This window comes from Cellulosimicrobium sp. SL-1 (genome assembly GCF_011033075.1).
Lineage (GTDB): Bacteria > Actinomycetota > Actinomycetes > Actinomycetales > Cellulomonadaceae > Cellulosimicrobium > Cellulosimicrobium funkei.
On record NZ_JAACJC010000012.1, the window covers coordinates 55359 to 110615 of the forward strand.

The following is a 55257-nucleotide window of genomic DNA, read 5'->3' on the forward strand; positions in this document are numbered from 1 at the left end:
CGTTCTGGTACCTCGCGACCGACCAGTGGCGGTACGACGGCCTGCCCGCGGACGCGCTCGCGTCGCCGCTCGCGCAGGGCCAGTTCTCCGGGCGCACGACGGCGGACGCGCTCGTCGAGTCCGCGCAGCGCGGCTGGATGCCGAGCTACCCGACGTTCGACCGCAACCCGCTCGACCTCGTGGACGAGGCCCGCGCGGCGGGCAAGGAGCCGGCACAGCACGTCGTCGACGAGCTCCGGGCCGGGACCCTCCGGTTCGCGTGCGAGGACCCCGACGACCCCGCGAACTTCCCGCGCGTCGTCACGGTGTGGCGCGCGAACATCCTCGGGTCGTCGGGCAAGGGCAACGAGTACTTCCTCCAGCACCTCCTGGGGACGGACGCCGCGGTCAACGCCGCGGAGTCCGGTCCCGAGCGGCGCCCGCGGTCGATGACGTGGCGCGAGGAGGCGCCGCGCGGCAAGCTCGACCTGCTCGTCACGCTCGACTTCCGGATGACGTCGACGACGCTGTTCTCGGACGTCGTGCTCCCCGCCGCGACCTGGTACGAGAAGCACGACCTGTCCTCGACGGACATGCACCCGTTCGTGCACTCGTTCAACCCGGCGATCGACCCGCCGTGGCAGACGCGCACGGACTTCGACATCTTCCACACCGTCGCGGCGAAGGTCTCCGAGCTCGCGGTGACGCACCTCGGGGTGCGGGAGGACCTCGTCGCCGCCCCGCTCGCGCACGACACCCCGGACGAGATGGCCGTCCCGCACGGCGCGCTCACCGACTCGGGGCGGCCCGTGACGGAGCGCGAGCTCGTGCCGGGCGTGACGATGCCGAAGCTCGTCGTCGTCGAGCGCGACTACCCGGCGTTCGCCGCGCGCATGGCCGCGCTCGGCCCCCTCACCGAGAAGGCGGGCATGGCGACCAAGGGCGTGCAGTTCTCGCCCGGGCCGGAGGTCGCGGACCTCGGCCGGCGCAACGGGATCGTGCCCGACGGCCCCGCCGCCGGTCGTCCGCGCCTCGGCCGCGACACGCACGCGTGCGAGATGATCCTCGCCCTCTCGGGGACGACGAACGGTCGCCTCGCCGTGCAGGGGTTCGAGCACGTCGAGCGCCGCACGGGCACGCCCCTGGCGGACCTCGCCCGCGACGAGCAGGGCAAGCGCGTGACGTTCCCCGACGTCCAGTCCCGCCCGACGCCGGTCATCACCTCGCCCGAGTGGTCGGGCTCGGAGCACGGCGGGCGCCGGTACTCGGCGTTCGTCGTCAACGTGGAGCGGCTCAAGCCGTGGCACACCCTCACGGGTCGGCAGCACTTCTACCTCGACCACGACTGGATCATCGAGCTCGGCGAGCACCTGCCGGTCTTCCGGCCGCCGCTCGACATGCACCGGCTGTTCGGCGACTCGCCCGTCGTGGGCGACACCTCGCCGTCGGGCTACCCGGGGTCCGCCGGGCACGCGGAGGTCGCGGTGCGGTACCTGACCCCGCACAACAAATGGGCGATCCACTCGGAGTACCAGGACAACCTCTTCATGCTGTCGCTCTCGCGCGGCGGGCCGGGCATCTGGATGAGCCCGGCCGACGCCGCCAAGATCGGCGTCGCGGACAACGAGTGGGTCGAGGCGTACAACCGCAACGGCGTCGTGGTGGCGCGCGCGATCGTCAGCCACCGGATGCCCGAGGGCACGGTCTACATGTTCCACGCGACCGACCGCACGATCGACGTCCCGCTCGCCGAGACGTCGGGCCTGCGCGGCGGCATCCACAACTCGCTCACGCGCATCCTGCTCAAGCCGACGCACCTCGCGGGCGGGTACGCCCAGCTCTCGTACGCGTTCAACTACCTCGGGCCGACCGGGAACCAGCGCGACGAGATGACGGTCGTCCGGCGCCGGAGCCAGGAGGTGCGGTACTCGTGACGCGGACGGACGCAGCAGGCGGCCTCGGGCCGGCCGGCCGGGAGGGGGTGACGTCGTGCGGGTGATGGCGCAGATGTCGATGGTCATGAACCTCGACAAGTGCATCGGGTGCCACACGTGCTCGGTGACGTGCAAGCAGGCGTGGACGAACCGCACGGGCGTGGAGTACGTGTGGTTCAACAACGTCGAGACGCGTCCCGGGCTCGGGTACCCGCGCACCTACCAGGACCAGGAGCGCTGGCAGGGCGGCTGGGTGCGGACGAAGAAGGGCCGGCTCAAGCTCCGCGCCGGCGGCCGCCTGAAGAAGCTCGCGACGATCTTCTCCAACCCGAAGCTCCCCTCGATCCACGACTACTACGAGCCGTGGACCTACGAGTACGACATGCTGCTCTCGTCGCCGCAGGGGCAGCACACGCCCGTCGCCCGGCCGAAGTCGCTGCTCACGGGCGGTGACATCAACATCTCGTGGTCCGCGAACTGGGACGACGACCTCGGCGGCTCGACCGCGACCATGCAGGACGACCCCGTGCTCCAGCACATGTCGGAGCACGTGGCCACCGAGCTCGACAAGACGTTCATGTTCTACCTGCCGCGCATCTGCGAGCACTGCCTCAACCCGGCGTGCGTCGCGTCGTGCCCGTCGGGAGCCATGTACAAGCGGGCCGAGGACGGCATCGTGCTGGTCGACCAGGACCAGTGCCGGGGCTGGCGCATGTGCGTCACCGGGTGCCCGTACAAGAAGGTCTACTTCAACCACAAGACCGGCAAGGCCGAGAAGTGCACGCTCTGCTACCCACGCATCGAGGTCGGCCTGCCGACCGTGTGCTCGGAGACGTGCGTCGGGCGCCTGCGCTACCTCGGCCTCGTCCTCTACGACGCCGACAAGGTCACCGAGGCCGCGAGCGTGGAGGACGAGCACGAGCTCCTCGCCTCGCAGCGCGCCGTCTTCCTCGACCCGAACGACCCCGAGGTCGTGGCCGCCGCGCGTGCGGAGGGCATCCCCGACGACTGGATCACGGCCGCCCAGCGCTCGCCGATCTGGGACCTGATCTCGCGCTACGAGGTCGCGCTGCCCCTGCACCCCGAATACCGCACGCTGCCGATGGTCTGGTACATCCCGCCGCTGTCCCCCGTCGTCGACGTCGTCGCCGCCTCCGGGAACGACGGCGAGGACGGGCGCACGCTGTTCGCCGCGATCTCGAAGATGCGCATCCCGCTCGAGTACCTCGCCGGACTGTTCACGGCGGGCGACACCGCCCCGGTGGAGCGCGTGCTGCGCCGTCTGGCCGCCATGCGGTCGTACATGCGCGACATCAACCTCGGCCGCGTGGCCGACGAGCGGACGGCGGCCGCGGTCGGCATGACCGGTGCCCAGGTCGAGGAGATGTACCGCCTGCTCGCCGTCGCGAAGTACGAGGACCGGTACGTCATCCCGACCGCGCACACCGAGATCGCGCGCGAGCTCGACGAGCTCGGCAGCCGTGACGAAATGTCATGTTCCCTCGACTACGACGGCGGCCCCGGCATGGGTGGCATGGGCCTCACGGGCGGCGGACCGTTCGGCGAGACGTCGGGCAGCCCGGTGCCGGTCGCGGTCGAGAACTTCCACGTGCTCCAGGCGCGGCAGACGGCGGACTCGCCCTACGGGCCGTCGACCCCCGGTCGCGTCAACCTCCTCAACTGGGACGGCAACGGGCGACCGCCCGGCCTCTTCCCGCCGGGCGAGGGGCCGGAGCCGGGCGACGTGGCGGGCGCACCCGGCGGCGTCACGCCGGGCGGCCCGGGGTCGTTGCCGGGCGGGCGCCAGGACGCGCGGCACGACACGATCCCCGGTCCCCCGCCGCCCGGTAGACCCGCGCCCGACGGACCCGCACCCGGCGGGCCGGCGGGTGGTCCGGCGCGCGGTCCCGCGCCCGGGAGCGTTCCCGGCGTCGAGCCCGACGGAGGCACCCGATGAGGGCGCGCTCCCTGCTCCCGACCCCGGCCCTGCGGCCCGGGGCACGGCCTCGGGGTCCGCAGCCCGACCACCTGGCCCCGGTCGCGACGTCGGCCGCCCAGCGCCGCACCGCCCACATGGCCGCGTCGCTGCTGCTGGCCTACCCGGACGAGGACGTGCTCGCCGCGGTCGACGCCGTCCGCGCGTCCGCCCCGAGCCTGCCCAGCCCCGTCCGCGAGCGCCTGGAGGACTTCTGCGACGTGCTCACGACGCCGGGCGGGCCGGACCTGCGCGAGCTCCAGGCGCGGTACGTCGCGACGTTCGACCTCAAGCGGAAGTGCTCGATGTACCTCTCGTACTACGCGGCGGGCGACACCCGCCGGCGCGGGACGGCGCTCGTCGCGTTCGTCGAGGCGTACCGCGCGGCCGGGTGGGAGGTCACGGGCTCGGAGCTGCCCGACTACCTGCCGACGGTGCTCGAGTTCTCGGCCCGGACCACGGGCGACGACGCGACGATCGCCGCCGGTCTGCTCGCGTCCCACCGCGACGGCATCGAGGTGCTGCGCACGGCGCTCGAGAGCGCGCGCAGCCCCTGGACCGGGGTCGTCGAGGCCGTGTGCCTCACGCTGCCGCCGCTCGACGAGCGCACGCAGCAGCGGTACGTCGAGCTCGTGACGGCGGGGCCGCCCGCCGAGCTCGTGGGCATGGAGCCCTTGGCGCTCGAGCCGTACGGCACGGGCGCGCCCGACCGGCCGGGAGGTGCGGTGCGATGAACGGGGTGAGCACCGGAGAGGTCCTGCTGTGGGTCGTGCTCCCGTACGTGACGTTCGCGGTGTTCGTCGTGGGCTCGATCTGGCGGTACCGGTACGACAAGTTCGGCTGGACGACGCGGTCGAGCGAGCTCTACGAGAAGCGGCTGCTGCGCCTCGGCTCGCCGCTCTTCCACGTCGGCCTGCTGTTCGTGATCCTCGGGCACCTGCTGGGGCTCGTGATCCCGGAGTCGTGGACGGAGGCGGTGGGGATCCAGGAGGTCGCCTACCACTTCGTCGCGACGTACATGGGGTCGGTCGCGGCCGTCGTGCTCGTCGCGGGCCTGCTCATCCTCATCTACCGCCGCCGCACGTCCGGCCCCGTCTTCCGCGCGACGACGCGCATGGACAAGACGATGTACGTGTTCCTCGCGGCGTCGATCCTGCTCGGGTCGTGGGCCACGGTGCAGACACAGCTCCTCGCCGACGGCCTCGGGTACGACTACCGCCAGACCATCTCGCCGTGGTTCCGCTCGCTCTGGTACCTCCAGCCGCAGCCGGAGCTCATGGCGGGCGTGCCCGCGGCGTTCCAGCTCCACGTCGTCGCGGCGAACCTGCTGTTCATCCTGTGGCCGTTCACGCGGCTCGTGCACGCGTTCTCCGCCCCGGTGCCGTACCTGTTCCGCCCGTACGTCGTGTACCGCTCGCGCGACGCGTCGGTCGCCGCGCGCGCCCCGCGGCCGGGCTGGGACCCCTCGGAGCGCCCGCGCTCGCGCTGACCCTCGGGGCCGGTCGGGGTGGCCCGGCCGACGCTCGTCGGCGGGTGAATTCGGCCCGACGCCGTCCCCAGGACCCCCTGCGACGCCCTCCCTCCCGGGGCGGTCACCCCGACCGCGACCGTCTCCGGAAGAGGTTCCCGCATGTCCACCACCGCCCCGACGACCGCCGGTCGTCCCCGCGCCACCCGCCCGTCCGCGCCGTCGGCGGCGGACGCCACGCGCGCCCGCCGCCGTCGCGCCGCCCTCGTGCCCGCACGCCTCGCGGGCCGGGTGGACGCCGCCGTCGCCGCGACCGCGCGCGTCCTCACCCGCTGGTCCGTGCCCGCGCTGCGCGTCGCTCTCGGTCTCGTGTTCCTCGGGTTCGGCGTCCTCAAGCTCGTCCCCGGCGCGAGCCCGGCGGCCGCGATCGCGGCTCGCACCGTCGAGACGCTCACGCTCGGCCTCGTCGGCGGGACTGCGGCCGTGGTCCTCACCGCGGTCCTGGAGACGTTCATCGGCCTGACGCTCCTCACCGGCCGGCTGCTCCGCGCGGGGCTGCTCGCGCTCGCCGTCGCGATGGCCGGGATCCTCTCGCCGATCGTGCTGTTCGCGGGCGAGCTGTTCGGCCACGGCATGACCCTCATGGGCCAGTACGTGCTCAAGGACCTCGTCCTCGTGGCCGGCGCGGCCGTCGTCGCCGCCGTCGCGCTCGGGGCGCGCCTGCGCCTCGACGCATGAGGCGTGGCGCTCCCCCGCCACCGCACGGTCGCGAGGTAGAGCCCCCGGTCGTGACGTAGAGCGCGGCGGGCTCTACCTCGCGACCGGAGGTTCTACCCCGGTGCAGGGTGGCCCCGTCAGGCGAGCGAGAGCGTCAGGTACGTGCTGTTCGGGTCGTCGGTGTAGTCGGCGAACGGGGCGCACGGCACGAACCCGTGGCGCGCGTAGAGCCGTCGCGCCGCCGCGAAGTAGTCCTCGGTTCCCGTCTCCAGGCTCACGCGGTCCAGGCCAAGGTCGCGCGCGACGTCGAGCAGGTGCGCGAGGACCGTGGCGGCGACGCCCCGGCCCCGTGCGGCCGCCGTCGTGCGCATGGACTTGAGCTCGCCCAGCGTCGCGTCGTGCTGCTTGAGGGCGCCGCACCCGAGGAGCCCGCCGTCCGCGGACCGCGCGGTGACGAACGTGATGTCCGGCGCGCGCAGGCGCTCGACGTCGAGCGCGTGCACGCTCTCGGGCGGCGACGTCGCGTGCATGTCGTCCAGGTGCTCCTGCAGCAGCGCCAGCACGTCGGGGGTCGTCGGGTCCTCCACGACGACGCGGACGTCGTCCCGGGTGGTCGTCTCGCTCACGCGCCGAGCGTGCCACACCCGGCGCAGGAGACGACGCGGCCCCTGATCGCAGACGGCTCGCCAGCCACCACGAACCCGTTCTGCGCGTCCGGGTCGGGGCGCCGTGGGCGGCGTCGGAGCGGGAGAGGCGGCGCGGGCGTTCGAGGGCTCGCCGTCGTCGATGGGGTCGGGCGTACCCGCACCGCCACCGTGCCTCGAGTCGGAACACGATCGGGCAACCGAGGCGCGCACTGACGACGGCTGCTGGACCTGGTGACCGACCACCGCCGAAGCGGCGAGTGTGAGAGGTTGGAAGCCGACAGTGTTCCCGCGTCGGCCGGCCTCAACGGAAAAAGGCACCCGCATGGCTCACGAGAGCGACCCGGCCACCTATCCCCCCGTCCCGTTGCACGGAGGCCTGCGATCCAGCCCCGACTCGTGGGAGCTGTGGGGCGAGATCGACTACGCCGTCGTCGAGTCCGCGCAACCTCGCCCGAGCCCGGCCCACGGGGCGCTGCACATCGATGCCTCGCGCGTCACGTTCCTGGACTCCGCCGGTGTCAGCCTCCTCCTGCTCGCCGCCAGCGCCCCTCTGCGGCCGATCATCCTGGGCTGCAGCGACTACGCCCGAGACGTGCTCGAGCTCGCAGGAGCGTCGGACCTCTTCGTGTGGAGCACCACACGACCCTCCGCGTAGCCGATCGACCAGGCCACGCCCGACCAACGGTCAGTCGTGACAACGGCACGTCCCGCGATCCTGCTCCGACTGACGACCGACGTCCTCCATCGGGAGTTCAGGTACCAGGCGGTGCGTCGAGCTCGCGGTCACCGAGGTGGTGGCCGGGTGGCTCCCACACGCTGGTTCCATGCGGCGACGGCCGTGTCGAGGCGCGCGCGTGCGGCGACGTAGAGGACGAGATCGACGGGCGCCCCCTGGTCGACGACCGAGACGACGTCTTCCATCTCGCGCTGGGAGGCGTCGATCTCGCCGACGAGGTCGGCGGGTCGGTGGGTCGAGATCTCCCGGTCGTCGGTCATCGGTGCGCCGCGGTGCTAGACCTGGTGTGCGAGGCGTCGGCGGAGCTGGTGGATGCGCAGGGTGCCGACGACGAGGGCGACGATCCCGACGCCGATGCCTGCGATGAGCAGTGCCAGGGCGAGCGGGACGGAGCCTTGCCAGCCGAGGAACGAGACGACCACGAGCTGCGTGTTCTGGAGCATGAACACGATGAGTGCGACCAGGACGAGGGCGGCGACGCACAGGCCGACCCACGTGGCCCCCGTACGGGTGCGGGGAGTTCTTGTCGGGTTGCCCGACGTGCGGGACACGCGTGAGTCGGGACGGCTGCCTGACACGCCGGCGGTGGGCTGTCCGTTCGTGGCGGAGCTGAGCGGGGTGGTGGCCATGGTGGCCTCCTTGCGGTTCCGGGCCCGCGCACCTCAGACGGGGCACGTTCGCCGCGGATGACTCGACCCTACGCCCTCGACCTGGGAACGAACCTGGGAGCGGCTGTACGCGCGGGCCCGATGTCCCTAGCGGCCGAGGCTGGCGGCAAGGGGGCAGGAGAACGGTTCGCGGGCGCGTCCGGGGACGTCGTTGAGGTACTGGACGACGATCCGGTAGGAGGTGAAGAACCCTACCTCGGTGTAGGTCACGCCGAGCTGGGAGCAGTACTCGCGCACGAGGGGCTGGACGCGCTTGAGGTTCGGTCGGGGCATGCTCGGGAACAGGTGGTGCTCGACCTGGCGGTTGAGGCCGCCCATGAAGAAGTCGACGACCGGGCCGCCGCGGATGTTGCGGGACATGAGGACCTGGCGGCGCAGGAAGTCGACGTCCGCGGTCGCCGGGACGATCGGCATGCCCTTGTGGTTCGGGGCGAACGCGCCGCCGAGCAGGATGCCGAAGACCGCGAGCTGCACGGCGAGGAACGCCGCCGCGAGGGTCGGGGGGAGCAGGAAGCCGAGCACCACCAGGTAGAGGACGAGCCGCCCGAGCAGGACCGGGACCTCCACGCCACGGTGCGGCACGGGCCGACGGCCGAGCACCCGGCGCACGCTCGCGACGTGCAGGTTGAGGCCCTCCAGGGCGAGCAGGGGGAAGAAGTACCAGCCCTGCCGACGTGCCAGCCACCCTCGCCAGCCGTGACGGCTCGCGATGACGGCGGGCGTGAACGCGATCACGCCCGGTGAGATGTCAGGGTCGTGGCCCTCCTGGTTCGGGGCGGCGTGGTGGGCGTCGTGCTTCGTCGTCCACCAGGCGTGGCTGAGCCCGACGAGCGCGTTCGCGAGGATGCGAGCGGTCCAGTCGTTCCAGGCCCGCGACCGGAACACCTGCCGGTGGGAGCTGTCGTGGCCCAGGAACGCGAGCTGGGCGAGCACGAGAGCGAGCACCACGGCCAGCAGGAGCTGCCACCAGGAGTCACCCACCAGGACGATCCCCGCCCAGACGGCACCGAACGCGGCGACCGTCAGGACCAGCCGGGTCCAGTAGTAGCCGTACCGCCGACGCAGCAGCCCGGACTCGCGCACGATCTTCGCCAGCACCGAGTAGTCGCGAGCCGTCGCCCGCGCCGCAGGCAGCGCGCGGACCGTCAGGATCTGGGGCGTCGGCGCCTCACTCGAAGCGGACACGGTCGGCCTCGGCCTTCACGCTCGCGGCACGCACCGCCTCGGCCTCGCGCCAGGCCTCGAGCTCGTCCGCCCGCCTGGTCCGTTCCGTCGCGATCGCCTCCTGGGTGTCCCGGATCACCGTCGCGATCTCGTGGGCGAGCCCGCCGGAGAGCATGGCGAGGTTCGTGTTCTCGATGAGCAGGCGCCGGTCCTCCACCCGCAGCCTGACCCCCGCATAGCCGTGATCGGCGAGCAACGTCGTGACGGCAGGCAGCTCGAGCAACGCTTGCTCCGGGCCCGACACGCGGCGGGAGAACACGGCGGTCACGGTGTAGAGGGGGGGCTCCGCGTCGGTGCCGAGCTCGCGCGGCAGCGCAGTGTCCAGGACGCCCCGCAGCTGCAGTGCGGTGTCCTGCACCCGGCCGAAGGACGTGGCAGGAGGAGTGGTGGTGCTCATGGTGACGTCCGATGCTCGGAACCGGCGGGCCGGCTCGCATCCGCTGCCGTCGCGGCAGTCGGTGAGGCGTCAGACGCCCCACTCAAGGAGATCGGTGCGTCCTCCAGGTCGGGTTCATAACCCCCGTCGTCGTCCCACCGCGCGCCCGAGGTGTCCTCGTCCGGGGCATTCATCTCGCCCGGCGTCCGAGAGCCTTCTCGATCGGCGTCGCGTGGGCCGATCCGGCGATCAACCACACTTCGACACTACACCTGGACGGGTTGCTCGCTGTGTCCACGAGAGACTGTCCAGCCGTCGGTGGGAGGATGAGCAGATGGCCTTGACGGAGTTCCTCCTCGCTCGGATCGACGAGGACGAAGCAGCGTGCGCGACCCTCGAGGACGGGCCAGGACCTCCAGCGCCGTGGTCATGCTCACGCATCCTGACGGAGTGCGCGATGAAACGACGCATCATCACCCTCGCCTACGAGGCCACGGGGTACGACATGACCGCCGACCTGGAGCGCGACACCGACGAGCGCGCCCAGAGCGGCATCGCCTTCGTCGGTGACCGCATCCTGCGAGCACTCGCCACGCCCTACGCCGAGCACCCGGACTTCGACCCCACCTGGCGCACCTGATGACTCGCCTCACCAGGTGTGGCGAGCGGGCCACGGAGGGCGCATCGTGAGAGACGCGTCCACGTGTCGCGGGGAATGCCGGTCGTGAAGCAGCCCGCTGCCGGCGGACCTCCCGGGCCACGACGGCGTACTGCAACCATCAGGGTCGCGAAGACTGCGCCGAGAACGTGAGCCGCCATGAGCGTCATCGAGAAGTGGATCGCCGTGGACTGTCCGGGCTGCGGTGGCCCAGCCCGTGCCCGCGTCCTGCACATCATCGCCTGGGGCTCGATCCCCGGCTCCCGCGTCCCGCACCGAGTCAGCATCCTGTGCCCGCTTCACTGTCCGATCACTCGCGACGAAGCGGCATCGGCCGTACCCGTGTGCCCCGAGTGCCAGGTGCACGTCGCCTAGACCCGCTCCAGGGGCGTGCTCGGGGAAGCGGGAAGACTGCACCTCCCCAGCCGGGCCGCGAAGCCCAGCACCACACCTCGTCGGGTGACACTCCGCAGACGCGGGTCTAGGGTCGCCTTCATGCCGCACTTTCGGATCCGCGAGGCCGCGGGTCTGCTCGGGGTCAGCGACGACACCGTCCGCCGCTGGGTCGACGCCGGGGACCTCGCCGCGAGCGCCGACGACGCCGGGCGCAAGGTGGTCGACGGCGCGGAGCTCGCGCGCTTCGCCGTCGCGCAGTCGCACCCGACGCCCGACCCCTCGGGCGTCGCCCGCTCGGCGCGCAACCGGTTCGTGGGGATCGTGACGGACGTCGTGAGCGACACCGTCATGTCCCAGGTCGAGATGCTCTGCGGCGGCCAGCGCGTCGTGTCGCTCATGAGCACGGAGGCCGTGCGCGAGCTGCGGCTCGAGCCCGGCAGCCTCGCCGTCGCGGTGGTCAAGGCGACGACCGTCATCGTCGAGACCCCCGGAGGAGCCGCGTGAGCGCGTCCGCCCGCACGACCACCCGCCGCGCCACCGGGGGCCCTCTCGCGGCGCTCGGGGCGGCGGCCCTGGTCGCCGGCCTCGCCGCGTGCGCCACGGGCGCGGGGACCGACGACGGCGCCGCCCCGGACGCCGCGCGCACGACGGCCGCGGACCGCACCCTCACCGTGCTCGCCGCGGCCTCGCTGCGCGACGTGTTCACCGACCTCGCGACGGACTTCGAGGACGAGCACGACGGCGTGACCGTCGCCCTGTCGTTCGCCGGGTCGTCCGACCTGGGCGACCAGATCCTCGCCGGCGCGCCGGCCGACGTCTTCGCGTCCGCGGACGAGCGCTCCATGGCGCGCGTCGTGGACGCGGGGGACGCCGCCGACCCCGTCGCGTTCGCGACGAACACGCTGACGATCGTGACACCGCCCGGCAACCCCGCGGGTGTCGAGACGTTCGCCGACCTCGCGCGGGACGACGTCAAGGTCGTCGTGTGCGCGCCGCAGGTGCCGTGCGGCAGCGCGACCGACACCGTCGCCGAGGCCGCGGGCGTGACCGTCCACCGCGTGAGCGAGGAGGCCAGCGTCACCGACGTGCTCGGCAAGGTGACGGCGGGCGAGGCCGACGCGGGGCTCGTCTACGTCACCGACGCGGCGCTCGCGGGCGACGACGTCGAGGTCGTGGCCGTGCCCGAGACGAGCGCCGCGCTCAACGTCTACCCGATCGCGCTCGTCGCGGCAGGTGAGGAGTCCGGCCCGGAGCAGGTCACGCTCGCGCAGGCGTGGGTGGACCTCGTCACCGGCGACGCCGGGCAGGCCGCGCTCGCCGCCGCCGGCTTCGGCACGCCCGACGCACCGTGACCCCCGTGCCTCCCGGCGGCTCCTGATGCGCGGCCTGCCCCGCTGGGTCCTCGTCCCCGCGCTGCTGGGCGCGCTGTTCGTCGTCGTGCCCGTGGCGGCGATGGTCGGGCGCGTGGAGCTCACGCCGGGGCCGGACGGGACCGGCGGCTTCTGGGCGCTCGTGACCTCTCCGGCGGCTCTCGACGCGCTCGGCCTGTCGCTGCGCACGGCGCTCGCCGCGACGGCGTGCTGCGTGGTGCTCGGCGCGCCCATGGCTCTCGTCCTCGCGCGCACCACGTTCCCGGGGCAGCGCGTCGCACGCGCCCTCGTGCTCCTGCCGCTCGTGCTGCCGCCCGTCGTGGGCGGCATCGCGCTCCTGCACACGTTCGGGCGCCGGGGCCTGGTCGGCCGGCACCTCGAGGTGCTGGGGATCGAGGTCGCGTTCACGACGACGGCCGTCGTGCTGGCGCAGACGTTCGTCGCGCTGCCGTTCCTCGTGCTCAGCCTGGAGGGTGCGCTGCGCAGCCAGGACACGCGCCTCGAGGACGTCGCCGCGACGCTCGGCGCGCGGCCCACGACCGTCCTGCGGCGGGTCACGCTCCCCCGCGTCCTGCCGGGCCTGCTGTCCGGCGCCGTGCTCGCGTTCGCGCGCGCCCTCGGCGAGTTCGGGGCGACCCTGACGTTCGCGGGCGCGCTGCAGGGCGTCACGCAGACCCTGCCGCTCGAGATCTACCTCCAGCGCAGCGCGGACCCGGACAGCGCGGTCGCGCTGTCGTTCGTGCTCGTCGCGGTGGCGGTCCTCATCACCGCGGTCGTCCACGGGCCCGGCGTGCTCGGGGGCCCCGGCACCCGGCCGCGGCGAGGCGCCCGGGGCTCGGAGCCCGACGGCGGCCCGCGCCCCCGCGCCGTCGTCTCCGCTCCCCGGCAGGCCGACCCGCCGGCCGACCGAGCCGCGGCAGCCGTCGCGGCTCCGACCTCGCGCACCGGGACGCCCCCCGCCGCGCTGACCGTGCGCGCGGTCGTGCCGGAGCGGGGGCTCGACGTGGACCTCACCGTCGCGCCGGGCGAGGTCGTGGCGGTGCTCGGCGAGAACGGGGCGGGCAAGTCCACGCTCGTGCAGGTCGTCGCGGGCCTGCTCACACCCGGCGAGGCTCCGGGTGCGCGCGTCACCGTCGGGCACGACGACGTCTCGCGCCTCCCGCCGCGCCGTCGTCACCTCGCGTGGCTGAGCCAGCGCCCACTGTTGTTCGAGCACCTGTCGGTCGAGGACGACGTCGCGTTCGGCCTCCGGTCCCGGGGCGTGCCCCGCGCTCGTGCCCGGGGGGAGGCCCGGGACGCGCTCGCCCGCATCGGCGCGGCGGACCTCGCGCGACGCCGCTCGACCGACCTGTCGGGCGGGCAGGCGCAGCGCGTCGCGATCGCCCGGGCGCTCGTGACCGACCCGCGCGTGCTCCTGCTCGACGAGCCGCTCGCGTCGCTCGACGTCGGCGTCGCGCAGCACGTCCGGACCGTGCTGCACCACGCGCAGCGCGAGCACCCGCGCACGACCCTGCTCGTGACGCACGACCTGCTCGACGTGCTGCTCCTCGCGGACCGCGTCGTCGTGCTGGAGGGCGGCCGCGTCGTCGAGGACGGGCCGGTCGACGCGGTGCTCACGCGGCCGCGGTCCCGGTTCGCCGCCCGCCTCGCGGGCGTCAACCTGCTCGCGGGGAGCGTCGCGCACGTCGCCGTCCTGGAGCCGGTGCGGACGGCGAGCGGTGGTGCGCCGGGGGCAGCGGGCGGGACGACGGACGGGACGACGGACCTGGTCGGGGGCGCGGCGGGCGTCGGCCCGGACGGGGAAGCACTCGGGCGCGAGCTGACCGTCGCCGTCGACGGCACCGAGGTCCGCGTGCGCGGGACGGCGGACGAGCCGCTCGCGGTCGGGGACGGCGCCGTGGCGGTGTTCGAGCCGCGCGCGGTCGCCGTGCACCGCACGACGCCCGAGGGCAGCCCGCGCAACGCGTACCGGGTCGTCGTGACGAGCGTCGAGCCGCACGGGCCGCTCCTGCGCGTGTGGGGACGCGCGGTGGGCGACGACCCGCGCGACCCGACCGCGGGGGCGACGACCGCCGTCGGGCACGACGGGCCGCGCCTGGCCGCGGACCTCACGCCGCGCGCGGTCGCAGAGCTCGGCCTGGTGCCGGGCGAGCGCGTCTGGTTCGTCGTCAAGGCGGCCGAGGTCCGCGTGCACCCGCGCTGAGCCCGCGGAACCTGCCGGCCCCGACGGGACCGGGGGCGCCGCTCAGGCGGGGCCGGGGCGTGCCGCTCAGGTGGGGGCGGGCGGGACCCCGTCGAGCGCGGTGCGGACCTCGCCGACGATCGCGGCCATCGCCGCCTCGGCGGCCTCCGGGTCGCCGTCCGAGACCGCGCGCGCGACCGCCTCGTGCTGGTCGAGGGCCTCGGGGACGGGCGAGGCCGGCATGAGGCCCAGGTGCGTCCGGCCGCTGAGGACGGCCGCGACGACGCCTGCGAGCGCGCCGAACATCTCGTTGCCGCTGGCGCGGAGCAGGATCTCGTGGAACCGGACGTCGAGCGCGAGGAACTCCTCGAGGTCGCCCGCCTCCCCGAGCAGGCGCATGCGACCGGCGGCGGCGACGAGCTCGGCGCGCTCGGCGGGCGTGGCGTGGAGCGCGGCCCCGGCGGCGGCGAGCGGCTCGACGGCGTGCCGCAGCTCGGTGAGCGTGCGGAGCTGCGGGTCGCGGCCGGGGCCCTCGAGCCGCCAGCGGATGACGCGCGGGTCGAGCACGTTCCAGTCCTCGATGCCGAGCACGACGATCCCGACGCGACGCCTCGACCGCACGAGCCCGAGCCCTTCGAGGAGCCGCATGACCTCGCGCGCGACGGTGCGCGACACCCCGAACTCGGAGCCGATCGACTCCAGGGTCAACGGCGTGCCCGCGGGGACGTCGCCGCTGGTGATGCGACGTCCGAGCGAGTCGAGCACGGTGGTGTGCAGGACCGTCGTCGCCATGTCTCGCAGCCTAGTGGCGGCCAATGGTGCTATCAATCACTTGCCAAAGGTGCTACCAATGCCCCACAGTGGAGGCCGAGGACGACCACGACGGTCGTCACCGGGACGGCCGGGGCCCCAGGCACCGCCCCGACCGGACGCCCCCACCCGACACGGAAGTCGACACATGGACACGGACGTCAGCTCCACCGACCGGCCCGACGACGCCGGGAACCACCCCCTGCCGCAGCACCTCGTCGTGATGGGCGTCGCCGGCTCGGGCAAGACCACCGTCGCGACGCTGCTCGCGGAGCGCCTCGGCACCGAGTACGCGGAGGCCGACCGCTTCCACCCGCAGGCCAACATCGACAAGATGAGCGCCGGGACGCCGCTCACCGACGACGACCGGTGGCCCTGGCTCGAGGCGATCCGCGACTGGCTGAGCAGCGAGGCGGAGGCCGGCCGGTCCGGCGTCGTCACGTGCTCCGCGCTCAAGCGCACCTATCGCGACCTGCTGCGCACCGCCCGGGGCGAGGTGTGCTTCGTCCACCTCGACGGCACCCCCGAGCTCCTCGCCGAGCGCATGCAGCACCGCAGCGGGCACTTCATGCCCACGTCGCTCCTGCCGTCGCAGCTCGCCACGCTCGAGCCCCTGGCCGACGACGAGCCCGGCTTCACGCTCGACGTCTCCGCCACGCCCGAGCAGGTCGTGGACGAGATCCTCGCCCGGACCCGGCTGAGCGACACCTCGGGCACGCACTGAGCGACGCCTCGGGCGAGCGCTGAACGACGCCTCGGGCGAGCGCTGAGCCGCGCCGCCCTCCCTGACCCTCACCCCTGCACCACGCACCACGCACCCGACCGTCGACGGAGACACCATGCCCCCCGAGGACTGGACACAGACCCTGACCGCCGGACCGCTGCTCGCCATCGCCGCCGGCGCGATCGCGATCCTGCTGTTCCTCATCATCAAGCTCAAGCTGCACGCCTTCGTGGCGCTCATCCTCGTCAGCCTGCTCACCGCGGTGGTCGCCGGCATCCCGACGGGATCGATCGTCGAGGTGCTCACCGCCGGGTTCGGCTCGACGCTCGCGACCGTCGCGCTCCTCGTCGGGCTGGGCGCCATGCTCGGCAGGCTCGTCGAGACGAGCGGCGGCGCCAAGGTCATGGCGGACTTCCTCATCGAGAAGTTCGGGGAGAAGCGGGCGCCGTTCGCGCTCGGCCTCGCCTCCCTCATCTTCGGCTTCCCGATCTTCTTCGACGCCGGTCTCGTCGTCATGCTGCCGATCGTCTTCTCCGTCGGGCGTCGGCTGGGCGGCTCGCTCCTCCTCTACGGCCTGCCCGTGGCGGGTGCGTTCTCCGTCATGCACATCTACGTGCCGCCGCACCCCGGCCCCGTCGCCGCGACCGAGTTCCTCGGCGCGAACATCGGCATCGTCATCCTGCTCGGCCTCGTCGTCGCCATCCCGACGTGGTACGTCACGAGCTACCTGTTCGGTCGCTTCGCCGGACGCCGCATCGAGCTACCCATCCCCGCGATCCTCGGCGAGGCCGACGAGGACCAGCTCGAGAACCCGCCGAAGTTCGGCACCGTCGTCGCGATCCTCCTGCTCCCGCTCGTGCTCATCTTCGCCAACACGGGCCTCGACGCGCTCCGCGCCGCCGGGACCGTCGACGGGGACAACCCCGCCGTGCAGACGCTGCGCGCCATCGGTGCGACGCCGATCGCGCTGCTCATCACCGTGCTCGTCGCCGCCTGGGTCCTGGGCCGCCGTCGCGGCGTCTCCGGGACGGCGCTGGAGAAGACCCTCGACTCGGCGCTCGGCCCCGTGTGCTCGGTCATCCTCATCACCGGCGCGGGCGGCATGTTCGGTGGAGTCCTGCGCGCGACGGGGATCGGCGACGCGCTCGCCGACGTGCTCGGCGACCTCGGCCTGCCCGTCATCGTGGCCGGGTTCCTCATCGCGGCGATCCTCCGCGTGGCGCAGGGTTCCGCGACCGTCGCGCTGACCACCGCGGCTGGGCTCATCGCCCCGGCCGTGGAGGCCGGCGGGTTCAACGCGATCGAGCTCGCCGCGGTCGTCGTCGCCGTGGCAGCAGGCTCGGTGGTGCTCAGTCATGTGAACGACTCCGGGTTCTGGCTCGTAGGCCGGTTCTTCGACATGGACGTCAAGACGACCCTCCGCACGTGGACGGTCATGGAGACGGCCATCGGCGTCATGGGCTTCGCCATCGCGGCCCTCGTCTTCGCCGTCGCGTAGCGCGCGACGAGCGCGGCCAGGACCGCCCGGGCAGCTGCCCGGGCGGTCCTGGCGTCTCTGGACGTCAGCTCCGGTCGGTGAAGACCGGGGTGTAGGCGTCCGGGTCCGCGACCCAGGACTTCCGGCGGAAGCGCTGGAGCGACAGACCGAGCAGCGTCAGCAGCCCGGCCATCACGAGCAGACCGAGGTCACCGCCCGCGCCCGTCGTGGCGAGGGCGGTCGGGCCCGACGCCGTGACGGCGGACGCGGCGTTCGCGGTGCCGGTCGCGGCGCCGTTCGTGGAGCCCGTCCCCGTGCTCACCGGGTTGAGCACCCGGGTCACCGAGCCGCCGGTCGTCCCCGGGTCCGCAGGACCGGTCGGGCCCGTCGGGTCGGTCGGGTCCGTGGGGCCGGTCGGGTCCGTCGGGTCGGTCGGGTCCGTCGGGTCGGTCGGGTCCGTCGGCACGACGGCGGCCGTCGGGCACCCCGCGGAGGCGTCGCCCAGGAGGCCCACACCCACGCCGCAGACCGTCACGGGCACGGTCACCGGCAGGTCGACGTCCAGGTCGGGCAGCGCCCCGAGGACGCCGTCCTCGCCGAGCACGCCGTCCAGCACGCCGCCGTCGCCCAGCAGCCCGTCCTCGCCCAGCACGCCGTCGAGCAGACCGTCACCCGACGAGCCGCCGAGCAGGTCGTCCACGAGGCCGTCCTCGCCGAGCACGCCGTCCAGCAGGCCGTCGCCCTCACCGAGCAGACCGCCCCCGCGGAGGCCGTCGCCCAGCAGGTCGTCGACGAGGCCGTCCTCGCCGAGGACGCCGTCGAGCAGGCCCGAGCCGTCGGTGCCGGTCGAGCCGGTCCCGTCGCCCGAGCCCTCGCCGGCCGTCCCGCCACCGACCGTGGCGTCACCGCCCACGCCGACGGCGACACCCGACACGTCCACCGGGACGGTCACCGGCACGTCGACGTCCACCCCGGACGCCTCCTCGCCGGTCGAGCCGTCGGCGCCGCCACCGGCCGCGGGAGCCGACGGCTGCGCCGGAGCCGGCGTCACCGCCGCGTCGCCCAGGACACCGGCAGCGACTCCCGACACGTTCACCGGGACCGTCACCGGCACGTCGACGTCCACCCCGGACGCCTCCTCGCCGGTCGAGCCCCCGGCACCACCACCGGTCGCCGGGGCCGACGGCTGCGCCGCCGGGGCCGGGACCACCGTGGCGTCACCCAGGACGCCCGCAGCGACGCCCGACACGTCCACCGGGACCGTCACCGGCACGTCGAGGTCGACGTCCGCCGGGTCCGCCCCCGTGGCGGGAGCAGGCTCCGGCACAGGAGCAGGCTCCGGCGCGGGCGCCGGGTCGGCCGCCGGCGCCTGGGTCACCGCGGCGTCACCCAGGACACCGGCAGCGACCCCGGACACGTCCACCGGAATGGTCACCGGCACGTCGACGTCCACGTCCGCGGGAGCCGCCGGAGCGGGCTCCGGCGCGGTAGCAGGCGCCGGTGCAGGTGCCGGTGCCGGCTCGGGGGTGACGGCGGCGTCGCCCAGGGCGCCCACCGCGACGTCGGACACGGTCACGGGGACGTGCACGGGCACGTCGACCGCGACGTCGGGCAGGACCTCGGTCACCTGGCTCAGCGGAGCCTCGACCGACACGTCCAGTCCGAGATCGCCGAGGAGGTCGCCCTCGGCTGCGTGGGCCGCTCCGGCCCCGACGACCACGAGGCCGCCTGTGACGAGCGCTGTGCGCAGCGCGCGCCGGACGAAGGTGTGCATGATCGTTTCTCTTTCCTGCTCAGAAGTGGCTGGCGCACGACGGCGCCGGGTCGCGTCTGCCGCGCTCGGGGCGCGACGCGAGCCACGTCAGGCAGGAGAGACGGGGACCTCGAAGAAGGTCGAGGGGTGCTTCGACCGCGCGTCGTCCACGACGGCGGTCCAGGAGGAGAGCGCGGGGGCGTCGGCACCGCTGCCGACCGCCGCGAGCTCGCCGCCCGCCCCGGCGCGCTGCGCGCTGCCGGAGGGCGAGGGAGTGGTGCCGGGCCCGCCGTCGGAGGGGACGCCCCCGGGGCCGGTCGGCCCGTCGGAGGGCAGCGCCGAGCCCGGCGGTGCGCCGTTCGGTGCGACGTCGACCGCCGCCGTCCGGGCGCGCGCGTCCCTCGCGGCGACATCCTCGGGGCCGTCGCGGCCCGTCGTGGTGGCGCTGGGTGCGGCGGCCGCCGGTGCGGCGGGCAAGAGCGAGGGGACGGCGGTCACCGACGGCGCGGCCACGACGCCGCCCGGGTCGACCGCGCCCGGCGTCGACGGGACGCCGACCGACGGGTCGTCCGTGCCCGGGGTGCCCGTGCCGGGCGTCCCGGGGAGCAGAGGCGTCAGCGGCTCCAGCGGAGCGAGCGGGCCGGTGATCGGCCCGAGCACCGGGTCGGTCACGGGGTCCAGGACGTCGAGGACCGGCGTCAGCGCCTCCAGGACCGGGGTCACCGGGTCGAGCGCGGGCGAGACCGTCTCGAGCACGGGGTTCACCACGGGGGCGACCGCCTCGACGACGGGCGTCGCGGCCGGCACGACGACGTCGAGCACCGGCGTCGTCACGGGCGCGACGGCGTCGGTCACCGGCTGCACGACGGGCGCCACCGGCTCCACGACCTGCTCGACCACGGGAGCGACCGGCTGGACGACCTGCTCGACCACCGGGGCGACGGGCCGCGCGACCTCCTCGACCACCGGGGCGGCAGGGGTGACGACCTTCTCCAGGACCGGGGCGACGGGCTGGACCACGGGGGCGACGACGTCGCGCACGACGGGCTGGACCACGTCCTGGACGACCGGGTCGACGACGGTCTGCACCGTCGACGTGACGGGCGAGAGGGCCTTGCCGAGCCCGAGCGGGTCGTCCGTGGCGGACGCGCCGCCCGCGGTCGCGACGGCGAACGCGAGGCCGGCACCGAGACCGCCACCGGCGACGAGCGCGCGCACGAGCCAGCGACGGGCGGCCGGTGCGCGCCTGCCCTGCGCGTCGTGAGTCGCGTCCATCGTGTGCCCCGTGGGTCGTCGGTGCAGCGAAGGGGCGGGCCGTGGGGCCCGTCCGAGGTCACGGTAGGCACGGAAGTGTGACGCTCACCACTCGACGCGCCGGATTTCACCCGACGGTTGCCCCGAACACCAGGCCGAGCGCGTACGTGGCCGCAGCTGCGCCGAACCCGATGGCGATCTGACGCAGGGCCCGCGTGAGCGGGGACGTCCCCGAGAGCAGGCCCACCGTCGCGCCGGTCGCGAGCAGCGCGATCCCGACGAGGAGCGCTGCGACCCCGACCGCGAGGAACCCCGTCATCCCGAGGAGGTACGGCACGACCGGGATGAGCGCACCCGACGCGAAGAAGAGGAACGACGAGACCGCCGCCCCCATCGCGGTCCCGTGCGTCTCGTGCTCGTCGATGCCGGGCGGCGGCGCGATCACGGTCTGCTGGGTGTACGTGGCGAGGACGTCGGCCGCGTGCTCCTCGGCCTCGGCGGGCGCCATGCCACGCGCCCGGTAGACGAGCGCGAGCTCGTTCGCGTCCACGTCGAGGTCGGGCAGCGCCGCCGACGCCTGCGGGCTCGGCGTCGACGCGTCGAGCAGCTCGCGCTGGGAGCGCACGGACACGTACTCCCCCGCGCCCATCGAGAGGGCCCCCGCGAGCAGTCCCGCGAGCCCCGAGAGGAGCACCGTGCTGTTCGACGCGCCGGACGCCCCGATGCCGAGGATCAGCGCGAGGTTCGACACGAGGCCGTCGTTCGCGCCGAACACCGCCGCGCGGAAGGTCCCCGACATGCGGTTGCGCCCGCGCGTCGCGAGGCCGCGCACGACCTCCTCGTGGATCCGCTCGTCGGCGGCCATCCGGGGTGTCGCGTCGGCGTCGGTCGCGTACGTCGAGCGCGCCTCGGCCCGCTGCGCGAGCGCGAGCACGAACACGCCGCCGAAGCGCCGCGCGAGCCACCCGAGCGTGCGGGTGCGCCAGTCGCCGCGCAGCGGCCGTCCCGCGTCCTCGCCGAGCAGGTCGAGCCAGTGCTGCTCGTGGCGGCGCTCCGCCTCCGCGAGCGCCAGCAGGATGTCCCGCTCCTCGCCCGTCCGGCGGCTCGCGAGGTCCCGGTACACCGCGGCCTCGGCGCGCTCGTCGGCCAGGAAGCGGCGCCACCGCCGCACCTCCTGCGGGGAGGGCCGGTGCCCGACGGCGGTCGGCGGCACCGGGGTTGGCGGCACCTCGGGTGCGCCCGGGCGCGCGGGGTCGGCGGGCACGCCGGAGGGCGGCTCAGGTGTGGTGGGCATGCCTCCATGATGGCGATTTTCGGGCTCGCGGTGTTGCGCGTCGCCGAACGGGCCGTGCGGGGCGCCCCCGACCGGGGTTGCGGACGACCCCAACCTCGACCCGCGCCGGAGCGCCGTCGGGCTCCGCACGCCGGACCGGGCGCCCGGCGCCGTGGTTGGATCGGAGCATGACCACTGGAGAGAACGGACTGTCCCGTCCCGAGGTCGACGCCCCGGAGGGTCCCGCGCCCACCGAGCTCGTCGTCGAGGACATCACCGTGGGCGACGGCCCCGAGGCCACGCCCGGCGCGACCGTGAACGTGCACTACCTCGGCGTCGAGTACGAGACGGGCGAGGAGTTCGACGCGTCGTGGAACCGCGGCGAGTCGATCAACTTCCCGCTGCGCAGCCTCATCGCGGGCTGGCAGCAGGGCATCCCGGGCATGAAGGTCGGCGGGCGCCGCAAGCTCGTCGTGCCACCGGAGCTCGCGTACGGCCCGGCGGGCGGCGGGCACCGCCTGTCCGGCAAGACGCTGATCTTCGTCATCGACCTGCTCGGCGTGTCCTGACCGGCGCGTCCCGAGAGCAGCGGAGGGCCCCGGTCGTCGACCGGGGCCCTCCTGTGTTCCTGGCCGAGCCGTCGCGTTGCGGGCCGGCAGTCCTAGCTCGCGGCGCCGGGGCACGGGACGAGGTCAGGGTCCGTCTCCTCGGGCGCGCCGCCCGGCACGGCGAGCGCCGCGACGGATGCCGGGACCGGTCCGGTCGCCGGGGCGAGGGCCCGCTCGCGCCGCGCCGCGCGGAGCCGGACGACGGTGTCGACGAGGACGCCCAGCAGGATGCCCCCGACGACGCCCACCACGACCGCGAGCAGCGGGCTGTCGCCGACCCACGCGGCGGCGAGCGTCCCGATGACCACGGAGTACGTCGCCCACGTCACGGAGGCGACGGCGGACAGCGCCATGAACCGGCGCCGCGAGAACCCGACCGCGCCGGCGGTCACGTTGACGGCCGTGCGCCCGACGGGGACGAACCGCGCCCCGAGCACGACGGACGCGCCGCGCCGGTCGAGCGACCGCGTGGCCCACTCGACCGCGCGCCGCCCGCGCGCGCCCCGCAGGGCGGGCAGGGCACGGGTGCCGAGCGCGCGCCCCAGGGCGTAGGCGAGCTGGTCGCCGCACCAGGCGCCGAGCGCGGCGACCGCGAGCACGATCCCCCACGCGACCCCGCCGCCCGACTGGGCCGCGACGGCGAGCATGACGATCACCGTCTCGCCCGGGATCGGCGGGAAGAACCCGTCGCCGGCGGTCGTCGCGAAGAGCACGGGGAGCGCCCACGCAGAGTCCACGAGCGCGAGCAGCCACGACTCGACCTGTCCCCACAGCTCCACGACCCACGCGACCATGCGTCCCAGCCTCGACGGCGCCGCCCCGCCGCACCATGGGGTATCCCCCCGGTTCTCCCCTGAGGCGACCCCGAGCCCGCATCCTGGAGGGGCGGCGTCGGACACGTGCACCACGACCCTCCCGGGCGGGGGACAATGGCGCCGACGCATTCGCCTCCCCGCGCCGCAGCCGGCGGGCGGGGTCGTCCGTGATCGAGGAGCGCTGTGATCACTGTCAGCACCGACGGCTCGTGCCTGAGCAACCCGGGCGGAGCCATCGGGTGGGCGTGGATCAACCACGACGGCACGTTCGACTCCGGCGGCGCCGTGAGCGGGACCAACCAGGTCGCCGAGCTCACCGCGCTGCTCCAGGCGGTGCGCGCCCACCCGGGCGCGGAGCCGCTGCTCATCGAGTCCGACTCGCAGTACGCGATCAAGTGCGCGTCCGAGTGGGTGGTCGCCTGGAAGCGCAAGGGGTGGCGGACGGCGGGCGGCCAGCCCGTGAAGAACCTCGAGCTCGTCCAGGCGATCGACCGGGTCATCGCCGAGCGCGCGGGGCCCGTCCGCTTCCGCTGGGTGCGCGGCCACGTGGGCGACCCGTTCAACGAGCGCGCGGACCAGCTCGCGGGCCTCGCCGCCCAGGACTGGGCCGCGGGCCGCGGGGACCTCGACGGCACGCTCGTGCCCGAGCTCGGGGACCCGACCCGGTCGCCGGGCCGCGTGCCCGCACCGGGTGCGGCCGACCGTGGGGCACCCGCGCCCCGTCAGGCCGCGCCCGAGCCGGCGTGGGACATGGACACCCTCTTCGACTGACCCGTCCCGCCGAGCACGACCCTGCACCGGGTCGAGCACGAGCTTGCTGTCGTGAACGGGCTGCTACCGCCAGCAACGTCGTGCTCGACGGCCGGGTGCTGGGGAGCGGCGAGGGCGGCGGGGTCGGGCGTCGGCGGCGGGTGCGACCATGGACGGGTGACCGTCCTGCCGAGCACGGGCTGCGCGCCCGCCGAGCGCACGATCGGCGACCTCACGCAGCCCGGGCCGACGGCGCAGGCCCGCCCGACGACGCAGGCCCGCCCGACGACGCAGGCCGGCCCGACGACGCAGGCCGGCCCTCCGGCGCGACCTGGTGCGACGACGCAGCCCGGCGCGCCGCTCGCGCGGCGCTTCCGCTCGGGGCGGCCGCTCGACCTGCACCTCACGCTCGACCGGCTCGCGCGCGGCCCCTACGACCCGACGTTCCGCCGCACGCCGTCCGGCGACGTGTGGCGCACGACCCGCGCGGAGAGCGGGCCCGCGGCGTACCGGCTGGTGCAGACCGGGCCCTGCGACGTCGTCGGGCACGCGTGGGGGACGGGCGCCGCGGAGGTGCTCGACGACCTGCCCCGCCTGCTCGGCGAGGACGACGACGACACGGGCTTCGCCCCGCCCGCCGTGCTGCGCGACGCCCACCGCCGCAGCCCGGGCCTGCGGATCCCGCGCACGGGGCGCGTGCTGGAGGCGCTCGTGCCGGCGATCCTCGAGCAGCGCGTGCAGTCCGTCGCGGCGTGGCGCTCGTGGAGCTGGCTCCTGCGTCGGCACGGCGAGCGCGCGCCGGGGCCCGCGGGCGACGCCGGGATGCTCGTCGTGCCCGACGCGGCCACCTGGGCGCGCGTCCCCACCTGGGACTGGCACCGCGCGAACGTCGACCCGGGCCGCGCCCGGACGGTCGTCGCGGCGGCGCGCGTCGCCCGACGCCTCGAGGAGTGCGACCGCCTGCGCGACGTCCAGGGCGCTCCGGCCGCGCACGCGCGGCTGCAGGTCGTGCCCGGCGTGGGCGTGTGGACGGCGGCCGAGGTCGCGCAGCGGGCGCTGGGCGACGCGGACGCCGTGTCCGTGGGCGACTACCACCTGGCCAAGGCGGTGGGGTGGGCGCTCGTGGGCGAGCGCGTCGACGACGAGCGCATGCTCGAGCTGCTCGCGCCGTACGCGCCGCACCGCTACCGCGTCGTGCGGCTCCTCGAGGTCTCCGGCCGGGCGCAGGCACCGCGGCGCGGCCCGCGCCTGTCGATCCAGGACCACCGCCGCAACTGACCGGTCCCCGCCCCACGCTGGGTGCAGGAAAAAGTCGCCGGAACGTTCCGTTCCGGCGACTCTTTCACGCACTCACGGTTACTCGGAGAGCGCGCACGACCCGTCGACGCACACCGCGGCGTCGTCGGCGCCCACGAGCGTGAGGCCGGGTGCGGGCTCACGGTGCGGGGCGGCGGCGTCCGCGGCGCTCACGGTCATGAGCGTCGTGCGGCGCGGGTTCGCGATGGAGTGGTAGAGGTTCGTGGTCGTGTCCGTCATCTGAGGCCTCCTCGTGGGATTCACGGGCGCCGGTGCACGTGTGGGCCGGCGTCGGTGCGGGCTGCGTCCAGTCTGGGTGATACCGAGTCGCAGTTCCACCGCACCGGGTGTGAGATGCGTCGCTTCCACGCCGCATCCCGATGTGGTCCGGGACGCCGCGGCTCAGGCCGCGTCACGCTCCGCGACCGCCTGCTGCAGCACCTGGACGAACACCGCCGGGTCCTGCGCACCCGAGACGCCGTACCGTCCGTCGACCACGAAGAACGGCACGCCGTTGATCCCGTAGGCGCGCGCCTGGTCGATGTCGGCCTGGACGTCGTCGGCCCAGCGCCCGTCCTCGAGCGCCGCGACGACCTCGGCGCGGTCGAGCCCGACCTCGGCCGCGAGGTCCGCGAGCTCCTCGACGCGGCCGACGTGACGACCCTCCTCGAAGTACGCCTTGAGCAGCCGCTCCTTCATCTCGACCTGCTTGCCGTGCGCCTTCGCGTGGTGCAGCAGCTCGTGGGCCGTGAGCGTCTTGGTGTGCTGGAGCGCGTCGAAGTCGTAGCGCAGCCCCTCGGCCGCGGCGAGCTGCGTCATCTGCCCGAGCATCTGCTCGACCTGGGCGCGCGGCATGCCCTTGTGCCCGGCGAGGAAGTCCACCTCGGTGCCGTCGAAGTCGACGGGCGTGTCGGGCGCGAGCTCGAACGAGTGGTACTCGATGTCGACCTGCGGCCCGTCACCGGACTCCGCGAGGCGGCCGAGCGCCGTCTCGAGGCGTCGCTTGCCGACGTAGCACCAGGGGCACGCGACGTCGGACCAGATGTCGATCTTCACCGTGGGGGCGGCGGCGTCCGTCGGCGCCGGGCTGTTCGTGGTCATGTGACGCTTCAACCATCTGGGCGGCCGCGCGATTCCCGCGGCGGGCGATCAGTCCGTGCCGTGCGTCGCGCGGTACAGGTCCTGGAGCACCATGATCTCGGCCCCGTGGTGCACGAGCTCGCGGTTCATGTGCGCGACGAGGTGGGCGAACGGTGCCTGCGCGTCGATCTCCGTCGCCTGGCCGAGCCCGACCGTGAACGCTCCGTCCTCGGGCAGGCCGTCGACGCCCGCGCGCCACCGCTCGACCTCGTGCCGCAGCCCGTCGACGGCGGGCCCGACCTCCCCCGAGAAGGTCACCGCGTCCCGGCGCCGCTCGTGCGGCCCGAACGTCCACTCCCAGCGCTCGAAGAACGCCTCGGTGAGGTGCGCGACGAGCCACGCCACCGTGCGCGGCTGCGGCGAGTCCGGACCCTCCGGCCACTCCATCACCCACTCGCCCGCACCGAGCGTGCGCGGCGTGCGCTCCGACCCCCGCCGCACGACCCGCAGCGCGTCCGGGCCCGGCTCCCACTCGAGCTCCGCCTGCGTCAGCGTCGCGAGCCGGTCGCTCAGCTCGAGCCACGAGAAGCCGAGCTGTCCCCGCACGACCGCGAGCGCCGTCGGCACCGTGAGGATCGACCAGTCGAACTCCGGGCTGCCGTACGCGGTCTGCCCGTCCGCCGTCTCGTGCACCATCGCGGTTCCTCCCCCGGACCGGCGCGTCGGCGTCCCGCCGCGGCGCGGTCGCCGACGTCCTCGTCCGCGCGGTCGTCCCGACCACGCGTCCGGCCACCCTGCCGGGCCCCGCCAGACGTGTCAACGGGTGCCGCACCCACGGACCGCACCGCCGTGGTGCTGCGGGAGAATGGGGAGGCCCGCCCGTCCCCCAGGCCCGGAGTCCTCGTGCGCGTCCGCCCCCGTACCGTCCTGCTCGTCGCCACCGGGTTCGCCGTCGTCCTGCTCGGCGCGCTCGTCGTCTTCCTCACGGTGAACGGTCTCGACGGCATCCCCGACTGACCCGACCGCGCCCGCCGGTCGAGGCCCCGGCACCGCCCGGCAGGGCTGTCGCCGCGCGCCGTCCGCGCGCCGGGGTGATCCTGCTGAGGAACCCCCGCGCAGGAAGGCCGCCCCGTGACCCCGACCGCCCCCTCCCCCGACCCGCAGCTCGTCCTCGTCCGCCACGGCGAGACGGAGTGGAGCGCGAGCGGGCGCCACACGGGCCGCTCGGACGTCCCGCTCACCGTCGCCGGCGAGCAGCAGGCCGTCGCGGCCGGCGTGTGGCTCCAGGGGTGGGCCGACCGCCGGGGGCGGCGCCCCGCCGTCGTGCTCACGAGCCCCCGGGAGCGGGCGCGCCGGACCGCCGACCTCGCGGGCTTCCCCGCCGCCACGACCGACGACGACCTCGCCGAGTGGGACTACGGGCCCGTCGAGGGGCGCACCTCGGTCGCGGTCGGCGAGCAGCTCGGGCGCGAGTGGCTGCTCTTCCGCGACGGCGTGAACGTCCTCGCGGCGCCCGACGGGCACCGCGGCGAGGAGCTCGACCAGGTGGCGGCGCGGGCCGCCCGGGTGCTCGGGCGCGTCGAGCCGACGCTCCAGGACGGCGGCGACGCGGTGCTGTTCGCGCACGGCCACCTGCTCCGCGTCCTCGCGACGGTCTGGCTCGGGCTCGACCCGGCCCTGGGCGCGCGGTTCGAGCTCGGCACCGCGGCGATCTGCCTCCTCGGCTACGGGCACGGGCTGCGCACGGTCGAGGGCTGGAACCTGGCCGCGCAGGGGTAGCGCGGGTGGCACGATGCTGCCCATGGGACTGAGCGAGAAGCACCTCACCGAGGGCGAGCACGTCGTCATGGAGCTCAAGGAGCACGCCAAGGCGCTGTTCTGGCCGTTCGTGCTGCTGCTCGTGCTGGTCGCCGCCGTCGTGGTCACGGTCCTGCTCGTCCCGAACGACGTCGTCCGCTGGGTCGTGGCGGGTCTCGCGCTGGTCGCGGCGGTGGTCTGGGTGTTCGTGCCGTGGCTGCGCTGGCGCACCACGGAGTACACGGTGACGAACAAGCGCATCGCCATGCGCTCGGGGATCATCACGCGCACCGGCCGCGACATCCCGCTCTACCGGATCAACGACGTCAACTACGAGAAGGGTCCGATCGACCGGATCTTCGGCTGCGGCACCCTCGTCATCTCGGACGCGACCGACAAGCCCGGCCTGAACCTCCACGACGTGCCGGACGTCGAGAACGTCCAGGTGCGCCTGCACGACCTGCTCTTCACCGCCGACGACGGCTCCGACGACGGCGAGTGGCCGCCGAACGAGCCGCCCCGCGGCCGTCGCGGCCCCCGCATCCCGCGCGCGGAGCGCTGACGCTCAGTCCTCGATCCGGCGTCCGGCCGCGATCTCGGCGCGGGCGCGCAGCTCGTCCGTGAGCGTGACGTCGCCCTCGAGGTGGGCGGCGAGGAGGCGGCGCGCGAGCCCGGCCGCGCGCTCGGGGTCCGCGCCGCGACCGTTCCAGGCGCCGAACCAGTCGGCGAGCGTCACCCCGTGCTCGGGCCGGTAGCAGACCGTCACCGCGTCGCCCGCGCGCAGCTCGCCGTGCTGCACGACGCGCAGGTACGCGCCGGTGCGGTTCGCGACCGTGAAGCGCTTGACCCACCGGTCCTCGCCGAGGCGGCGCGCGAACGTCGAGCAGGGCGTGCGCGGCTGGGTGACCTCGAGGAGCGCGGTGCCCACGGCCCACCGCTCGCCGACGACGGCCTCCGTGACCGGGATGCCCTCCACGCGCAGGTTCTCGCCGAACAGGCCCGGCGGGACGTCGCGACCGAGCTCGCCGGCCCACCAGTCCGCGTCGTCCTGCCCGTACGCGTACACCGCCTGCTCCTCGCCGCCGTGGTTCGCGCGGTCGGCCTGCAGGTCGGCGTACAGCCCGAGCCGGCGCACCTTGACCGGCCCGGTGACGGGCCGCTTGTCGATCGCCGTGACGCCGACGGGCCCCGCGTCCGGCAGGAGGGCGTGCACGCGGCACACCGCGAGGATCTCGCCCGTGGGGGCGCTGGAGGCGAGGTCCGTGACGGGTGCGGTCCCGGTGGTCACGGCGGCTGCGGTGGACATCCCTCGATTCTCGCAGGGTCGGCCCCGGGTGCGTCACGCGAGGGCCGCGGCGGCCTCCCGCCAGCGCGCGAGGTGCTCGACGACGTCCGCCCGGCCCGGGCCCGGGAGCTCCGGCTCGTCCGTGGCCACGACCGGCTCGACCGGGTCGCCCGTGCCGCGCGCGGCGAGCAGCGCCGCGCCGACCGCGGTCGCGCTGCGGAGCCCGACGCGGTGGACAGGCCGGCCGAGCGCGTCGGCGAGGAGCCGGCGCACGAGCGGGTCGCGCGACCCGCCGCCCGTCACGACCACCGCACCCGGCTCGCCCTCCGGACGGCTCACGGGCGGTCCCGCGACGGGCGCCACGGCCGAGGCCGCGGGCGCCGGGTCGAGCAGGTCGACCGCCGCCGCGACCGCGAACACCATGCCCTCGACGGCGGCGCGCACGAGCTCGGGCCGCCCCGTGTCCTCGCGCAGCCCGGTCCACGCCCCGCGTGCGCCGGGACCGGCGACCCCGCCACGCTCCCCGGTGAGGAACGGCAGGAACGTCACGCCGCCCGCGCCGTCGGGCACGGTCCGCGCGAGCGCGAGGCCGTCGGACCAGCCCAGCCCGAGGACGCGCAGCGCCCAGCCGAGCGCCAGGCCCGCGTTCTGCACCGCCGCGAGGCGGTACCACCGCGCGGCGGGGCCGGCGCCGGTGTCCGCGAAGGTGTGCACGAGGGGGTCGAGCGCGGGCTGGGGCCGGTCGAGCGCGGCCATGACCTGCGCCCCCGTGCCGAGGTTGACGTGCAGCCCGGGCGCCCCGACGGCGAGCCGCGCGGCCGGGGTGTCCCCGCCGCCCACCACGACGGGCACCGCGGTCCCGCTCGCCGGGAACCACCGCGCGAGCCGGGCGGTCGTCCCGGCCACGGCGTCCGACGGCGCGACGCCCGGCAGGAGCCGGGCCGGCAGGTCGAGGTGCGCGACGACGTCGGCCGCCCAGGCGTCGCGGGGCACGTCCCACAGGAGCGTGCCCGCGGCGTCGGACCGGTCGGTCGTGGCGACGGGGAGCGCGAGGTCGTCGACGAGCCACGCGCGCACGACGTCCTTGGGCAGCAGCACGTGCGCCGCGCGGTCGAGCGTCGCGGGGTCGTGCGCGGCGAACCAGTCGAGCACGGGCCCGGTCATCCCGGGCACGAGGGGGTTGGCGAGCGGGGCGCGCACGGCGTCGGGCAGCGCTCGCCAGCGGTCGAGCCGGTCTGCGGCGCGCGCGTCCGTCCACAGGACGGCAGGCACGACGGCGCCCCCCGCCGCGTCCACGAGCACCGCGGCGTGCATCTGGCCGGCGACGCCGACCGCGCGCACCGCGACCTCGCCGAGCCCGGCCGCGCGGGCGGCGAGGTCGTCGAGGGCGGTGCCGAGCGCCGTCGTCCAGGTCGCCGGAGCCGACTCGGAGCGGCCGGGGCGCGGGTGCTCGACGTCGTACGCCGCCTCGGCCTCCGCGACGACCGACCCGTCCCGGCCGAGGAGGACGAGCTTGAGCCCGCTCGTCCCGAGGTCGATGCCGAGGGTGGTGCCGAGGGTGGTGGGGACCAAGGTCACGGGACCGACTCTCCCACGCCCGGGTAGCGTCGGCGGCATGAGCGCCACCCGTCCCTCGCGCTGGGAGCAGAAGACCGCCGCCGACCCCTCGCACTCCACCTGGTACGTCGAGCGCTTCCGGGCCATGGCCGCCCGGGGCGCCGACCTCGCGGGCGAGGCCCGCCTGGTCGACGCCATGCTGCCGCGCGGCTCCCGGGTCCTCGACGCGGGCTGCGGGCCGGGGCGCGTGGGCGCCGAGCTGTTCGCGCGCGGGCACAGCGTGGTGGGCGTCGACGTGGACCCCGTCCTGGTCGACGCCGCGCGCACCGACCACCCGGGACCCGACTGGCGCGTGGGCGACCTCGCGGAGCTCGACCTGCCCGCGGAGGGCGTCACCGAGCCGTTCGACCTGATCGTGTGCGCGGGCAACGTCGTGACGTTCCTCGCGCCGGGTACCGAGGTGGAGGTGCTGCGCCGCTTCCGCGCCCACCTCGCGCCCGGTGGTCGCGCCGTCGTGGGCTTCGGCACCGGTCGCGGGTACCCGCCCGAGCAGTTCCTCGCCGACGCCACGGAGGCCGGCCTGCACCTCGACCTCGCGCTCGCCACGTGGGACCTGCGCCCCTGGACCCCGGACGCCGACTTCCTCGTCGCCGTGCTCAGCGACGCGGCGCCCCGGCCGGGCGTGGCCTGAGCCGTGCCGTCCTACCGCATGACCCTCGCCGTCGGCCTCCTGCACCCGGGCGCGGACCCCGAGGCCGTGCTGCCCGCGGCCGCCGACGCGGCGCGCGCCCTCACGACCGTCGAGGCGTACGACGTCGGCGTCGTCCGTGGCGAGGCGCGCGTCACCGTGCGCTTCCTCGCCGACACGGACGCGTCCGCGCACGGCGTCGCGGACGCCGTGGAGGCGGGCGTGCGGGCCCACGCGGCGACGTCGGGCGGACGTCTGACCCGCCGCTGGGGCGCGCGCTGGCACCCCGCCTGAGCAGCGCCCGACGGCGTGTCGGTACCGTGGGCGCGCATGAGCGCCCCGGAGACCGCGATCACCGCCGACCTCGTCCGCGAGGCTCTGACGGAGCAGCACCCGGACCTCGCCGGGCTGCCGCTCCGCGAGGTCGCGGGCGGCTGGGGGAACCAGATGTGGCGGCTCGGCGACGACCTGGCCGTGCGGGTGCAGCGCATGGACCCGACGCCGGAGCTCCAGCTCAAGGAACGGCGGTGGCTGCCCGCGCTCGCGCCGCGCCTGCCGCTCCCCGTGCCGACGCCGGTGCGGCACGGCGAGCCGGGCGCGCGTCTCCCGCGGCACTGGACGGTCATGACCTGGGTCCCCGGCGAGCCGCTGGACCACGGGACGATCACCCGGGGCGAGCACGCCGCCGACGCGCTGGCGGGCTTCCTCCGGGCGCTGCACGTCGCGGCACCCGCCGACGCGCCGTCGTCCACGGACCGGGGCGCCCACCCCCGCGACGTCACGGACGGCTTCGAGGGGTTCCTGCGCGCCGTCGCCCCCGACGACGCCGCCGCCGTCCGGTCCGTCTGGGCCGACGCCGTCGCGGCCCCCGCGTGGGAGGGTCCGCCCGTGTGGGTGCACGGGGACCTGCACCCCGCGAACGTCGTCGTCGCGGACGGGACGCTCGCGGGGGTCGTCGACTTCGGCGACCTGTTCGCGGGCGACCCTGCCTGGGACCTCGCCGCCGCCTGGGTGCTGCTGCCCGCCGGCCTCGCGGCGCGGTTCTTCGACGCCTACGCGCCGGCCGACGACGCGACGGTCCGGCGTGCCCGCGGGCTCGCGGCGCTCAAGGCCCTCTTCCTCCTGCTCATGGGGCAGAACGGCGACCGCGGACTGCCCGGCGGCAAGGCCCACTGGGGTCCCGTGGGGCGCGCGGCGCTCGACCGCGTCCTCGCGGGCTGACATCTCGTCGCGCGGCGCCCTCCCCGGCTCGGCACCGCTGCCGCACACAACCTACGCAACCGTAGGTTACGGTGGCGTAGTGAACACTCTGGCGACGAGGCCGTGGACCGACCGTTACGCCCCCGGCGTCCCGACGGACGTCGAGGTCCCCGACGAGCCGGTCACGGCCGCCCTCTACCGCGCGGCCGAGCGCTGGCCGGACCGCGTCGCGGTCGACTTCTTCGGCGCGACCACCACGTACGCGCAGCTCGTGGCGCAGGTCGAGCGCGCCGCGAGCGCCCTGCACGACCTCGGCGTCCGGCGCGGCGACCGCGTCGCGCTCGTGCTGCCCAACGCGACGTCGCACGTCGTCGCGTTCTACGCGGTCGAGCGGCTGGGCGGGGTCGTGGTCGAGCACAACCCGACGTACACGGCCGACGAGCTCGCCCACCAGCTCGCCGACTCCGGCGCGAGCGTCGCGGTCGTGTGGACCAAGACGGTCCCGGCCGTGCTCGAGGCGCGCGCCCACGTGCCCGGGCTGCGGCGCGTCGTCGGGCTCGACATCGCGCGCGACCTGCCGCGCGGCAGCCGTCTCGCGCTGCGCCTGCCCGTCGCCCGGGCCCGGGCGCAGCGCGAGGCCCTGCGCACGCCGCTCCCGGCCGGCGTACCCGACTGGCACGACCTCGTCCGGCGCGCACGGGCCCTCCCCCCGGCGCTGCCGCACCCCGCCGCCGACGACGTCGCCCTCCTGCAGTACACCGGTGGCACGACCGGCACGCCGAAGGGCGCGGTCCTCACGCACCGCAACCTCGTCGCCAACGTGGTCCAGGGCCAGGCGTGGGCGTCGTTCGAGGAGGGCGCCGAGACCGTCTACGGCGTGCTGCCCTTCTTCCACGCGTTCGGCCTGACGTTCTGCCTCACCCTGCCGGCGCGCGTCGGCGCGACCCTCGTCGCGTTCCCCAAGTTCGACCCGCAGGCGTTCGTCGCCGCCCAGGCGCGGCGGCCCGCGACGTTCCTGCCCGGCGTCGCGCCCATGTTCGACCGCATCCTCACCGCCGCGGCCGACGCCCCGGGCGCGGGCTCCGACCTCACCTCGATCCGCCTGGCCTTCGCCGGCGCGATGCCCATCACGGCGGAGACGGCGCAGCGCTGGGAGGACGCGACGGGCGGCCTGCTCATCGAGGGCTACGGCATGACCGAGACGTCACCGATCTCGCTCGGCAACCCGTGCTCCGACGACCGCCGCCCCGGCACCCTCGGGCTCCCGTTCCCCAGCACCGAGATCCGCGTCGTCGACGCCGACGCGCTCGACGCCGGCGACCTGCGCGACGCCGAGCCGTCCGACGACGGCGTCCGCACCGTGCGCGGCGAGCTGCTCGTCCGCGGCCCGCAGGTGTTCCGCGGCTACTGGAACCGTCCCGAGGAGACCGCCCACCAGCTGCTCGACGACGGGTGGCTGCGCACGGGCGACGTCGTGCGCGTGGCCCTCGACGGCCCCGACGCGGGCCTCGTCACGCTCGTCGACCGCATCAAGGAGATGATCGTCACCGGCGGGTTCAAGGTGTACCCGTCCCAGGTCGAGGAGCACCTGCGCGGGATGCCCGGCGTGCGGGACGTCGCCGTCGTGGGCGTGCCGGGCTCCGGGTCCGACGAGCACGTCGCCGCCGTCGTCGTGCTCGACGACGCGGACGACGCCGCCTCGCCCCCGCGCGTCGACCTCGCCGCCGTGCGCGAGTGGGGCGAGAAGCGCCTCGCGCGCTACGCGCTGCCCCGGACGTTCGCCGTCGTGCCGGAGCTGCCGCGCTCGCAGATCGGCAAGGTGCTGCGCCGCGTCGTCCGCGAGGACCTCCTGGGCCGCGACGACGTCGAGCACCACGACGCGCCGAGGTAGAGCCCCGGTCCGCCGAGGTAGAGGCGTGGTCACCACCACGCCTCTACCTCGCGCGACCAGCGCTCTACCTCGCGGGACCGGGGCTCTACCTCGCGGGACCGGGGCTCTCCCTCGGGGGCCGGGCGCCTGTTCGGCGTGGGGGCGGGGTTCGCCGTAACCTGGCACACGTCGTCGGCGACGTCCGCGACGCAGTCGGGCGGGCACCGGCGCTCTCCCACCCCGTCGCCCCGAGGAGGCCACGTGCCCGAGCCCGTCACCGCTGCCCCCGCCCCGGCAGCCGCCGCCCCGCTACCGCACGTCGTGGTGGTCGGCGCCGGGTTCGCCGGGCTCGCCGTCGTCAAGGGGCTCGCCAAGGCGCCCGTGCGCGTGACGCTCGTGGACCGCCGCGTCTACAACACGTTCCAGCCGCTGCTCTACCAGGTCGCGACGGGCGGCCTGAACCCCGGCGACGTCACCTACTTCCTGCGCGGGCTGCGGCTCAAGCAGAAGAACGTGCGGGTCGTGCACGAGCACCTCGTCGGCATCGACCACGAGGCGCGCCGCATCCGCCTCCTCAACGACGAGTGGGTCGACTACGACTACCTCGTCGTCGCGAACGGCGTCACGGCCAACTTCTTCGGCACCCCCGGCGCCAAGGAGAACTCGTTCCCCATGTACTCGCGGTCCCAGGCCATGAAGATCCGGGACACGCTCTTCATCCGCCTCGAGAAGGCCGCGGCGAACCCCGGCAAGGACGAGGGGCTGCGGGTCGTCGTCGTCGGCGGCGGCGCGACGGGCGTCGAGGTCGCGGGGGCGCTCGCGGAGCTCCGCACCGCGGGGCTGCGGCCCGCCTACCCGGAGATCCACGGCGACGCGTTCGAGGTGAAGATCGTCCAGCGCGGCGGCGAGGTGCTCAAGTCGTTCCACCCGAGGCTGCGCCGTTACGCCGCGGAGGAGCTGCGCCGTCGCGGCGTCGGCCTGCACCTGGGTGCCGGGGTCGCGGAGGTGCTGCCCGACGCCGTCGTCCTCACCGACGGCACGCGCATCCGCTCCGACCTCACGGTGTGGTCGGCGGGGGTCCACCCCCACGAGGAGGTCGACGACTGGGGCCTGCCGCGCGGCGAGGGCGGGCGCGTCGTCGTCGGCGACGACCTCCAGGTCGAGGGCCTGCCGGGCGTGTTCGCGGCGGGTGACATCGCGATCTCGCCCGCCGGGCTGCCGCAGCTCGCGCAGCCCGCGATCCAGTCGGGCGAGCAGGTCGCGCGGAACATCGAGGCGCTCCTGGCCGGGCGCCCGACGACGTCCCTGCGGTACTTCGACAAGGGCACCATGGCGGTCATCGGCCGGCGCGCGGCGATCGCCGAGGTCGTGGGGAGGCTGCGGCTCACGCGCGGCGTCGCGTGGCTCGCGTGGCTGTTCGTCCACATCATGGGGCTCATCGGGCCGCGCAACCGCCTCACGACGCTCGCCGGTCTGGTCACGCGCTACGGCTTCCCGTTCCACCGTCGGCCCATCCCGATCGTCGGCGACGTGCCGACCGTCCGGCCGCCGAAGCGCACCGGCACCGGCCGCCCCTGACGCCCGACGGCAGCCCGCGCGCAGGCCGACCGGGCACCCGTCGCGTACCCTCGATCACGCAATCAGTTTCAGGGGGCAACCGGGGGCGGTGCAGTGGCAGGACGTATGACGGACCCGTCGGCGATGACGGACCGGACGAGCACCAGGAAGCACGACGACGGGACGCGCGACGCCGCGCGGCCGCGGGTCGTGGGAGCACCGCGACGCGCACGGGCGGTCGTGCTCGCCGTCGTGGCCGTGACCGCGCTCGCCGGGTGCCGCGTGGACGGGCTGCCGGGCGGCCCGGGGAGCCCGTCGCCGTCGCCCACGTCGCACCCGACGACGACCCCCACCTCCGAGCCGACCGTCGAGCCGACGCCGAACCCGACCGGAGAGCCGACAGGCGGCCCCGGTGAGCCGGGCAGCTCGGACGGGGTCGAGGTCTCGGTCGAGATCGAGCCGGCGTTCTCCATGCCCAACCTCGTCGAGACGCGGCTCAAGCAGGCGCGTGCCGACCTGGAGAAGCGCGGGGCGGTGACGGTCGTCGTCGTCGACGCGCGCGACGCGCGGGCCGGTGCCCTGCCCGGCGCGGCCAACGGCTGGACGGTGTGCGCGCAGGACCCGGAGGGCGGGGACCTCGTGCGCGCGTCGCAGACCGTGACGCTCGACGCCGCCCCGAACGCGAAGCAGTGCCCGTGACGCGCCCCTGACCGGGTCCCGTCACACCCGGGCCCGGGCCGCCCCGGGTGGCGGCGCGGACGACGACGGAGGACGGTGGACTCCCACTCTCCACAGACAGGAGTCCGCCGCATGAAGATCGCCCTCGTCGGTGCCCACGGCAAGGTGGGCCGGCTGCTCGTCCCGATCCTCGTCGACCACGACGCGACCGTCACAGGGATCGTGCGCGCCGAGGAACAGCTCCCGCTCGTCCGCCGGCTGGGCGGCGAGCCGCTCCTGCTCGACGTCGAGCACGCCTCGACCGAGGAGATCGCCGCCGCGCTCGACGGGTTCGACGCCGTCATGTGGTCGGCCGGAGCCGGCGGCGGGGACCCCGAGCGGACGTACGCCGTCGACCGCGACGCCGCCAGTCGCACCATGGACGCGGCCGTCGCGGCCGGGGTGCCGCGCTACGTCATGGTGTCGTGGATCGGGTCGGTGCCCGACCACGGCGTCGACCCGGACTCGAGCTTCTTCGCCTACGCCGACGCCAAGCTCGCCGCCGACGACCACCTGCGCGGCACCGACCTCGACTGGACCGTCCTCGGCCCGGGCACGCTCACCGACGACGACCCGACCGGGGCGATCCGCGTCGTCGGCGACGGCCCGGACGGCCTCGACGGCGCGGACGACGTGCCCGACGGCGCGGCCTCCCGCGTCTCGCGCGCGGACGTCGCGATGGTGGTCGCCCAGGCGCTGCGCACGCCGTCGACCGTCGGGCGCTTCATCCGCTTCACCGCGGGCGACACCCCGGTCCTCGAGGCGCTCGACCGATAGCCGTCAGCGCCCGAGGCGCCGGCCCACCCGCTCGCGCAGGTCGAGCGCCGTGCGGCGCCACGTCGCCGCGCGCGCCACGACCGACCCGACGCTCGTGTCCTCGGCCCGCACATGCACGACGTCGACCCCGCGCTCCGCCGCCGTGCGGACGAGCGTGTCCGTCGCGCCGCGCAGCGCGAGCTGGAGCAGGACCGACGTCGTGCTGGCCTGCGCCTCGCCCGTCCCGAACCGCCGCCGGTAGACGACCTGGGTGACCACGCGGTCGAACATCCGGTCCGGTGGCGCGTCCGCGTCGGCCACGTCCGCGCTGCCGTCGGGCCGGTCTGCGGCACCGCCCTCGGTTCCGCACGCGCCGAAGAGCGCGTGCGTGTCGGCGAGGACGTCGTCACCGTCCGCGTCCGGCGGCAGCACGGCGAGGTAGAGCGAGAGCAGGAGCTCGCTGATCTTGCCCAGCACCCACGCCCGGCCGGGCAGCGGGGGCAGCGCCACGACGTACTGCGCGAGGTTCACCTCCAGCGCCTCGGCCGACAGGCACGTCCACGCGGGCGCCGTGCGGACCTCGACCACGCGGTCCCAGTCGACGTCCTTGCCGTCCAGGCCGACCCGCCGAGGGCCGATCGTCACGGCGCCGAACCGGTCGAGCAGCGCGAGCGGCGCCGTCGCGAACCGCGGCACGTACGGGACGAGCCGCACGACCCCCTGGACCGACACATCCCACTCGCGTTCGAGCGGGTACGTCGGGCGGGGGTAGGCGGCGATCACGCGGCGCACCCACTCCGCGACGACGTCGTCGAACCCACCGTCGGCCGCAGCGGCGTCGGGCAGGCGACCGTCCGCGCCGTCGGTCACGGCAGCGTCGTCCGCGAGCGCCTCGACGAGCGCGTCCTCCAGCGCGGTGTCGAGATCAGGTCCGGGGACCGCCTCGGGCGCCGGGTCGCCGTCGTCGCGCCGCGCACGACGGCCGGGGAGCGCGCCGGGGAGCGAGAACGAGGACCGCGGGAGCGTGGGTCGCGGCAGCGCCCAGAGGGCAGGGACGCGCAGGAGACGTCTCTCGCCGAGCAGCCGCGCGAGGGTGCTGCGCCCGTCGCCCGACGTCGTGCCCGGCAGGTCGGGGCCCTGTCCCGGCTCGTCGTCCGTCGTCGTCAGGAACGGTTCCTTCGCCATGTGCCCCCCGTCCGTCGCGCCTCCCGACGGCGCACCGCGAGCCAGCGTAGACCGGGCGGGGCCGCCCTCCCGTGGAGGACGGCCCCGCCCGTCAGGTCGACGCGGAGGCGTCAGCCGCAGTCGATCGCGTCGTACGCCACGTCGTACCGCTGGTACACCGGGTCGCCGCCGCGCCACTGGTAGGCCGCGACCGTCGCGGTGCCCGCCGCGACCGACGACGCGCGCGTGCTGAACGACTGGTACGCGTTCTTGTCCGGCGCGAGGGCGCTGAACTTCTTCTCGCCGAACGGCGTGACGAGCCGGACGTCCGCGGGGGCGTCCTCGCCGTTGGCGCCGCGCACGGCGACGTACGCCGTGCCGTTGAGGCACCGCGCCTCCGCCTCGACGGCGTCGATGCGCGGGTTGCCCACGCCGTTGATCGCGAACGTGTCCTCGGACAGCGCCGCGACGGCGTGCCCGATGGCCCGCGACATGATGTCGAGCGCGGTCGCGTCGACGTTGTCGATCGTGTCCGCCGGCGAGTGGTAGTTCGGGTCGTAGAAGATGCCCTCGGTGCCGCCGAACATCGCGACCTCCTCGGCCGTCTTCGAGCCGTCCGCGCCGGTGAACAGGCCCGACGCCGGGACGCCGTTCTCGATGAACGCCTGGTAGTCGGAGCGGCCCGAGAACTCGGTGTCGACCCAGGGCTGGTCGATGCCGTCGAAGTAGTCGGTGAAGACGGCCTCCGTCTCGGCCGAGCCCGGCGGGACCTCGACCGGGGCCGGGTAGGTCGACTCGTTCGCGTCGTACACGCCGATGATGTAGTTCGGCGAGCCGACCATGTCGAAGTTGAGGTACGTCGCGATGTCGTCGAGCGCCGCCGGGTCGTTCGCGGCGAGGTCGCTCACGTAGTGGGTCGAGCCGCGCAGGCCGACCTCCTCGGCGCCCCACCACGCGAACCGGACCGCGTTCTCGACGTCCTGGCCGCCGTCGGTCGCGGCCGCGAGCTGGACCGCGACCTCGAGGATCGCGGCGGAGCCGGAGCCGTTGTCGTTGATGCCCGGGCCGTCCTCGACGCCGTCGAGGTGCGCACCGACCATGACGACGTTGTGGTCGCGCCCGCCCGGGGTCTGGGCGAGCACGTTGAACGTCTCGAACTCCTCGACGTGGGTCTGCAGGTCGTAGGTCGCGACCGGCTCCGCGCCGCCCGCGATCGCGGCGAGGATCTGCTGGCCCGCGGCCTGCGTGATGCCCACCGTCGGGACCCACGCGTCGTTCTCGGCGCCGAGGGTCGGGCTCAGCGCGCCGTCGGTGTTGTTGTACAGGATCACGGCCGCCGCACCGGCCTGCGCCGCGTACAGCGCCTTGTCAGCGAACGGGCACGAGCCGCGGCTGATCAGCGCGACCGCGCCGCTCACGGCGACCCCGTCCCACGTGTCCGGGGTGCAGCCCTGGACGAGCGCGTCGGCGGGCTGCACGATCGGGCCCGTGACGCCGTCGTCCGGGGTGTCGGGCGCGAACTCGGCCGGGTAGACGTCCGACGTCACCTCGACGCCGGCCGCTGTGAGGGACAGCTCGTCGGTCTCCAGGTCCTCGAACGTGAAGTACTGGCGCTCGGGCTCGTAGCCCGCGGCCCGCAGGGCGTCCTCGACGTAGACGGCGCTCGCCTCGTAGCCGGGCGTCTCCAGCGCGCGGTTGCCGCCGTTGGCGTCCGCGATGTCCTGGAGGTCCTGGAGCCGCTGCATGACCGCGTCGCCGGTGACGAGGTCCTCGAGCGGGGGCGGTGCCGCGGCGGCCCGCAGGCTGCCGGCGGCCGTGCCGGACGCGGCGCCGAGAGGCTCGGCGCCGACGGGAACTGCGGTCAGCGCCGCGAGCACGAGGCCCGCTACCGCTGCGGACGGGACGATCGTTCGTGGTCTCACGCATCCTCCTCGACAGTGGCCCCCGCGGACCACCCCCGGTCGTGTCGGGGTGCGGCCGAGTCGCACACGAGACGCGACGCTGCGGAGGCTCGTGTGCTCGCGAGCGTATGCCTCCCGGGCCGCGCGCGGAACCCCCGGGCGGCACGAGCGTGAGGAGTTCACACGACCGTAACGGCCGCGGCGCCGGAGCAGGTCGTGGGCGACGTCGGGCAGACTGTGCCCGTGCCCGGATTCGCCGTCGTCGACCTCGAGACCACGGGGTTCTCGCCCCGCCTCGGCGACCGCGTCGCCGAGGTCGCGGTCGTCCTCGTGGACGACGCCGGTCGCGTCGAGGACGAGTGGTCCACCCTGGTCAATCCCGAGCGCGACCTCGGGCCGCAGCACGTGCACGGCATCGCCGCGGCGGACGTCGCGCTCGCGCCGACGTTCGACCGCGTCGCGCCCGCGCTCCTGCGCCTGCTCGCCGGGCGCGTGCTGGTGGCCCACAACGCGGCGTTCGACACGCGCTTCCTGCGCGCCGAGATCGGGCGCGCCGGGATCGCCGCGGCCATCGACCCCGTCGCGTGCCTGTGCACGCAGCAGCTCGCGAGCCGCTACCTCACGGGCTCGCGGGCACTGGCCGCGTGCTGCGCGGCCGTCGGCGTCGTGCACGACGGCGTCCACTCGGCCCTGGGCGACGCGCGCGCCACCGCGGGGCTGCTCGGGTATTACCTCGACGTCGCGTCCGACGACGAGTGCTGGGCCGTCGCGCGCGCCGCGGCGGACGGCGTCCGCTGGTCGCTGCCCGCCGTCCTGCCCGGTGCCGAGCCGGTGCTGCGCGGCACCAGCCGCGCCCGCGGGCACTGGCTCGCGGCGCTCGCCGACCCTCCCGCCGTTCCGGACCCGTCTCCGCCCGGCGCCCCGGGAGCGGACGCGCGGCGCGACGTGAGCACGTACCTGCGCCTGCTCGACGAGGCGCTCCTCGACCGCTACGTCTCGCACGCCGAGCGGGCCGCGCTGCTCGCGGAGGCCCGGCACGCCGGGCTCGACCGCGCGACGGTCGAGGCCCTGCACCGCGACTACCTGGCCGCGCTGGCCCGGGCCGAGCTCGACGCGCTCGACGGGACGACCGCCACGGGCGATCGCGACGACGGCGCGGCGCTGCGCGACGACCCGGCGCTGCACGAGGTCGCGGGGCAGCTCGGCCTCGACGCCGACGACGTCGCGGGAGCCGTCGAGGCGGCGCTCGGGACGCGCCTGTTCGACGCGGTCGCGGACGTCGGGGCCCCGGGCACCGCGGCACCGGGGGCCGCCGCCCTGGGCGCCACGGTCCCGGCCCGACCCGCGTTCGTGCTCGCCGCGGGCGACGAGGTCGTGCTCACCGGCTCGATGTCGCGGACGCGGGAGGCCTGGGAGCGCGACGTCCGCGCCGCGGGCCTCTCCCCCTGGCCCTACGTCACGCGCCGCACGCGGCTCCTCGTCGCCGCCGACCCCGACTCCCTCTCGACGAAGGCCCGCACCGCCCGCCGCTACGGCGTCCCGGTCGTCACCGAGGCGGCGTTCGAGCGCCTGCTCGCCGTTTCCGGTGCACGGGCAGCGTGAACTGCGACCGGTCCCGTGCGGGACAGTCTCACGGGCACGTCTCGTCGAGCTTGACCGCCGCCAACGTCACCACCGTCGAGATCGGTACCACCGCACCCGGCGCCGGGTCCTGCGCGCAGACTGTCCAGTTCGAGTCGTCGATCGCGAGACGCTCCAGACCCGTCGCGTCCTGCTGATCCATCACGTAAGAGTCCATGGTCTGCAGCAGGTCCTGGGCATCCTGGAGGTTCTGGCCGACCACCGCCGGCATGGTGAACGTCTGCTCCGTGGCGCCGGTGGCACCGGAGCCCGCGTCAGCCGTCGTGGGCTGCTCCGGAGCGCTCTCCTCGGCCATTGTGGGCTCTGGTCCCGTGCCCTGCGCCTCCGCTTCTTGCGTCTCGGTCACCGTCACCGTCGCGGGTTCCGCAGGGCTTCCCGTGCACGCCGTGAGCGACACCATCGCCACCCCGACAAGACCCCAGAATCGTCGTTTCATCATTCCCCCTCGCCAGCCTGACCTCCAGAGTCCCCCAGCCTTCGTGGCCGCGGACAGGGCCGAGCGGGTGAATTGCTGCTCGGCCCTCACGAACGTGGCCAGAGCACGGCGGCCCCCGGGGTGCGACGCTGGGAGTCATGACCACGCGCGGCACGGGAGACGGCATGACCGACGACGCGCTCGACGTCGACGCGCTCGTCGACGGCCTCTTCGCACTCCCGCTCGAGCAGTTCGTCGTGGCGCGCACGGCCGCCGCGAAGCGGGTCAAGGCGTCGGGCGACGCGGTCGGTGCGGAGCGCGTCGGCCGGCTCACGAAGCCGACGGTGGCGGCGTGGGTCGTGAACCAGGTGGCGCGCGAGCGGCCGGACGACGTCGCCGCGCTCGTGAGCCTCGGGGACGAGCTGCGCGACGCGACGGCCGACCGCGACCGCACCCGCCTGCGCACGCTCGACCGGCTGCGGCGCGAGCGGGTGGAGCGCGTCGTCGGGGAGGTGCGCGACGCCGGCGAGATCGCGGGCCGTGCGGTGTCCGGGACGGCGGTCGACCGGCTCGCGGAGACTCTCACGGCAGCGGTGATGGACCCCGACGCGGGCGCGCTCGTCCGAGCAGGCCGGTTGTCGCAGGCGCTCCAGCACGTCGGGTTCGGGATCGTCGACGAGGGCGGCGAGCCGGCCGACGTCGTCGAGCTGCGCGCGCGCACGGGCGCAGTCACGGACGGCGGCGGGACGACCGACGGCGACGAGGAGCCCCCGGCCGACGCCGAGGAGGAGGACGCCCAGGAGGCGGCCGAGCGCGAGGTCGAGGAGAGCGCGGCCGAGGTCGACCGGCTGGAGGCCGAGCGCGACGACGCCGACACCCGCGCGCGCGAGGCGGGGGACGCCGTCGGGCAGGTGGAGGACGAGCTCGCCCGCGTCGAGGACGAGCTCGCGCGGCTCGCCGACGAGCGCGAGGCGCTGCGCGCCCGCCTGAGCGACGCGCGGGACGCGGAGTCCGCCGCGCGGGAGGCGCTCGACGCGGTCGACGAGCGGCTCGACGCCGCCGAGGAGCGCGCCGCGGCCGCGCGCAAGGCCCGCCGGGCGGCGCGCCGCCGCTGAGGCCGTTCGTCGTGCGCGAACTCGGGACTGAGCGGGACACGCTCAAGGTTGCACAGGTCAGACGCCACGGCCCCCGTGGCACGACCGACCTGGAGGACCACCATGATCAGCACCTACACCGTGGCGCCGTTCCGTCCGCTCCCCACCGAGCGGCTCGTGCGCCAGCTCTGGACGCGCCCGTCCGGCGCGGGCGTCGCCCCCACGGGCTTCGCGCCCGCCGCCGACGTCTACCGCGAGGGCGACGACCTCGTCGCCCGCTTCGACCTGCCGGGCGTCGACCCGGAGCGCGACGTCACCGTCGAGCTCGAGGGTCGCCGGCTCGTCGTCCGCGGCGAGCGTCGTGACCAGCGCGTCGTCGAGGCTCCGGCCGAGGAGGCGGCCGACGACGCCGAGCAGGCCGAGGGCGAGCAGCCCGCGGCGGGCACCGACGAGGCGGCCGAGGCCGCCCCGGCCGGGCGCCGCGTCCGCGAGGTCCGGTTCGGCGAGTTCCGCCGCACCGTCACCCTGCCGAAGACCGCGGAGGCCGACGCCGTCCGCGCGTCCTACGACGCGGGCGTGCTCACCGTGACCGTCGCCGGCGTGTTCGCCGGCCGCGCTCCCCAGCGCATCGAGGTCACGCGCGCGGCCTGACGCCGCACCGCCGGCGCGACGCCCGACGTCGCGCCGGCCCTCCGACCCGGCCGCGCACGCCCCTGCGCGGTCGGACGGCGGGGCCGGCACCCTCGTGGTGCCGGCCCCGACCGCTCTCTCGCACGGCTCACGGGACCGACGTCCCCGACCGGGCGTCTGACGTCCTTTCACCCCGTCACGCCCTCCCCGAGGCGGCTGACCGCGCGTTAGCGTTCACCTCACACCCCCAGGAGGGTTCGGTCGTGCCCGTCGACGTCGACGCGGCGACCGCGAGACGAGGACGACGCATGGCCCTGAGATTCAACGCCCCTCCCGGGTGGCCGATGGCCCCCGGGGACTGGCGCCCCGAGCCGGGCTGGACCCCGGACCCTGCCTGGCCGTCCGCGCCCGAGGGTTGGACGTTCTGGGTCGAGGACACCACCACCGCACCGTCGACCGGGGCCGCGCGGCCTCGACGCGGGCGCCGGGCGGCCCTGCTGACCGCAGCGGGCGTCGCCCTGTTCGTCGTCGGGCTGCTGGTCGGACAGGGCAACTCGGGCCGGGCGCTCGACGAGGCGAGGACCCTCGTCGCGCAGGCGGCCGACGAGCAGGACGCGGTCGAGGGCGAGCGCGCCGAGCTGGACGCCGAGCGGACCGCGCTCGAGGAGCAGACGGCCGCCGCACAGGCGACCCAGGCCGAGCTGGACGAGCGGGCGACGGCGCTCCAGACGTCGGAGGCCGATGTCGCGGCGCGCGAGGGTGCGGTCGCGACCGTCGAGGCCGACCTGGCGACCCGGGTGTCCGACGTCGAGGGCCGCGAGGCGGCCGTCGCCCAGGCGGAGGCGGCCGCCGCCGCGGCCCGCTCGACCCAGCAGTCCCGGCCCAGCGCCCCGGCCGGGGTCGCGGACACCGGGGGCAGCACGTCCACGTACTACCAGAACTGCGACGCGGTGCGGGCCGCCGGCGCGGCTCCGCTGCTCCGTGGCGAGCCGGGCTACGCCCCCAAGCTCGACCGCGACGGCGACGGCGTCGCCTGCGAGTAGGTGCGTCAGCCTTCGGTCGCGCCTGCGCGGCCGAGGAACGACCGCAGCGCCTCGGTGACGAGCGCGTGGTCGTCGCCCTGCGCGAGCCCGGACACGGTGACGACGCCGACGATCCCGACGCCCTCGACCCGGACGGGGAACGCGCCGCCGTGCGCGGCGTACTCCTGGAGCGGGAGGTCGTGCTTCTCGTTGAACGACGTCCCCGTCGCCCGTGCCCGCAGGCCCACGAGGTACGACGACGCCCCGAACCGCTCGACGACCCGCACCTTGCGCTCGACCCACGTGTCGTTGTCCGGCGTCGTGCCCGCGCGCGCGGCGTGGAACACCTGCTGCGGCCCCTTGCGGACGTCGATCGTCACGGGCAGGTCGCGCTCGTCGGCGAGCTCGACGAGGAGGCAGCCGAGCCGCCACGCGTCGTCGTGCGTGAAGGTGCGGAGCACGAGGTCGCGCTCGTCCGCCTCGACGGAGGCGACGAGGGCGGCGAGGTCGTCGGGCGTCGTCATGCGGTCATCGTGGCACGATCGCGACGTGACGACGACGCCCGTTCCCCGCCCGGCAGCCCCCGACCCGCTCGACCACGGCCTGCTCGACCGCGCGTCGGGGGTGCTGCTCGCGCAGGCGGCGGGCGACGCGCTCGGCGTGCCGTACGAGTTCGCGCAGCCGCCCGGGCCAGGGCACCGCGACGAGGTCGCGGTCATGCGCGGGGGCGGGCTCGGCCCGTACGCGCCCGGCGAGTGGAGCGACGACACCCAGATGTCGGTGTGCGTCGCGCGCGTGACCGCGGCGCACGACGTCCTCTCCCCCGTGCCCGACGCGTTCGGGGCGACGCCGCTCGACGACGTCGCCGCCGCGTTCGAGGCCTGGCGCACCGGGGGCGCGTCCGACGTCGGGACGCAGACCGCCGCCGTGCTGCGCGACGCCGCCGCCCGCCGTGGTCCCGCCGCGACTCGGCTGCGCGAGGCGTCCGCGGCGCTGCACGCGGCGACCGGCCGCACCGCCGGGAACGGCGCGCTCATGCGGACGGGCGTCGTCGGGCTCGTCGCGCTCGACGACCGGGACGCGACCGCCCGCGCGGCGCGCGCCGTCGCGGAGATCACGCACACCGACCCGCTCGCCGCCGAGTCGTGCGTGCTGTGGTCGGAGGCGGTGCGCGTCGCGGTGACGGAGCAGCGGCTCGACGTGCGGGCCGGTCTCGACCTGCTCGACCCGGAGGCCGCGGCGCGCTGGTCGGCGTGGGTCGCGGACGCGGAGTCCGCCCGGCCCGAGGCCGACCTCCGGCAGAACGGCTTCACGGTGACCGCGCTCCAGGCGGCGTGGCGCGCGATCGCGACGACGTCCCCACCGGAGCGCTCGCGGTTCGCGGGTCGGGACCACCTGGTGGCGGCGCTCCAGGCCGCGGTCGCCGTCGGCGGCGACACCGACACCGTCGCGGCGATCGCGGGCAGCCTCCTGGGCGCGCGGTACGGCGCCCGCGCGGTGCCGGACGAGTGGTCCGCGGCCGTCCACGGCTGGCCCGGGATCGGCCGCCGCGTGCTCACGGCGCTGGCGCGCCGCACCGCCCAGGGCGGCCTCGTGCGCTCCGAGGCGCTCGTCCTGCCCGACGGCGACGCGCGCCCCGTGCAGCACTGCCCGCTGTGCGGGACGCTGCTCCGCGAGAACCCCCGCTACCCGCGTCACGTGTGCGGGTGGTGCGCGCAGGACGTCACCGACGAGGCGGATCGTCCCGTCGTCCTGGCGAACGCGACCATCACGGGCGGGTACACCGCACAGCGCCCGGACGGCTCGCCCGCGTCGGCCGAGGTGCTCGCGGGGAGGGTCTGGATCGACGGCGTCGCGCTCCGCGCGCAGGAGGCCCGGTTCGGCGGGGTCGTCGTGCAGCCGCTCGGCGACCCCGCCTGAGCCGGCAGCGCGCTCGCGCTCCAGGCCCGGGGGCGTGGCCTCCGCCGCAGGAGACCCTGGAGGGCGACGTCGGCGGGGACCCCGGGTCCGTGGGTTCCGCCGCAGGTCAGGGTCCGCGCGGCGACGACCGTCGGACCACCGTGGCGGCGTCGGACCCGTGGTGAGACGCGCTGTCACCGTAGGGAGCGGGGACGGCTCGCACGCGTCGTCGCGGTGAACGCGCGGCGACCGACCGGCGAACAGGGCGCGTCGTGCCCCGGTCAGCGCCCGACGACGTCCCGCACGTGCTCGGACGCGGGAGCCGCGAGGGTCTCGCGGATCCGCTCGAACAGCGCGACGCTCGCCGTCCCCGGCCAGTCCGCGGGCAGCGCGTCCGAGGGCAGCCCGGGGTCGGCGTACGGGATCGGCCGCCAGTCGTCGACGGCGCGGACCCACCGTGCGAACGCGGCACGCGGCGAGCCGTCGTCCGCGGCACGCGGCGAGCCGTCGTCCGCGGCGGGCGGGCCGCCGTCGGGCACCGCGCCGAGACCTGCCCGGGAGGCATCGTGCCGGGCGAGGAACGCGCGGTGCAGCGCCGCGACCCGGTCGAGGTCCCACCAGCGCGCCGCCGCGTCCGCGAACGACCCCGCGAGGCGCGGCGCCCCCGCGAGGAACACCGTCGCGGCGTCGCGGACCTCCAGCGCCACGAGGATCTCCTCGACCTCGTCCACGAGGTGACCGGGCGTGATCCACAGCCCGTCCGCGACGCTCCCGGCGCCGATCCACGCGAGGTGCCGGCGCAGCTGGTGCCGCGCGTCGCGCCGCTCCTCGGGCAACGAGTACGACACGAGGCACCACGGGTCGCCGCCGCCCTGCTGCCGGTAGCCGAAGATGCGCCGGTCACCGCGCGCGAGCATCGGCCCGGCGTCGGGCGCGAGCCGGTACCCGGCGCGGCCGTCGTCGAGCGTCTCGCGCACGAGCAGGCCCTTGGCCTTGACGCGCGAGACCGCGCTGCGCGCCCCCGCGGGCGGCACGCCGAGCGCGCCGAGCAGGTCGACCAGGTCCGCCACCGCGACCGCACCGCCCAGGTCCCGGACGTACAGCCCGACGACGGTGCGCAGCAACGACGTCGTGCTCCCGGGCCGGGAGTCGAGGTCGTCGAGGATCACGCGGACCCGGCCGTGCCGGTCGTGCGGCCGCCGAGGACCTCGGCCAGGGCGTCGCGCACCGCCTCGACGCCGACGCGCACCTCGTCGAAGCTCGTCGAGAGCGGGGACAGGCCGAGGCGCAGGCCGTTCGGGCGGCGGAAGTCGGGGATCACGCCGCGCTCCCAGAGCAGCGGGAGCGTCGCCTCGAACGCGTCGTGGTCGACGGTCACGTGGCTCCCCCGGCGCTCGGGGTCGCGCGGCGACGCGTACCGGGCACCGAGCGGGAGCAGCAGGTCGTCCACGAGGGCGGTCGCGTGCTCGGTGAGCGCGACGGACTTGGCGCGGACCGCCGCCATCCCGGCGGCGTCGACGAGGTCGAGCATGTCCTGCATCGCGAGCATCCCGACGATCGCGGGCGTCCCCGAGAGGAAGCGCCGGACGCCGTCGTGCGGCGCGTACGCCGGACCCATCTCGAACGGCGCCGCGCTCCCCATCCAGCCCTGGATCGGCTGGGTGAGCGCGCCCTGGAGGTCGGCGCGCACGTAGCCGAACGCGGGCGCGCCGGGACCCCCGTTGAGGTACTTGTACGTGCAGCCCGCCGCGAGGTCGACGCCCCACACGTCGAGCTCGACGGGGACCGCGCCCGCGGAGTGGCACAGGTCCCACAGGACGAGCGCCCCGGCATCGTGCGCGAGGGTCGTGATCGCGGCGGCGTCGCTCACGTACCCCGACCGGTACGCGACGTGGCTGAGCAGCACGAGCGCGGTGCGGTCGGAGAGGACCTCCGCCACCTGCTCCGGGGTCACGCCGCCGTCGTGGTCGGGCGTGATCCGCCGCAGCGTCGCGCCGTGCTCGCGCGCGACGCCCTCCAGCACGTACCGGTCCGTCGGGAAGTTCCCGGCGTCGAGCACGATCTCGTCGCGACCCGCGACCTGCGGCGCCGAGAGCGCAGCGCGCACGAGCTTGTAGAGGATCACGGTCGTCGAGTCCCCGACGAACGTCTGGCCCGCCGCCGCGCCGAGCGTCACCGCGCCGATCCGGTCGCCCAGCGTCAGCGGGAGCTCGTACCACTCCTCGTCCCAGCCGCGGATGAGCCGCGCTCCCCAGACGTCGGTCGCGAACCGCGCGAGCCGCTCGGCCGACGCGCGCGTCGGCCGGCCGAGCGAGTTCCCGTCCAGGTAGGCGGTCACCTCGTCGGACGCGACGAACGCGTCGCGGAACCGCGCGAGCGGGTCCGCCGCGTCGAGCGCGGCCGATCGCGTGGCGTGGTCGGTGGTCGTGGCGTCGGTCGTGTGGGTCATCGCCGGTCCTCCGGGGTGCGGGGTGCGCGCGGCGCACCGTGGGGCTCGGGTCGCGCCACGACGACGGCGCGCGCGAACCACGCGGCCACGTCGTCGGGGTCGTCGAGGTCGGGCGGGTCGCCGGGGACCCAGGTCGCGGCGCCGTCAGTGTCGGGTACGGCGCCGTCGTGCGCGATCGCACCGAGGAGCGCGTGCGCGTCGAGTCCGGCCTCCGCGAGCGCCCGCAGCTCACGGGCGTTCACACCGGGCGGGAGCGGGCCGTTGCCGAGGTCGGTGCCGTAGACGACGGTCCCCCCGAGCGCGACGAACCGCCGCACGTTGTCGATCGCGACGTCCTGCTCGGCCGTCGGGCTCCCCCACCCGTGCACGTCGAGCGTGCTCACCCAACCCACCCGGCTCACCCTCGCCCCGCCGAGCACGGGGTGACCGTCGCCGTCCGGCTCATCTCGCCCGTCACCCCGTGCTCGACCGTGTGGAAGGTCGTGCTCGGCGGGGCGGCGGCGGGCCATCGCCGCCAGGAGGTTTTCGGGCAGGCGCTCGCTGAACGGGGCGTGCGCCAGCCGGTCGACGCCCGCCTCGAACGCGCGGGCCGCCATGCCGCGCCCCTCCACGTGCGCGACGACGTCCCGACCCCGCGCGTGGGCGTGGCCGACGAGCGCGGCGAGGGTGACGTCGTCGGGCACCGGGCCGGCGCCGGAGTGCAGGGCGACCTTGACGAACGAGGCCCCCGCGGCGACCTGGCGATCGACGGCGGCGACGGCCGCCTCGGGCGAGCCGACCTCCTCGACGGACCCGGCGGGCGCCCACGACCGGTCCGACGGGTAGCCCCCGGGGGCGGTGAGGAACGCGCCCGCGAACGCGACCGCCGGGAAGCCGGGACGCCCGGGCCAGGTGCGCGCGACGTCGGTCACCCACCCGAGGTCGTGCACGACCGCGATCCCGCCGCGTCGCACCGCGACCGGGTCGACGAGGCCGAGGTGCACGTGCGCGTCCGCGAGCGGCGGGAGCCAGGTGCCGCCGTCGTCCGCCCGGCCGAGGCTCACGACCGCCCGATCTCGGTGCGGACGGCGAACAGCTCAGGGAAGAACGTGAGGTCGAGGGCGCGCTGGAGGAAGCCGACGCCGCTCGACCCGCCCGTGCCGCGCTTGGTGCCGATGATGCGCAGCACCGTCTTCATGTGGCGGAACCGCCAGAGCTGGAAGTTGTCCTCGAGGTCGACGAGCTCCTCGCACGTCTCGTACGCGGACCAGTACGTCTCCGGGTCGTCGTAGATGCGCCGGAAGACCTCGACGAGGTCGTCGTCGAGCGTGTGCGCGACCGTGACGTCGCGGTCCAGGACGCGCTGCGGGACGTCGTGGCCGTGCCGCGCGAGGTGGCGCAGGAACTCGTCGTAGACGCTCGGCTCGGCGAGCAGGCGGGCGAGCTCGGCGCGCGCGTCCGGCTCGGCGTCGAACACGTCGAGCATGCGCGCGTTCTTGTTGCCGAGCAGGAACTCGACCGCGCGGTACTGCCACGACTGGAAGCCGGACGCGTGCCCGAGGAACCCGCGGAACTGCGCGTACTCGCTCGGGGTGAGGGTCGCGAGGACGGACCACTGCTCGGTGAGCGTGCGCTGCACGTGCTTGACGCGCGCGACGCGCTTGAGCGCGGCGCCCAGCTCGTCGGCGGCGAGCAGGTCGCGCGCGGACAGGAGCTCGTGCAGCACGAGCTTGAGCCAGAGCTCCGTCGTCTGGTGCTGCACGATGAACAGCATCTCGTCGTGGTGCTCCGGGTCGCTCACGGGCTCCTGCGCGGCGAGCAGCGTGTCGAGGTGCAGGTACGACCCGTACGTCATCTGCTCGCGCAGGTCCGTGACGATGTCGGACTCCAGCGCGCGCTCGTTCGGCGCGGGCAGCGGTGCGTCGGCCATCCGTCGAGCGTATGTCACGAACGTGACGACCGCTAGATCCGTGCGATGCGTCGGGATGTCGCAATGATCTGATCATTGCGTCATTCCGACCGGGTGGTAGGGGTCAGTCGTCCGCCGCGGCGCGGCGCTCCTCCTCGTCGACGGACTCGCCCGTCGGGTCCTCCGCGACGAGGTCGTCGAGGAACGCGCCGCCCAGCGGCCCGTCGCTCAGCCCGACGAACCGCCAGCCCGACGCCGGGTCCCCCTCGACCTCGACGAGCCCGGTGTTCGCGAGCGGGGTCCACGCGAGCCGGTCGACGTCGACGCCCGCGGCGCGCGCGCACGCCCACGCGCGGATCGCCGCGCCGTGCGACACGACGACGGCGGTCTCCCACCCGGTCCGCGCGACGGCGGCGAGGGCGTCGTCGTACCGGTCGAGGAACTCGGTGCCGTCGGGGCCGCCGGGCACCCGACGACCGGGCTCGCCGCGCCCCCACGCGAACACCGTCTCGAGGTAGAGGGCGTGGTCGTCGTGGTCGGCGGACATCTCCAGGTCGCCCGCGTCGACCTCGCGCAGGCCGTCGAGCTCGAGCGGTTCCAGACCGTGGCGCTCGACGAGCGGCGCCGCGGTGAGGTGCGTGCGCACGAGCGTGGACACTGCGACGCCGTCGACCACGCGGCCCGAGAGCGCGTCCGGGATCGCTGCCGCCTGGCGCGCCCCGAGGGCGGTGAGGCCCGGCCCGGGCAGGGCGGTGTCGAGCAGGCCGGCGACGTTGGACGGGGTCTGTCCGTGACGGACGAGCAGCAGGCGCATGGTTCTCCGGTTCTCGGGTGCGGGGGTCTCCTGCCACCCTACGAGCCCGGCAGCGAGCGCGGCGTGGCACGCTGGGCGCATGTCCCGCCGCGAGCTCGTCGTCCTGGGGACGGCCAGCATGGTCCCGACCCGCACGCGCAACCACAACGGTTACGTCCTGCTCTGGGACGACGAGGCGATCCTCTTCGACCCCGGCGAGGGCACCCAGCGGCAGATGACGTTCGCCGGGGTGTCGGCGACCGACCTCACGCGCATCGCGATCACGCACCTGCACGGCGACCACAGCCTCGGCCTCGCGGGCGTCTCCCAGCGCATCAGCGGCGACGGGGTGCGGCACACGATCGGGGTGACCTACCCGGCGTCGGGCCAGCGGTGGGTGAACCACCTGCTCGACGCGAGCGCCCACTACCGCCGCGGCCACCTGGAGCTCCAGCCGGTCACGACGGACGGCGTGCTCCCGCCCGTCCCCGGCCGCCCGGAGCCGGGCTTCACGCTCCGCGCCGAGCGCCTCGACCACACGATCGAGGCCGTGGGCTACCGCCTCGACGAGCCCGACGGCCGGTCGCTCGACCCCGCGCTCCTCGCCCGGCACGGGCTCGCGGGGCCGGTCGTGGGCGAGCTGCAGCGCGCGGGCCGCGTCACGACGCCCGACGGCCGGACCGTCACCCTCGACGACGTGAGCGGCCCCCGGCCCGGCCAGTCGTTCGCGTTCGTCATGGACACGCGCCTGTGCGACGCGGTGCATCGGCTCGCGGACGGCGTCGACCTGCTCGTCATCGAGTCGACGTTCCTCGACCGCGATCGCGAGCAGGCCGAGCGCTGGGGCCACCTCACGGCCCGGCAAGCCGCGACGGTCGCGGCCGAGGCGGGCGTCCGGTCGCTCGTCCTCACGCACTTCTCCCAGCGGTACCCCGACCCGACGGAGTTCTGGCGCGAGGCCCGCGAGGTGTTCGACGGCGAGCTCACCGTCGCACAGGACCTCGACCGCGTGCGGGTCCCCCACCGCCGTCGGCCCGCCTGACCCCGACGAGCCGACCGCCGAGGACCACGGCTCTACCTCGCGGAACCAGGGCTCTACCTCGCGGAACCGGGGCTCTCCCTCGGCGAGGTAGAGGCGCGGTCGCGCGAGGTAGAGGTGGGGTCGCGGGGTCTGCGGGTCAGTCGCCGCGGGCGCGGCGGGTCGCGCGGTCGTTGGCGCGCTGGATCGCCTCGATGAGCTCGTCCTTGGTCATGGTCGACCGGCCGTCGACGTCGAGCCGGCGGGCGACGTCGAGCAGGTGCTCCTTGGTCGCGTTCGCGTCGACGCCCCCGGCGGTGTCCGTGGTCGAGTCGAGCCCGCCCTCCTCGGCGCGGTCGTCGGACGGGCCGGGCTCGTCCTTCGGCTCCCAGTGGTCGCCGATCTTCTCGTGCGTGTGCTTGAGCGCCGCGAACGCCACGCGCCGCGCGCGCTCCTCCGAGCCGTACTGCTCCCTCGCGGCGTCGTAGGCCTTCGCGAACGTGCGCTGCGCCTTCTCGTCCGAGCGCTGCAGCGTGCTGGGGATCTCGGACTGCTTCGCGTCGCCGTCGCGCGTCGTCTTCGGCACGGGTCACCTCCTGCTGCCCGACGGCGGTCGCCGCCTCCCCTGAGCGTCCCGCCCCGGGCGACGGCTCGCGCGCCGAACGGGGGCGGGCGCGCCGGGCGCGGCCTACGCTGCCGGGATGTCGAGCGTCCTGCGGTTCCGCGGCCGCATCGCGGGCTGGGGCACGGCGTCCGGGACGCGGGTCGTCGTCGGGCGCTGGGACGCGTCGCCGTTCGGCGCGTTCGCCGACGTCATGGTCGAGCGGCCCGACGGCGAGCGCCTCCTCCTCGCGCCGTCGCGCCCCGTCGCGGAGCTCGTCGCGTCGACCTACCGCTTCGACCGGGTCGTCCTGGTGCCGGTCGCCGTCACCGACGAGCCGGCTCCCGCCGCGCCCGCTGCTGCCCGCGATCACGCGGCGGGTGCGCGACCGGGCCGCGGCCGCCGGCCGGACTGGCACGTGGTGGCCGGGCCGCTCGAGGCGCGGCTCGCCGTTGGGCCGCGCACGACCCTGGGTCACGTGCTGCGCGCGGTGCCGCACCGCGTCGCGACGTCGCGGCACGCGACCGTGCTCACCGACCCCGTCGCGCGCGTGCTGCTGCGCGGGGTCCGGACGCGGGGCAGCGCGGGGCCGGGGCGCACCGAGCACTACGGCGCGACCGACGTCCGCGCGCTCGTCGCCGCGCAGACGTGCTGGGACGGGACGTCGTTGGGCGACCTGCGCGACGTCGTCCCACCGGTCCGGTTCGGCTTCGGGTCGACGCCGCCCCGGCCGAGCGTGACCGACGTCGTCACGACCATCGTCGTGCGCTAACCCGGGAGGCGTCCGCGGCGGGACGCGAGACCGGGGCCGCGCGCCGGACGACGAGCGTCCGGCGCGCGACCCCGGTGGGACCGGTCCGGGCCTCAGACCCCGCGGGCCGCGAGCCAGCCCGCGAGCCGGTCGGGACGGTCGGTGATGATCGCGTCCACCCCGAGGTCGACCGCGGCGGCCCAGTGCGCGGGCTCGTTGAGCGTCCAGACCGCGACCTCGAGACCGGCGTCGTGCAGGCGCTGCACCAGGCCGGGGTCCTCCAGGAGGAGTGCGCCCATCGGGTTGCACGTCACGACATCGAGCTCCGCGCACCGCGCGAGCACGTCGTCGTCGAGCGCCACGACGAGCAGCCCGCGGCGCAGGCCCGGGTCGG

Annotated in this window: 57 protein-coding genes and 1 pseudogene (2 of these 58 running past the window's edge); 32 read left to right on the plus strand and 26 right to left on the minus strand. The window is 75.4% G+C overall.

Annotated elements, in window-relative coordinates:
• The 5 genes from GWJ10_RS17660 to GWJ10_RS17680 all read left to right on the plus strand — a co-directional run.
• Positions 1–1913 carry the final stretch of a nitrate reductase subunit alpha gene (locus tag GWJ10_RS17660; RefSeq protein WP_241005888.1) on the plus strand. The gene continues 2020 nt to the left of window position 1, outside the view, so only the last 1913 of its 3933 coding nucleotides appear in the window; its start codon lies beyond the left edge, outside the window; the stop codon is at positions 1911–1913.
• Positions 1914–1968: 55 nt separating this feature from the next.
• A complete protein-coding gene (gene narH / locus GWJ10_RS17665) occupies positions 1969–3870 on the plus strand; it encodes a nitrate reductase subunit beta (RefSeq protein ID WP_241005889.1) in 1902 nt (633 codons plus the stop codon).
• The gene (gene narJ, locus GWJ10_RS17670) at positions 3867–4622 is read left to right on the plus strand and encodes a nitrate reductase molybdenum cofactor assembly chaperone (protein WP_163188755.1); all 756 of its coding nucleotides are present in this window, start codon (positions 3867–3869) and stop codon (positions 4620–4622) included. Before narH ends, narJ begins: the two co-directional genes overlap by 4 nt.
• Before the next feature lie 5 nt (positions 4623–4627).
• A complete protein-coding gene (gene narI / locus GWJ10_RS17675; RefSeq protein WP_163188756.1) occupies positions 4628–5377 on the plus strand; it encodes a respiratory nitrate reductase subunit gamma in 750 nt (249 codons plus the stop codon).
• 141 nt (positions 5378–5518) lie between these two features.
• A complete protein-coding gene (locus GWJ10_RS17680) occupies positions 5519–6094 on the plus strand; it encodes a DoxX family protein (protein ID WP_206158433.1) in 576 nt (191 codons plus the stop codon).
• A gap of 116 nt (positions 6095–6210) precedes the next feature.
• Here the strand turns inward: GWJ10_RS17680 and GWJ10_RS17685 are convergent, their stop codons facing one another.
• On the minus strand, positions 6211–6699 hold the full coding sequence (locus tag GWJ10_RS17685) for a GNAT family N-acetyltransferase (protein WP_241005890.1): 489 nt from the start codon (positions 6697–6699) through the stop codon (positions 6211–6213).
• A gap of 343 nt (positions 6700–7042) precedes the next feature.
• On the opposite strand from GWJ10_RS17685, the gene GWJ10_RS17690 reads away from it, so the two are divergent.
• The gene (locus tag GWJ10_RS17690) at positions 7043–7375 is read left to right on the plus strand and encodes a hypothetical protein (RefSeq protein ID WP_043652484.1); all 333 of its coding nucleotides are present in this window, start codon (positions 7043–7045) and stop codon (positions 7373–7375) included.
• A gap of 128 nt (positions 7376–7503) precedes the next feature.
• Here the strand turns inward: GWJ10_RS17690 and GWJ10_RS17695 are convergent, their stop codons facing one another.
• From GWJ10_RS17695 to GWJ10_RS17710, 4 genes are all read right to left on the minus strand, one after another.
• Positions 7504–7716, minus strand: a complete 213-nt coding sequence (locus GWJ10_RS17695) for a hypothetical protein (protein WP_163188757.1) — start codon at positions 7714–7716, stop codon at positions 7504–7506.
• A gap of 15 nt (positions 7717–7731) precedes the next feature.
• Positions 7732–8085, minus strand: a complete 354-nt coding sequence (locus GWJ10_RS17700; protein ID WP_082774471.1) for a lipopolysaccharide assembly protein LapA domain-containing protein — start codon at positions 8083–8085, stop codon at positions 7732–7734.
• A gap of 126 nt (positions 8086–8211) precedes the next feature.
• Positions 8212–9309 carry an acyl-CoA desaturase gene (locus tag GWJ10_RS17705; RefSeq protein WP_206158434.1) on the minus strand — a complete coding sequence of 366 codons (1098 nt, stop codon included), beginning with the start codon at positions 9307–9309 and terminating at the stop codon, positions 8212–8214.
• Positions 9293–9745 (minus strand): hypothetical protein, encoded by a 453-nt coding sequence (locus GWJ10_RS17710; RefSeq protein ID WP_051027704.1) that lies wholly within the window; start codon positions 9743–9745, stop codon positions 9293–9295. Before GWJ10_RS17710 ends, GWJ10_RS17705 begins: the two co-directional genes overlap by 17 nt.
• Positions 9746–10058: 313 nt before the next feature.
• On the opposite strand from GWJ10_RS17710, the gene GWJ10_RS19910 reads away from it, so the two are divergent.
• From GWJ10_RS19910 to GWJ10_RS19920, 5 genes and pseudogenes are all read left to right on the plus strand, one after another.
• The gene (locus GWJ10_RS19910; protein ID WP_043652489.1) at positions 10059–10364 is read left to right on the plus strand and encodes a DUF6221 family protein; all 306 of its coding nucleotides are present in this window, start codon (positions 10059–10061) and stop codon (positions 10362–10364) included.
• 513 nt (positions 10365–10877) lie between these two features.
• Positions 10878–11282, plus strand: a complete 405-nt coding sequence (locus GWJ10_RS17720) for a helix-turn-helix transcriptional regulator (protein WP_163188758.1) — start codon at positions 10878–10880, stop codon at positions 11280–11282.
• Positions 11279–12130 (plus strand): molybdate ABC transporter substrate-binding protein, encoded by an 852-nt coding sequence (gene modA, locus GWJ10_RS17725; protein WP_163188759.1) that lies wholly within the window; start codon positions 11279–11281, stop codon positions 12128–12130. The genes GWJ10_RS17720 and modA overlap by 4 nt, the downstream gene beginning before the upstream one ends.
• A 25-nt stretch (positions 12131–12155) precedes the next feature.
• A pseudogene (locus tag GWJ10_RS19915) lies at positions 12156–12914 on the plus strand (ABC transporter permease); the annotation flags it as partial.
• Positions 12915–13151: 237 nt separating this feature from the next.
• The gene (locus GWJ10_RS19920; RefSeq protein ID WP_277394958.1) at positions 13152–14351 is read left to right on the plus strand and encodes an ATP-binding cassette domain-containing protein; all 1200 of its coding nucleotides are present in this window, start codon (positions 13152–13154) and stop codon (positions 14349–14351) included.
• 66 nt (positions 14352–14417) lie between these two features.
• Here the strand turns inward: GWJ10_RS19920 and GWJ10_RS17735 are convergent, their stop codons facing one another.
• Positions 14418–15122, minus strand: coding sequence for an FCD domain-containing protein (locus GWJ10_RS17735; RefSeq protein ID WP_163188761.1), 705 nt, complete (start codon positions 15120–15122; stop codon positions 14418–14420).
• A gap of 166 nt (positions 15123–15288) precedes the next feature.
• On the opposite strand from GWJ10_RS17735, the gene GWJ10_RS17740 reads away from it, so the two are divergent.
• Complete coding sequence (locus tag GWJ10_RS17740) at positions 15289–15864, plus strand: gluconokinase (protein WP_206158435.1); 576 nt, start codon at positions 15289–15291, stop codon at positions 15862–15864.
• Positions 15865–15979: 115 nt separating this feature from the next.
• On the plus strand, positions 15980–17362 hold the full coding sequence (locus GWJ10_RS17745) for a GntP family permease (RefSeq protein ID WP_061267828.1): 1383 nt from the start codon (positions 15980–15982) through the stop codon (positions 17360–17362).
• Between the two features lie 64 nt (positions 17363–17426).
• On the opposite strand, the gene GWJ10_RS17750 is transcribed toward GWJ10_RS17745, so the two are convergent.
• The 3 genes from GWJ10_RS17750 to GWJ10_RS17760 form a co-directional block, all read right to left on the minus strand.
• Positions 17427–19115, minus strand: coding sequence for a hypothetical protein (locus GWJ10_RS17750; protein WP_163188722.1), 1689 nt, complete (start codon positions 19113–19115; stop codon positions 17427–17429).
• 87 nt (positions 19116–19202) lie between these two features.
• Entirely contained in the window at positions 19203–20369 is a 1167-nt protein-coding gene (locus tag GWJ10_RS17755) for a hypothetical protein (protein ID WP_163188762.1), read from the minus strand.
• 106 nt (positions 20370–20475) lie between these two features.
• Positions 20476–21642, minus strand: a complete 1167-nt coding sequence (locus GWJ10_RS17760) for a VIT1/CCC1 family protein (RefSeq protein ID WP_163188763.1) — start codon at positions 21640–21642, stop codon at positions 20476–20478.
• 167 nt (positions 21643–21809) lie between these two features.
• Between GWJ10_RS17760 and GWJ10_RS17765 the strand changes: the two genes are divergently transcribed.
• Complete coding sequence (locus GWJ10_RS17765; protein ID WP_043659735.1) at positions 21810–22190, plus strand: FKBP-type peptidyl-prolyl cis-trans isomerase; 381 nt, start codon at positions 21810–21812, stop codon at positions 22188–22190.
• A 92-nt stretch (positions 22191–22282) separates the two neighbouring features.
• Here GWJ10_RS17765 and GWJ10_RS17770 read toward each other — a convergent pair whose 3' ends face one another.
• On the minus strand, positions 22283–23023 hold the full coding sequence (locus GWJ10_RS17770; RefSeq protein ID WP_163188764.1) for a DedA family protein: 741 nt from the start codon (positions 23021–23023) through the stop codon (positions 22283–22285).
• Positions 23024–23227: 204 nt separating this feature from the next.
• On the opposite strand from GWJ10_RS17770, the gene GWJ10_RS17775 reads away from it, so the two are divergent.
• Positions 23228–23815 carry a ribonuclease H gene (locus GWJ10_RS17775; RefSeq protein ID WP_163188765.1) on the plus strand — a complete coding sequence of 196 codons (588 nt, stop codon included), beginning with the start codon at positions 23228–23230 and terminating at the stop codon, positions 23813–23815.
• Positions 23816–23971: 156 nt separating this feature from the next.
• Positions 23972–25072 (plus strand): DNA-3-methyladenine glycosylase 2 family protein, encoded by a 1101-nt coding sequence (locus GWJ10_RS17780; protein WP_241005891.1) that lies wholly within the window; start codon positions 23972–23974, stop codon positions 25070–25072.
• A gap of 78 nt (positions 25073–25150) precedes the next feature.
• Here the strand turns inward: GWJ10_RS17780 and GWJ10_RS17785 are convergent, their stop codons facing one another.
• The 3 genes from GWJ10_RS17785 to GWJ10_RS17795 all read right to left on the minus strand — a co-directional run bounded on the left by GWJ10_RS17785 (position 25151) and on the right by GWJ10_RS17795 (position 26866).
• Positions 25151–25330: a hypothetical protein gene (locus tag GWJ10_RS17785; RefSeq protein WP_163188766.1), complete on the minus strand. Its 180-nt coding sequence runs from the start codon at positions 25328–25330 to the stop codon at positions 25151–25153.
• A 162-nt stretch (positions 25331–25492) separates the two neighbouring features.
• The gene (locus GWJ10_RS17790) at positions 25493–26191 is read right to left on the minus strand and encodes a DsbA family oxidoreductase (RefSeq protein ID WP_021483014.1); all 699 of its coding nucleotides are present in this window, start codon (positions 26189–26191) and stop codon (positions 25493–25495) included.
• A 48-nt stretch (positions 26192–26239) separates the two neighbouring features.
• Positions 26240–26866, minus strand: a complete 627-nt coding sequence (locus GWJ10_RS17795; RefSeq protein ID WP_021483015.1) for a DinB family protein — start codon at positions 26864–26866, stop codon at positions 26240–26242.
• Between the two features lie 435 nt (positions 26867–27301).
• Between GWJ10_RS17795 and GWJ10_RS17800 the strand changes: the two genes are divergently transcribed.
• A complete protein-coding gene (locus GWJ10_RS17800) occupies positions 27302–27949 on the plus strand; it encodes a histidine phosphatase family protein (RefSeq protein WP_163188767.1) in 648 nt (215 codons plus the stop codon).
• 22 nt (positions 27950–27971) lie between these two features.
• Positions 27972–28529, plus strand: coding sequence for a PH domain-containing protein (locus GWJ10_RS17805; RefSeq protein WP_043659328.1), 558 nt, complete (start codon positions 27972–27974; stop codon positions 28527–28529).
• A gap of 3 nt (positions 28530–28532) precedes the next feature.
• On the opposite strand, the gene GWJ10_RS17810 is transcribed toward GWJ10_RS17805, so the two are convergent.
• Both GWJ10_RS17810 and GWJ10_RS17815 read right to left on the minus strand, forming a co-directional pair.
• Positions 28533–29273 carry an MOSC domain-containing protein gene (locus GWJ10_RS17810; RefSeq protein WP_081600313.1) on the minus strand — a complete coding sequence of 247 codons (741 nt, stop codon included), beginning with the start codon at positions 29271–29273 and terminating at the stop codon, positions 28533–28535.
• A 33-nt stretch (positions 29274–29306) separates the two neighbouring features.
• The gene (locus GWJ10_RS17815) at positions 29307–30830 is read right to left on the minus strand and encodes an FGGY family carbohydrate kinase (protein WP_163188768.1); all 1524 of its coding nucleotides are present in this window, start codon (positions 30828–30830) and stop codon (positions 29307–29309) included.
• Positions 30831–30867: 37 nt separating this feature from the next.
• On the opposite strand from GWJ10_RS17815, the gene GWJ10_RS17820 reads away from it, so the two are divergent.
• From GWJ10_RS17820 to GWJ10_RS17850, 7 genes are all read left to right on the plus strand, one after another.
• Complete coding sequence (locus tag GWJ10_RS17820) at positions 30868–31500, plus strand: class I SAM-dependent methyltransferase (protein WP_163188769.1); 633 nt, start codon at positions 30868–30870, stop codon at positions 31498–31500.
• Between the two features lie 3 nt (positions 31501–31503).
• Positions 31504–31791: a hypothetical protein gene (locus GWJ10_RS17825; RefSeq protein WP_163188770.1), complete on the plus strand. Its 288-nt coding sequence runs from the start codon at positions 31504–31506 to the stop codon at positions 31789–31791.
• A gap of 36 nt (positions 31792–31827) precedes the next feature.
• Positions 31828–32718 (plus strand): aminoglycoside phosphotransferase family protein, encoded by an 891-nt coding sequence (locus GWJ10_RS17830; protein ID WP_163188771.1) that lies wholly within the window; start codon positions 31828–31830, stop codon positions 32716–32718.
• Positions 32719–32797: 79 nt separating this feature from the next.
• A complete protein-coding gene (locus tag GWJ10_RS17835; protein ID WP_163188772.1) occupies positions 32798–34588 on the plus strand; it encodes an AMP-binding protein in 1791 nt (596 codons plus the stop codon).
• A gap of 240 nt (positions 34589–34828) precedes the next feature.
• Positions 34829–36145, plus strand: a complete 1317-nt coding sequence (locus GWJ10_RS17840; protein WP_163188773.1) for an NAD(P)/FAD-dependent oxidoreductase — start codon at positions 34829–34831, stop codon at positions 36143–36145.
• 123 nt (positions 36146–36268) lie between these two features.
• Positions 36269–36823, plus strand: a complete 555-nt coding sequence (locus GWJ10_RS17845) for a PASTA domain-containing protein (protein ID WP_163188723.1) — start codon at positions 36269–36271, stop codon at positions 36821–36823.
• A 111-nt stretch (positions 36824–36934) separates the two neighbouring features.
• Entirely contained in the window at positions 36935–37618 is a 684-nt protein-coding gene (locus GWJ10_RS17850) for an SDR family oxidoreductase (RefSeq protein ID WP_163188774.1), read from the plus strand.
• A gap of 3 nt (positions 37619–37621) precedes the next feature.
• Here the strand turns inward: GWJ10_RS17850 and GWJ10_RS17855 are convergent, their stop codons facing one another.
• Together GWJ10_RS17855 and GWJ10_RS17860 are read right to left on the minus strand one after the other, a co-directional pair.
• Positions 37622–38782 carry a hypothetical protein gene (locus GWJ10_RS17855; protein ID WP_163188775.1) on the minus strand — a complete coding sequence of 387 codons (1161 nt, stop codon included), beginning with the start codon at positions 38780–38782 and terminating at the stop codon, positions 37622–37624.
• Between the two features lie 110 nt (positions 38783–38892).
• On the minus strand, positions 38893–40683 hold the full coding sequence (locus GWJ10_RS17860) for a M28 family peptidase (RefSeq protein WP_163188776.1): 1791 nt from the start codon (positions 40681–40683) through the stop codon (positions 38893–38895).
• A gap of 222 nt (positions 40684–40905) precedes the next feature.
• On the opposite strand from GWJ10_RS17860, the gene GWJ10_RS17865 reads away from it, so the two are divergent.
• Positions 40906–42264, plus strand: coding sequence for an exonuclease domain-containing protein (locus GWJ10_RS17865; RefSeq protein WP_163188777.1), 1359 nt, complete (start codon positions 40906–40908; stop codon positions 42262–42264).
• Between the two features lie 28 nt (positions 42265–42292).
• Here the strand turns inward: GWJ10_RS17865 and GWJ10_RS17870 are convergent, their stop codons facing one another.
• Complete coding sequence (locus GWJ10_RS17870; RefSeq protein WP_163188778.1) at positions 42293–42739, minus strand: PASTA domain-containing protein; 447 nt, start codon at positions 42737–42739, stop codon at positions 42293–42295.
• A gap of 137 nt (positions 42740–42876) precedes the next feature.
• Between GWJ10_RS17870 and GWJ10_RS17875 the strand changes: the two genes are divergently transcribed.
• The 3 genes from GWJ10_RS17875 to GWJ10_RS17885 all read left to right on the plus strand — a co-directional run bounded on the left by GWJ10_RS17875 (position 42877) and on the right by GWJ10_RS17885 (position 45485).
• The gene (locus GWJ10_RS17875) at positions 42877–43833 is read left to right on the plus strand and encodes a hypothetical protein (protein WP_163188779.1); all 957 of its coding nucleotides are present in this window, start codon (positions 42877–42879) and stop codon (positions 43831–43833) included.
• Between the two features lie 102 nt (positions 43834–43935).
• Entirely contained in the window at positions 43936–44463 is a 528-nt protein-coding gene (locus tag GWJ10_RS17880; RefSeq protein ID WP_163188780.1) for an Hsp20/alpha crystallin family protein, read from the plus strand.
• Positions 44464–44750: 287 nt separating this feature from the next.
• The gene (locus GWJ10_RS17885) at positions 44751–45485 is read left to right on the plus strand and encodes an excalibur calcium-binding domain-containing protein (protein WP_241005892.1); all 735 of its coding nucleotides are present in this window, start codon (positions 44751–44753) and stop codon (positions 45483–45485) included.
• A 5-nt stretch (positions 45486–45490) separates the two neighbouring features.
• Here GWJ10_RS17885 and GWJ10_RS17890 read toward each other — a convergent pair whose 3' ends face one another.
• Positions 45491–45988, minus strand: a complete 498-nt coding sequence (locus GWJ10_RS17890) for a heme-degrading domain-containing protein (protein ID WP_076404403.1) — start codon at positions 45986–45988, stop codon at positions 45491–45493.
• A 25-nt stretch (positions 45989–46013) separates the two neighbouring features.
• Here GWJ10_RS17890 and GWJ10_RS17895 point away from each other — a divergent pair, with 25 nt between their 5' ends.
• On the plus strand, positions 46014–47384 hold the full coding sequence (locus GWJ10_RS17895; RefSeq protein WP_241005893.1) for an ADP-ribosylglycohydrolase family protein: 1371 nt from the start codon (positions 46014–46016) through the stop codon (positions 47382–47384).
• Between the two features lie 260 nt (positions 47385–47644).
• On the opposite strand, the gene GWJ10_RS17900 is transcribed toward GWJ10_RS17895, so the two are convergent.
• The 5 genes from GWJ10_RS17900 to GWJ10_RS17920 form a co-directional block, all read right to left on the minus strand.
• Positions 47645–48532 carry a PaaX family transcriptional regulator C-terminal domain-containing protein gene (locus GWJ10_RS17900; protein WP_163188782.1) on the minus strand — a complete coding sequence of 296 codons (888 nt, stop codon included), beginning with the start codon at positions 48530–48532 and terminating at the stop codon, positions 47645–47647.
• The gene (gene kynU / locus GWJ10_RS17905) at positions 48529–49812 is read right to left on the minus strand and encodes a kynureninase (protein WP_163188783.1); all 1284 of its coding nucleotides are present in this window, start codon (positions 49810–49812) and stop codon (positions 48529–48531) included. Before kynU ends, GWJ10_RS17900 begins: the two co-directional genes overlap by 4 nt.
• The gene (locus GWJ10_RS19640; RefSeq protein WP_206158436.1) at positions 49809–50855 is read right to left on the minus strand and encodes an amidohydrolase; all 1047 of its coding nucleotides are present in this window, start codon (positions 50853–50855) and stop codon (positions 49809–49811) included. The genes kynU and GWJ10_RS19640 overlap by 4 nt, the downstream gene beginning before the upstream one ends.
• Positions 50852–51721, minus strand: a complete 870-nt coding sequence (locus tag GWJ10_RS17915) for a tryptophan 2,3-dioxygenase family protein (protein ID WP_076404398.1) — start codon at positions 51719–51721, stop codon at positions 50852–50854. Before GWJ10_RS17915 ends, GWJ10_RS19640 begins: the two co-directional genes overlap by 4 nt.
• 103 nt (positions 51722–51824) lie before the next feature.
• Positions 51825–52514 carry a histidine phosphatase family protein gene (locus tag GWJ10_RS17920; protein ID WP_076404397.1) on the minus strand — a complete coding sequence of 230 codons (690 nt, stop codon included), beginning with the start codon at positions 52512–52514 and terminating at the stop codon, positions 51825–51827.
• A gap of 79 nt (positions 52515–52593) precedes the next feature.
• Between GWJ10_RS17920 and GWJ10_RS17925 the strand changes: the two genes are divergently transcribed.
• Positions 52594–53535: a ribonuclease Z gene (locus tag GWJ10_RS17925; protein WP_163188784.1), complete on the plus strand. Its 942-nt coding sequence runs from the start codon at positions 52594–52596 to the stop codon at positions 53533–53535.
• 136 nt (positions 53536–53671) lie between these two features.
• Here GWJ10_RS17925 and GWJ10_RS17930 read toward each other — a convergent pair whose 3' ends face one another.
• On the minus strand, positions 53672–54097 hold the full coding sequence (locus GWJ10_RS17930) for a ChaB family protein (RefSeq protein ID WP_163188785.1): 426 nt from the start codon (positions 54095–54097) through the stop codon (positions 53672–53674).
• Positions 54098–54212: 115 nt separating this feature from the next.
• Between GWJ10_RS17930 and GWJ10_RS17935 the strand changes: the two genes are divergently transcribed.
• Complete coding sequence (locus GWJ10_RS17935) at positions 54213–54884, plus strand: hypothetical protein (RefSeq protein ID WP_163188786.1); 672 nt, start codon at positions 54213–54215, stop codon at positions 54882–54884.
• Positions 54885–54976: 92 nt separating this feature from the next.
• On the opposite strand, the gene GWJ10_RS17940 is transcribed toward GWJ10_RS17935, so the two are convergent.
• Positions 54977–55257, minus strand: the end of a protein-coding gene (locus GWJ10_RS17940) for a glycerophosphodiester phosphodiesterase family protein (protein ID WP_241005894.1). 505 nt of this gene lie beyond the right edge of the window; the window shows 281 of its 786 coding nt (coding positions 506–786); its start codon lies beyond the right edge, outside the window; the stop codon is at positions 54977–54979.

Excerpts from the sequence above, each read along its gene's own strand:
- narJ (WP_163188755.1), top strand. The coding sequence starts at position 3,867 with ATGAGGGCGCGCTCCCTGCTCCCGACCCCGGCCCTGCGGCCCGGGGCA.
- GWJ10_RS17680 (WP_206158433.1), top strand. The coding sequence starts at position 5,519 with ATGTCCACCACCGCCCCGACGACCGCCGGTCGTCCCCGCGCCACCCGC.
- GWJ10_RS17690 (WP_043652484.1), top strand. The coding sequence starts at position 7,043 with ATGGCTCACGAGAGCGACCCGGCCACCTATCCCCCCGTCCCGTTGCAC.
- GWJ10_RS17695 (WP_163188757.1), bottom strand. The coding sequence starts at position 7,716 with ATGACCGACGACCGGGAGATCTCGACCCACCGACCCGCCGACCTCGTC.
- GWJ10_RS17700 (WP_082774471.1), bottom strand. The coding sequence starts at position 8,085 with ATGGCCACCACCCCGCTCAGCTCCGCCACGAACGGACAGCCCACCGCC.
- GWJ10_RS17710 (WP_051027704.1), bottom strand. The coding sequence starts at position 9,745 with ATGAGCACCACCACTCCTCCTGCCACGTCCTTCGGCCGGGTGCAGGAC.
- GWJ10_RS19910 (WP_043652489.1), top strand. The coding sequence starts at position 10,059 with ATGGCCTTGACGGAGTTCCTCCTCGCTCGGATCGACGAGGACGAAGCA.
- GWJ10_RS17720 (WP_163188758.1), top strand. The coding sequence starts at position 10,878 with ATGCCGCACTTTCGGATCCGCGAGGCCGCGGGTCTGCTCGGGGTCAGC.
- GWJ10_RS17735 (WP_163188761.1), bottom strand. The coding sequence starts at position 15,122 with ATGGCGACGACGGTCCTGCACACCACCGTGCTCGACTCGCTCGGACGT.
- GWJ10_RS17740 (WP_206158435.1), top strand. The coding sequence starts at position 15,289 with ATGGACACGGACGTCAGCTCCACCGACCGGCCCGACGACGCCGGGAAC.
- GWJ10_RS17745 (WP_061267828.1), top strand. The coding sequence starts at position 15,980 with ATGCCCCCCGAGGACTGGACACAGACCCTGACCGCCGGACCGCTGCTC.
- GWJ10_RS17750 (WP_163188722.1), bottom strand. The coding sequence starts at position 19,115 with ATGCACACCTTCGTCCGGCGCGCGCTGCGCACAGCGCTCGTCACAGGC.
- GWJ10_RS17755 (WP_163188762.1), bottom strand. The coding sequence starts at position 20,369 with ATGGACGCGACTCACGACGCGCAGGGCAGGCGCGCACCGGCCGCCCGT.
- GWJ10_RS17760 (WP_163188763.1), bottom strand. The coding sequence starts at position 21,642 with ATGCCCACCACACCTGAGCCGCCCTCCGGCGTGCCCGCCGACCCCGCG.
- GWJ10_RS17765 (WP_043659735.1), top strand. The coding sequence starts at position 21,810 with ATGACCACTGGAGAGAACGGACTGTCCCGTCCCGAGGTCGACGCCCCG.
- GWJ10_RS17770 (WP_163188764.1), bottom strand. The coding sequence starts at position 23,023 with ATGGTCGCGTGGGTCGTGGAGCTGTGGGGACAGGTCGAGTCGTGGCTG.
- GWJ10_RS17785 (WP_163188766.1), bottom strand. The coding sequence starts at position 25,330 with ATGACGGACACGACCACGAACCTCTACCACTCCATCGCGAACCCGCGC.
- GWJ10_RS17790 (WP_021483014.1), bottom strand. The coding sequence starts at position 26,191 with ATGACCACGAACAGCCCGGCGCCGACGGACGCCGCCGCCCCCACGGTG.
- GWJ10_RS17795 (WP_021483015.1), bottom strand. The coding sequence starts at position 26,866 with ATGGTGCACGAGACGGCGGACGGGCAGACCGCGTACGGCAGCCCGGAG.
- GWJ10_RS17805 (WP_043659328.1), top strand. The coding sequence starts at position 27,972 with ATGGGACTGAGCGAGAAGCACCTCACCGAGGGCGAGCACGTCGTCATG.
- GWJ10_RS17810 (WP_081600313.1), bottom strand. The coding sequence starts at position 29,273 with ATGTCCACCGCAGCCGCCGTGACCACCGGGACCGCACCCGTCACGGAC.
- GWJ10_RS17820 (WP_163188769.1), top strand. The coding sequence starts at position 30,868 with ATGAGCGCCACCCGTCCCTCGCGCTGGGAGCAGAAGACCGCCGCCGAC.
- GWJ10_RS17830 (WP_163188771.1), top strand. The coding sequence starts at position 31,828 with ATGAGCGCCCCGGAGACCGCGATCACCGCCGACCTCGTCCGCGAGGCT.
- GWJ10_RS17845 (WP_163188723.1), top strand. The coding sequence starts at position 36,269 with ATGACGGACCGGACGAGCACCAGGAAGCACGACGACGGGACGCGCGAC.
- GWJ10_RS17850 (WP_163188774.1), top strand. The coding sequence starts at position 36,935 with ATGAAGATCGCCCTCGTCGGTGCCCACGGCAAGGTGGGCCGGCTGCTC.
- GWJ10_RS17855 (WP_163188775.1), bottom strand. The coding sequence starts at position 38,782 with ATGGCGAAGGAACCGTTCCTGACGACGACGGACGACGAGCCGGGACAG.
- GWJ10_RS17870 (WP_163188778.1), bottom strand. The coding sequence starts at position 42,739 with ATGAAACGACGATTCTGGGGTCTTGTCGGGGTGGCGATGGTGTCGCTC.
- GWJ10_RS17875 (WP_163188779.1), top strand. The coding sequence starts at position 42,877 with ATGACCACGCGCGGCACGGGAGACGGCATGACCGACGACGCGCTCGAC.
- GWJ10_RS17880 (WP_163188780.1), top strand. The coding sequence starts at position 43,936 with ATGATCAGCACCTACACCGTGGCGCCGTTCCGTCCGCTCCCCACCGAG.
- GWJ10_RS17885 (WP_241005892.1), top strand. The coding sequence starts at position 44,751 with ATGGCCCTGAGATTCAACGCCCCTCCCGGGTGGCCGATGGCCCCCGGG.
- GWJ10_RS17890 (WP_076404403.1), bottom strand. The coding sequence starts at position 45,988 with ATGACGACGCCCGACGACCTCGCCGCCCTCGTCGCCTCCGTCGAGGCG.
- kynU (WP_163188783.1), bottom strand. The coding sequence starts at position 49,812 with ATGACCCACACGACCGACGCCACGACCACCGACCACGCCACGCGATCG.
- GWJ10_RS17915 (WP_076404398.1), bottom strand. The coding sequence starts at position 51,721 with ATGGCCGACGCACCGCTGCCCGCGCCGAACGAGCGCGCGCTGGAGTCC.
- GWJ10_RS17920 (WP_076404397.1), bottom strand. The coding sequence starts at position 52,514 with ATGCGCCTGCTGCTCGTCCGTCACGGACAGACCCCGTCCAACGTCGCC.
- GWJ10_RS17925 (WP_163188784.1), top strand. The coding sequence starts at position 52,594 with ATGTCCCGCCGCGAGCTCGTCGTCCTGGGGACGGCCAGCATGGTCCCG.
- GWJ10_RS17935 (WP_163188786.1), top strand. The coding sequence starts at position 54,213 with ATGTCGAGCGTCCTGCGGTTCCGCGGCCGCATCGCGGGCTGGGGCACG.